Origin of the sequence: Pseudomonas sp. GM79, assembly GCF_000282495.1 — a bacterium.
Taxonomy (GTDB): Bacteria; Pseudomonadota; Gammaproteobacteria; order Pseudomonadales; family Pseudomonadaceae; genus Aquipseudomonas.
This window is the reverse complement of sequence record NZ_AKJE01000036.1, coordinates 1-57,671: the sequence shown is the minus strand read 5'-3', so window position 1 is coordinate 57,671 and position 57,671 is coordinate 1. Positions and strand designations below refer to the sequence as shown.

The window sequence follows — 57,671 nt, the reverse complement described above, 5'->3', positions numbered from 1 at the left end:
AATTGGCGCTGTTCCGCGAGCCAGGATTGAGCGCGAGCCTGGCCATGAGCACGCTCGTTTCGACGGTGATGATGGCGACGTTGGTGGTCGGGCCGTTTTATCTTTCGGGGGCGCTTGGGCTCGGCACGGCACTTGTCGGTTTCGCCTTGTCGGTAGGGCCGTTGGTGGCGGCGCTGACCGGTATACCGGCCGGTCGCCTGGTGGACCGTTTTGGCACTCGGCGCATGACCCTTCTCGGGCTTGCGGCAATGGCGCTCGGAACGGGGGCTTTATCGATAATGCCGGCGGGTTTCGGCATCCTCGGTTACCTCGCGCCCATCGCGGTGATCACTGCCAGCTACGCGTTATTTCAAGCGGCCAACAACACCGCGATCATGACCGACATCCGTGCGGACCAGCGCGGCGTGATTGCCGGCATGCTCAGCCTGTCGCGCAATCTCGGACTGATCACCGGGGCCTCGGTCATGGGCGCGGTGTTCGCCTTTGCGTCGGCGACGGCAGACATCACCACGGCATCTCCCGCCGCCATCGCCAACGGTATGCGGATAATGTTTGCCGTCGCCATGGTGTTGATCGTCCTGGCCCTTGTTATCGCGCTGGCGCTGCGAGTTTCACACTGCTGCACTGCATGCAGTAATGAACTGCAGTGAAGCTGTATTGTTCGCATGAAATCGAATACCGATACTTCCCCCACATGGCGCAGATGGGCTGCGCTGAAGTGAAGGAGTCAGGCAATGGTTTCTGTCGTTCGTATCGCACACACCGGCGCACCTGAGGTGATGACCATCGAGCAGGTGACGGCGCGTGAGCCGGGGCCGGGTGAAGTCTGGCTGGAGCAGGAGGCGATTGGCGTCAACTTCCTCGATGTGAGTCAGCGCAAGGGCGCCGTACCGCTGCCATTGCCGTCGGGGCTGGGCCTTGAAGGGGCGGGCCGGGTTGCCGCCATCGGCGCGGGAGTGAACAACGTCAAGGTGGGTGATCGGGTGGCCTACGCAACAGGGCCTATTGGTGCTTACGCCAGTGCGCGCCTGTTTCCGGCCGAGCGGCTGGTGCCGATTCCCGACGCGTTGACGGCTGAAGAGGCCGCCGCGGTGTTGTTCAAAGGCATTACCGCGCAATACCTGCTGAAGACGACTTACCCGGTCGGCCCCGGCACCACCCTGGTGCTGTATGGCGTAGCGGGCGGCCTCGGGCAGATCATGGCGACGTGGGCCAAACACCTGGGGGCCTTTGTCATCGGCATTGTGTCCCGGGCCGAGAGTGTCGAGACAGCCAAGGCGCTGGGTTGCGATGCGGTGCTGGTGTTCAATGCCCAGACACTCGCCGCGGATGTGGCGCAGATCACCCACGGCAAGAAAGCCGATGTGGTCTACGATCCCATCGGGCGGGTGTCGTTCGAAGCGTCGCTCGACAGCTTGCGACCACGTGGGTTGATGGTGTCTTTCGGGGCATCTTCCGGAGCGCCGACGGCGGTCGAAGTGGCCACGCTCAATGCCAAGGGTTCGCTGTTCCTGACCCGTCCTTCACTCGCCGCGCACACCACGGACATCGCCGAATACCGGCAACGGGCCGATGATGTACTGGCCGCGGTCGAGGCGGGCATAATCAAGCCCGGCATCTGGGGCCGCTATGCATTGGCCGACGTGGCCAAGGCCCATGCCGATCTGGAAGGCGGCCAATCTCGCGGAGCGATCGTCCTCAAGCCGTGATTGTTTTTTACCTGAACAAAAGAGTGTTTTGTGAACCCACTGGACAGCCGCCACATCGATGAAATTGCAGCGCTGCTTGCGGTCGCCTCGGCGCATTCGTTCGTGGCTGCCGGACGCCTGCTGCAACGCCATCCGACGGTGATTTCAAAGCGTCTGGCGGCCATGGAAAAGCGCTTGGGCGTGCGGTTGATGGAGCGCACGACGCGACAGGTGCGGTTGACCGATGCCGGCAACCGTCTCGTCGAACGTCTGCGCTCCGCCACGGGGTTGATCATCGAGGCCGAGCAGGAAGCGTCACTGGGCGCGGCGCAGGTTCGTGGCGTTTTGCGCCTGGCTTTTCCTGCTGCGATGGGGCGCCTGTGGCTGGCGTCGATGCTGCCGGAATTTCTGGCGGCTCATCCGTTGGTCTCCATCGAGGTGGATTACAGCGATCGCGTCGTCGACATCATTGGTGAAGGATTCGATGCGGCGATTCGTATCGGTGAATTGAACGACAACCGCCTGGTCGCGAAGAAGCTCAGCGATCATCGCCGCATTCTCTGCGCTTCACCGAGTTACATAGAACAGCATGGTTTACCGGCCAGCCCGAAAGAACTGACCGAGCACAACTGCCTGGGCTTCACCGGCCTGGCGGCGTTTCCTGAATGGCGCTTGTCGAAGGGTGATCGGCAGGAGAGGGTCATCACCAGGGGAACCTTGACCTCGAACGACGGCGAGGCGTTGCTCGCCGCGGCCAAGGCTGGCGTCGGTATTTTGGGCGCTGGCGAGTGGCTGATGAGCCGGGAAATCGCCAACGGCCAGATGGTGCGCGTTCTGCCGGAGTGGGACCTGGATGCCCAGGGCGGGATTTATCTGGTGCGAGCATCAGCCGCTTTTACGCCGGCAACGCTCATGGCCTTCAAGGAATGGCTGGAGGCAAGATTTGCGCAAGGGCCGCCTTGGCAAATGCCCGTCAGTTAAGCGCAGTCCATGTGGGAGCGGCGGTGCGACGATTCGACTTGCTCGCGAAAGCGGTGTGTCAGACGACATCAATGTTGACTGTGCCGCCGTCTTCGCGAGCAAGCCCGCTCCCACAGGTATCGCATTTTGACTGACTGGCCATTACTCCCTTACATCAAGGTATTTCGCGGCATCCCCAGCAGGCCAGTCAGGGTGTTGATGATCGCTTGTTGCCGCGCACGGTCTGTCTGGTGCACGGCTTCTGCGGCGGCGACATCGGCGTCGCAGTGAGGGCAGGTCACTTCGTGCGCATGGATGTACTGCAAGCAACCGCGACACAGCGCCAGTTGCGGTGGAATACGTCCTTCGTCCGGCGATTTCTGGCCCTGGTTTGCCCAGGCCAGCTTGATCACCTGGCCGCTGTCGCTGACGCTGCTGACCGTCTCGCCGGTATCGATGCGCTCGGTGATCAGGTCAAAACGTCCGACGGCGAAGGACGTCTTGGCCGCGTCTTCGAGTTTGACGATACGCTCGCGTAGCCCGCGTTTTTGCAGGTCCAGCGCGCGGTAATGGCAGTAGGGGTTGTTGCCGGGTTTGCCAAGCAGGGAGTGCGACGTCCAGGTGCAGCCGCCACGGCAGACGTCGTTGTAGTAACAGCTTCGGCAGTAACCCCACAGGTCTTCGACGCCGCGCAGGCGGCCAAAGTGCATGCCTTCGCTGTAGTGCCAGATATCGTGCAGGCTCATGTTGCGAACGTTGCCGCCGGAAAACCCCACGGTTGCCAATGACGGGCAACCCTTGACGGTGCCGTCGGCCTCCAGCGCCAGCACAGTCTGGCCGGCGGCGCAGCCACTCCAATGCACGCGCTCGTCGCCGAAACCACGCCACATATGTTCATAAGGGCCGTAGTAACCAATGTTGTTGCCCACGTTCATCAGCAGGCCGCGATCGACACCTTCGCGATACAGACGCGCCAGCAACGGCATCACTTCCAGCAGTTGATAAGGCTGCAATAACAGCTCCGGGTGATCGACGGCATTGCCCATGGCGACCGTCAGCTGGATCTGCCAGTGAGTGGCGCCGAGGCCGATGATCAGGTCCATCAGATCAGGCAGATCGGGCAACGTGGCCGCGCCGATTTGTGTGTTGACGCTCACCGCAAGCCCGGACTGTTTGGCGCGTCGCAAGGTGTCTACCGCCTTGTCGAACGAACCCGGAACATTGCGCACTGCGTCATGCAGCGGGGCCAATCCATCCAGTGAAACACCGACGCCATTGAGCCCGGCATCCACCGCTGCCTGCATTTTCGCCGGTGTCAGGTTGCGTCCACCGGTTTGTATGGCGCAATACATGCCGTGATCGTGGATGGCCTGGATCAGCTGCGTCCAGTCCTTGCGCAAATAGGCTTCACCACCGATCAGGGTGATCTCGCGGGTGCCGAGGGCGGCCAGGGAATCGATGACGTCCAGGCATTCCCGGGTGTTCAATTCATCGGGTCGTCTGTGGCCGGCGCGTGAGCCGCAATGCAGGCATTTGAGATCGCAGGCCAGGGTGATTTCCCAGACCACATGCACCGGCACGTAGCGTTTGAGGTCGGTTTCACTGAGGTAGCGGGCAGGGCGACTGTCTGACATGGAAAATCCTTGCGCACAACGCGTGCGCGGCACGAATCCATCGAAGTGTTCGCGCCTTCCTTGGGGCAGTGGCGCGACCGGATTTACCTTTTGTTGTTGAAGTGAGCCGGGCCAGTCAGTTAAGCGCGGAACCCTGTGGGAGCGGGCTTGCTCGCGAAAGCGGTGTGTCAGGCGACATCAATATTGACTGTGCTGGCGCCTTCGCGAGCAAGCCCGCTCCCACATGGATGCTTGCCTGACGGCATTACCGGGTGCGGGTTAGCGAGCCTCCAGCCGGGCGATTTCAACGTTCAACTGATCCAGTGCGTTACGCAGCGCACCGCTGTGGGCCAGTTGCTGTTCACCCTGGCTGACCACGGCCTTCAGTTGCGCCAGGTCACCGCTGGCTTGCGCTTGCTGGACCGCGACGGCGTAGAGCGGCACCGCATGGTGCGGATGCTCTGGGCGCACAATAACGGGAGCCTGGCTGACCGCCGCGTGTTTCACGTAATGCCAGACGCCCTGTTCCTGATATTTGTAGTCGACATAACCACTCGCCCAATCGCCGCCTAAAATGCCCTTTAAACCGAAGGTCTGGGCGATCTGGCTGAGAGGGCCGCTCGGGCTGCCCGCCAGGGTGAGGATGATGTGGTTCTCCGCCGTCGGCACCAGTTTGGCCTCGGAATACTCACCCCATACACGGGCACGGAAGTTGAGGGTCGGGTAGGTGCTTTGGAAAATACTGGCAATCCCGCTGACTTTTTTCTTTGTGGTATCCACCAGCAGATCGAGGGTTAAAACCGGTGCGCCCAGCAGGTGATTGCTGACATTGAGGCGGGTATGAAAAAGTCCGATTGACATGGTGCTACTCCCTTATTTGTATTCAAGACAAGTCGGGCATATTTCGTGGTCGAGTCAGCGGCGTTCCTGCCGGCTGATTTCTTCCTTGGCCGTTTCAAGCGCCGTCTGCAGTTGGGGTTGCTGATCCAGTTGCTGCTGGGCCAGGCGCGACAGGCTTTTCATCTGGGCTAGGTCACCGCTGGCCATTGCACTTTGGATCGGTGCGGCGTACAGCGGCATGATGGGCGGATACGATGATTCCGGCGGAATCACCGGGCCGGGCTCCAACGGCAGCGGGGAGACGTGGGACGGCACCGCCTCAATGAGGTGGGCGGGAGCATTGTTGACCTCGACCCACTGCTGACCATTCAAGTACGAATAGTTGGCGACACCTTCTTTCCAGTCGGTGCCCACCACCAGTTGCAACTTGAAATTCACGATGGAATTGGAGCCCGAGCCGCCATGATTGCCTTGTGCGGTGATCAGGATTTTGCTGACGCCGGGTGACATGACCGTCAGGTAGGTGTACTCGCCCCAGACATCGGAATGCACATCCAGCGGCGGGTTGGTTGCCTGAGTGATTGCGGCGGTGCCGTTTACAGTCTCATCAGGGGTAAAGACCAAAAGATTAAGTGCCAGACTTTGTGCGCCCGGTGCCGAAGTACCAATTCGGTAGCCGAGCGGGAACAAGCCGACAGATTGCTGAGTAGAGCCAGACATGGTTATTGCCTCCATTGCAATAAGGGGAGCGGAAATAGCTGTTAGTGCTTTTCCAGGCGTGCGACTTCCTTGGCCAATTGCTCGTAAGCGGTAGTTAGCTCTTTGTTTTCTGGTGTGGATGCATCGCGTTGTTTCAATAGCGTCTTCATTTGCGGCAGGTCGCCGGTCTTGATCGCGCTTTGGATGGCCACCCCATAGGGGGGCATGCTATGGCGAGTTGAATTGCTCATAACGGTTCCTTCCGTGGTGTTTACGGGCACTGCTGTCATCAGCAGTTTTTGCAGTTAAGCAGGCGCGGATAAATATGCAATGAATAATGGGAGCGTAATTTTTAATATTATTTTATTAATCGCGATGGGTTAGCAGGCGCTAGGTTCAATATTAAGAATGGCGATGAAGGATGATCTATTCAGTAACTTCTTCATAAGTGTTATTCCGTATCGCCATTATGTTTATTTGATTAATCAAGCCAAGTAACGCCGAAACCAGGCCAGTGTCCGGTCCCAGGCAAGCCTGGCGGCGGCATCATCGTATCGAGGTGTGGAGTCGTTGTGGAAACCGTGGTTAACGCCCGGATAGATATAGGCTTCATAGGTCTTGCCGGCCGCTTTCAACGCCTGCTCGTAGGCGGGCCAGCCTTCATTGATGCGCGTATCCAGTTCGCCATAGTGGAGCAGCAGCGGGGCTTTGATTCTGGGGACATCTTCAGCCTTTGGCTGACGGCCATAAAAGGGCACGGCGGCCCCTAACTCCGGATAGGCCACGGCTGCGGCATTGGCGACTCCACCGCCATAACAGAAGCCGGTGATGCCGACTTTCCCGCTGGTGGCATCATGTTTCATCAGCCACTCGATGGCGGCGAAAAAGTCATTCATGAGCTTTTCCGGGTCGACGGTTTGCTGCAATTCCCGGCCTTTGTCATCGTTGCCGGGATAGCCGCCCACCGACGTCAGGCCGTCAGGGGCGAGGGCGATGAATCCCGCTTTGGCGAGACGCCGGGCGACGTCCTCGATGTAAGGATTTAGCCCACGGTTTTCATGCGCGACCACCACCGCCGGCACCTTGCCGGTGGCTTTGGCAGGGCGCACCCAATAACCACGAACCTGCCCGTGACCCTTGGGCGAGGGGTAGGTGATGTACTCGGCGATGACGTCGGGGTCGGTAAATTGCACCTGCTCGGCCAGCGCATAATTCGGGCTCAGGGCGGCGAGGAGGGCTGTTGCCGTCAAGCCGCCCAAGGTGAACAGCGCCGCACGATCAAGAAACGCTCGCCGGTTGATTTTGCCGTGGGCGTAGTAGTCGTAGAGTTCGAGCAGTTCAGGGGCAAAGTCTTTCGCCGTGAGACGGTCCATCTATGTGTTTCCTGTTGGTTGATTCATAAAAAGCGGAGGGGCAGCGCCTAATGCCAGTCAGTTAAGCATGCGAAACCTGTGGGAGCGGGCTTGCTCGCGAAAGCGGTGTGCCAGGCGACATTAATGTCGACTGACACGCCCTCTTCGCGAGCAAGCCCGCTCCCACATGGATTGCTTAACTGACTGGCATTAGCGCTCAGCCCCCCGCTGTTCATGGCTATGGCAATCAGCTCCCAGCCTGTTTGTTCAACGCCTCTTCAGCCGCTGCAATTTCTGCCTGACGCTTGATGATCATGTCGCCTACAGGTGGACCCTGGAAGCGCCGGGCTTCAAAGGCGAACCAGACAATCGCCGTCAGAATCAGAAAACCGAGCGTGATGTACAGCGCCCAATCGTTCGGTGGCTGGATGCCGATGACAAAGATCAGCACCATCGAAAGGACCGAGAGGATGGCGAACAACGAGTAAAACCCGCGCCCCATGTTCCACGGCCCCATGGTCGGCCACTTCGCAGTCCCGTAGGTAAACAGGCCCAGCACGATGGGAATGATGAAAGAGAAGAACAGGAAGATCACCGTGCAGGAGACCACGATCGTGTAAACCGGCGTTTCGCCGATCGATACCAGGGACGATCCCCACACGAACAACACCGCGAGCGTGGCACCGGTCCAGATCGCCGCCACCGGGCTGCGATGGGTCGGTGAGACTGAGGCCAATGCTTTGGAGAAGGGCAGGCCGCCGTCACGGGAAAACGCGAAGATCATGCGTGAGACCGAGGTCACGGTCGCCAGCCCGCAGAGAACCTGCGAGATGAAAATGGCCAGATAAAGCGCCATCTTGATCGCCGGGTTCACCTGAGTGTCCATCGCCCAAAAGAACACATTCCAACCCTGCTTCGCCGCTTCGTCCATGCTTGGCAGCATCAGTACAAACGAGCAGAGCATCACCCAGCCGAACAGCAACGACCAGGCCACCGAACTGACCATCCCGACCGGTACCGACACGGATGCCTGATGGGTTTCTTCGGAGGTATGCGCCGAGGCGTCATAGCCGGTGATGGTGTAGATCGGCAAGAGCAGGCCGAGCATGAAAATCCAGCCGTTCGACACCTGTGGCCAGACGTTGCCGCCGGCTTCGCCGGAGTAGTTGCCGAAGGTCACCAACCGGGCGAACTCAAAGCTGGGGGCGGCGATCAGGCAGACGATGGTCAGCGCGAGCGCCGTGGCGAAGATCAGGTAGCCCGAGAAGTCAGTGAGCTTTGCGGTCAGGCCGATGCCGAAGTGGTTACACAAGGCCTGGAGGCCGGTCAGGATCGCCAGAAAAGTGATCCGTGTGGTGATGGTGTCTTCCATTCCCAGGGCCGGTCCGAAGGCGCCGAAAAAGAAGTAATAGGTACCGACGTTGATCGCGCCGAGCACCGTGATCAGCCCCAACAGGTTGAACCAGGCCGTCAGCCAGCCGGTGAAGCGGTTACCGAGAATCGAGCCCCAGTGATAGAGGCCGCCAGCGGTTGGGTAGGCCGAGGAAATCTGTGCCATGGCCATGGCGAAAACCCCGGAGATCAGGCAGCCCAGTGGCCAACCGATACCGATGGCTGCACCGCCTGCACCCGAAGTGCCCTGTGCCAGTGAGTTGATGCCACCCGAGAGGATGCAAATGATCGAAAAGGAAATGGCAAAGTTGGAGAAAACGCCCATGCGTCGCGAGAGTTGCTGGGCATAGCCCATGTTGTGCAACACCTTGAGGTCGTCGTCTTGTGGCGCGGTGGCGCCGGGTTGGCTTACTGGACTCATAGCGTGTGCTCTTGTTCAGGTTTTGATCCACATCCATCCGCGTTGTGCGTTGCCGAATGGGTTTGTCTTCAACCCCCTGTCGTACTGCTCCTGCCTCTAACGGTTGAAATCCATCCAGGTTTTCGTGCTCACACGTTGGCCAGGACAGACGATTGCTCTAGAGACGGCCGTGAAACGCCGCGTCGAAAATTTCTGCCGCGCCAGTTCGTGTCAATGGCAGCGGGTTGCCGCCGGCGCAGGGGTCGACAATCGCCATGTCCGCGATTAAATCGACCTGCTTGTCATCCACCCCCAGTTCAAACAGCGTATGCGGCACGCCGATGTCTTTGCGCAGCTTGAGAACGAAGGCCAGAAAGCTGTCGAAGCCTGGGGAGGGCAGGCGCAAATAAGCCGCCAGGCGGGTGATGCGTTCTTCGATGGCCGGGCGATTGAACTTGAGTACATAGGGCATGAACGTGGCATTGGTCATGCCGTGGTGGGTGTCGTACAGGGCGCCCACAGGATGGGCGAGTGCGTGCATGCCACCCAGGCCTTTCTGGAAAGCGGTAGCGCCCATCGCCGCAGCCGCCAGCATTTGCGCACGCGCGTCGAGGTCGGAGGGGGTGTGTACGGCGCGTACCAGGGCATTGGCCACCAGGCGCATGCCTTCCACCGCAATACCTTCGGCCATCGGATGAAAGCCGGGAGCGCAGTACGATTCCAGGCAATGGGCAAAGGCGTCCATGCCGGTGCCGGCGGTGACTTTTGCCGGCATGCCGACGGTGAGGGCCGGGTCGCTGATGACTACGCGCGGCATCATTTTCGGGTGAAAGATGATGCGTTTGGTGTGCGTACGCTCGTCGATGATCACCGCCGCACGGCCCACCTCGGAACCGGTCCCCGCGGTGGTCGGCACCGCAATGACCGGGGCGATGCTGCTTTCGTCGGCGCGTGTCCAGTAGTCGCCGATGTCTTCGAAATCCCAAACCGGTCGGGTCTGGCCACTCATGAACGCGATGAGCTTGCCCATGTCCAGCCCGCTACCACCGCCGAAGGCGACCACACCATCGTGGTTGCCTGCGCGCCAGGCATCGAGCCCTCCCGCCAGATTGGCTTCAATCGGATTGGGCTTGAGGTCGCAAAACAGCGCGACGCCAAGGCCGGCGGCGCGCAAAGATTCCACTGCCGCGGTGGTGATCGGGGCACGCGCCAGGCCACTGTCGGTGACCAGCAACGGTCGCTGGATACCTTGGCTGCGGCAGACCTCGGCCAGTTCGGCGATGCGGCCGACACCGAAGCGGATGCTCGTGGGGTAATTCCAGTTCGCGGTCAGGCTCATGGCTCAGATCTCATGGCGCAGATGGAAGGATTTCGCGCGGGTCAGGTGTTCATAGCCAAGGCGCGACAGCGTGACGCCGCGTCCGCTGTTTTTCACCCCGGTCCAGGCCAGGGCCGGGTCCAGATAATCGCAGCGGTTCATGAACACGGTGCCGGTGGCGATCTCGTCGCCGATGTGTTCGGCGGCGGCCAGATCTTGGGTCCAGATAGAAGCGCTGAGCCCGAACTCACTGTCGTTCATCAAGGCGATGGCTTCATCGTCGCTGGCCACTGGCATGATGCCGACCACCGGGCCAAAGCTTTCCTCACGCATCACCGACATTTGGTGGGTGACGCCCACCAACACCTGCGGCGCTAGATAGGCGCTGCCGGGTGCATCGGCGGGAAAGTCCTTTGGATCGATCAACGCCTTGGCCCCTTGTGCCAGCGCATCGACGATCTGCCCGCGAACGAATTCAGCGGCGCTCGGCGTAATCAGCGGGCCGAGGGTGGTGGCTTCGTCCAGCGGGTTGCCCAGCACGTATTGGCGGGTCAAGGCGACGAAGCGCTCGACAAACGCCGGGTAGATTTTTTCATCGACATAGATACGCTCGACGGCGCAGCAGCTTTGCCCGGAGTTGAAGAAACTGCCGTCCACCAGGTTTTCCACCGCATGCTCAAGGTTGGCGTCTGCCCGAACGTAGGCCGGGTCTTTGCCGCCAAGCTCCAGGCCCACGCCAAGGAAGCATCCAGTGGCGGCGCTTTCCATGGCCTTGCCGGCGTCGACTGAGCCGGTGAAGTTCACCTGCTGCACGCGTCCTGAAGCGATGATCGTGGCGGTCTGCTGATGATCGAGCAGCACGTTGTGGAACAGGCCTTCAGGCAGATGGGCGCGGCGTAACGCCTCGGCGAAACGCTCGCCGACCAGCAGCGTTTGCGAAGCGTGTTTGAGGATCACGCTGTTGCCCGCCATCAGCGCCGGGATGATCGTATTTACTGCCGTCAGATAGGGGTAATTCCACGGCGCGACGACCAGCACCGTACCCAACGGTTCACGTTTGATACAGCGTCGAAAACCGGCGACAGGCGCAGGTTCAATTGCTGCCAACGCTTCAGGCGCAATGTCGATCATGTGCCGCGCACGTTCTTCGAAACCGCGTAGCTCGCCGGCGCCGAAGCGTACCGGGCGACCCATCTGCCAGGCCAGCTCCGGCACGATCTCGGCCTTCATCGCCAGCATTGCGTCCACGGCGGCGCTGCAAAATGCGGCGCGTTCGCTCAGCGGCCGGCGCTGCCATTGCGCCTGGGCGGCTGTGGCCGCCGCCAGAGCCTGGTCGAGCTGCGCCGCATCGGCACGGCGGCGTTCGGCGTAGACCCGGCCATCGACCGGGGAGATGAGTTGAACGATCTCAGTCATGGTGTGTGCTCAATAGCGCTCGAAGCCGCGCTGCAGTTCCCAGTCGGTGATGCGCCGGTCGTACTCTTTCTGTTCCCACTCGGCGGTGTGCACGTAGTGGTCGATCACTTCATCACCGAATGCCTCGCGCAACATGCTCGACGCCTTGAGTGCGGCGCAGGCATCGCGCAAGGTTTTCGACACTTCAGGCAAGTGCTCGTCGACGTAGGCATCGCCCTCGAAGGGCGGCGTAAGACTGAGCTTTTCGTCGATACCGGCCATCCCCGCGGCGATCAAGGCAGCGAAGGCCAGATAGGGGTTGAGGTCGGCACCGCCGATGCGGCATTCGATGCGGATGGCCTTGCTGCCTTCCGCGCACAAGCGAAAGCCTGCGGTGCGATTATCCCGGCTCCATACGGCCCGCGTAGGCGCGAAAGTGCCGGCCTGGAAGCGCTTGTACGAATTGATGTAGGGCGCAAGAAAACAGGTGATGTCGTTGGCGTATTTGAGCTGCCCGGCCACCCAGGAACGCATCAGTTTTGACATGCCAAACTCGGCCTTGGGATCAAAGAACAGCGGCTTCTTGGCATTTTTGTCCCATAGCGAATTGTGCACATGGCTGCTGGAACCGGCGGCGTCATAGCGCCACTTGGCCATGAACGTGATCGCCTTGCCCTGCAGTTGTGCAATCTCCTTGCAGGCGTGCTTGATGATCACGTGGTGGTCGGCCATGGTCAGGGCATCGGCATATCGGATGTTAATTTCTTCCTGCCCCGGCCCCCATTCACCCTTGGAGTTTTCCACGGGAATGCCGGATGCCTGCAGATGCTTGCGAATCGCCCGCAATACCGGCTCCTCGCGGGTGGTCTGCAGGATGTTGTAATCCTCGATGTAATGGCCGGCGGTCTTCGGCTTGTGGTAGTTGCGCTCGTGGATCGCCTCATAGCTCTCGTCGAACAGATAGAACTCCAGCTCCGAGGCGAACATGCCGGTATAGCCGCGTTCGCGCAGGCGCTCGACCTGCTTTTTCAGGATCGCCCGCGGGCTGTGCGGCAGGTCGCGCCGATGGTGATGATCGAGCACGTCGCAGAGCACCAGCGCCGTGCATTCCAGCCAAGGCACGCGACGCAAGGTGGCCATGTCGGGTTTCAGGACAAAGTCGCCATAGCCTTTGCTCCAGCTGGCCGCGGCGTAACCCGGCACCGGCTCCATGTCGATGTCGTCAGCCAGCAGGTAATTGCAGCAGTGGGTTTCTTCATGGCCGCTGTCGATGAAAAACTCGACCTGGAATCGTTTGCCGACCAGTCGTCCTTGCATGTCGACCATGCAGACCAACACGGTATCGATTTCGCCGGTGGCAGCGGCGCGCTTGAGTGCATCAAAGCTGAGGAGGGGCTCGGTCATCACGTCAGTCCTGCGTGAAAAGTTTGGGCCTGTCTGAAGTAGCTGTTGCAGACGCTCTCCAGAAAAAACCAAAACCTGCAGAATCGAGCATCGTGAGCAATGAGCTGCTGAAAGCTTAGCCTACTGTTGCCATGCGCAAGTTTCGGCTCGATGTAAACGGCGGTTATCTGGCTTGAACCATGGCCCGGGTTGCGATGCCGGGCCATGGTCAACAGCGGTCGCCTCGGTTAATTCCCGCCCACCACCATATGGCTGAACGGCGCCACATACGCCTGCAACGTCACCAGCCCGCCGACCAGAATCGCCAGCACCACGGAGTGGAAAAACACGTAGCGCAGGATTTCCCCTTCATGGCCGTACCAGCGGGTGGCGGTGGACGCGACCACGATCGACTGGGCGTCGACCATCTTGCCCATGACTCCGCCGGAGCTGTTGGCCGCGGCCATCAATACCGGGCTCAGGCCCAGTTGCTCGGCCGTTACCCGTTGCAAGCCGCCGAACAGCACGTTGGAGGCCGTGTCCGAACCGGTCAGGGCGACGCCTAGCCAGCCGAGCAACGTGCCGAACATGGGGTAGAAAATGCCCGTGGCGGCGAAAGCCAGGCCCATGGTGGCGTCGAGGCCCGAGTAGCGGGTCAGGAAGCCCAAGGCAAGCATGGCCACTATGGTGATGAGCGAGTAACGCACCACCCACAGCGTTCGCAGGTAATGGTGCAGCAGCTGCGGGATGGAATAACCCATCAGCAACCCGCCGAGGATCGCCGCCAGCAAGATGCCGCTGCCGGTGCTGGTGAGCCAGGTGAACTTGTAGACCGCGTCCTCTTTTTTAGGTGTAGGTACCACGGGCGGCACCTTCTCGATCTGTTGGTGAATGGTGGTGAAGGTCAAGGTCGGGGCAAAGATCGGGTTCGCCTCGCGCATCGGCTTGCCTTGGGGATCGAGCTTGGCCGAGTGGGTTTGCGGATCCATGACCGGGCGGGTATCGAACAGGTTTTTGAAGCTTTGGGTGCCCCAGGCAAACACGAAGACCGTGAGGATGATCCATGGCATCCACGCCCGCATTACGGCAGGTTTGGCGTCGCTGGCAAAGGTCGCGCTGGGTTTCTCGTCCGGGTCCACATCCACACTGGAGTTGTCGGCGCGCCCCGACAAGGCGGCGGAGGTGTGCACAGTAGCTGGCTTCCAGACCTTGAGGAAACCGGTCAGGCAGGCCATGGAAATCAGCGCGGCGATTACATCCACCAGCATCGGCCCGTGGTAGTTGGACACGAGGAATTGCGGTATGGCGAAGCTGACTCCGGCGACCAGGATCGCCGGCCATATTTCCAGCATCTTGCGCCAGCCGGCGAAGGCCCAGATCAGCCAGAACGGCACGATCACCGAGAAAAATGGCAGTTGCCGGCCGACCATCATCGACAGCTCCATTTCATCCAGCCCGGTCACTTTGGCCAGGGTGATGATGGGCGTGCCCAGGGCGCCGAATGCCACGGGTGCAGTATTGGCGATCAATGCCAGGCCAGACGCGGCCAGGGGCGAAAAGCCCAACCCGATCAGAATGGCCCCGGTCACCGCCACGGGGGTGCCGAAACCGGCGGCCCCTTCGAAGAAAGCGCCGAAGCAGAAGGCAATCAGCAGCAGTTGCAGACGTCGATCGTCAGTGATGCGCGCCAGGGAATCCTGCAGCACTTTGAACGAGCCGTTCTCGGTGGTCAGCCGATGCAGGAAGATGATGTTAAGCACGATCCAGCCGATCGGCAGCAGACCGTTGGCGGCGCCATATAGCGCGGCTGAGCCCGCCATGTCCGCCGGCATGCCGAAGGCAAAAATCGCAATCAACAAGGCCGAGCCCAGGGCCAACAACGCCGCCAGATGCGCCTTGATGTGGAAAAACGCCAGGGAGGCCAGCATCACCACCACCGGCACCGCCGCCATGATGGTTGATAGCATCGGGTTATCGAAAGGGTCGTAGATTTGCTGCCAGACCATGTTCCACCTCTGCTTTTATTGTTGGTAGCGCAGACCCCCGTGGGGGAAGGTGGTTTGGAGTATAGGTGGCATTACGCTGCTGTCCTGGCGGGGCCAGCCGTTCAGGTTTCGAGGTCGACCCCGAGGCGTGCGCTCCTTTCGACCATCGCCACGATCGTTGCGAAAAGCTCGTCCTGTGCCTGCACTGGCGTGATCTCTCCAGTCGCGGCGGCGTGGGACAGCGCCTCGGCTGCACCGAGCATCGCCCGAAGACTCGCTGGCGCGATTTCACCCGTTCCGGCGAAGGGGAGGAGGGCGTTGCGGCACTTGTCCATGAAGATCGCTTCGTACTCGCGCTTGATCTTTTCCAGTTCAGGCGAGCTGGTCAATGCGGCGATCACGCCGGGTATCTCGCGGCCCTGAAGAAGGACGCAATCAACATAAGACGAGGCGATGACCATTGCCTTGCTGGCCAGGGTTGGTTCACTGGTTTGAAGCGCAGCGTCCATAAGCGCGGTCTGACGCGCGTCGAACTCCTGATAAAGCGCCGCCAGCAACCCGGGACGGGTGGTGAAATGATCGTAAACCACCGGTTTGGTCACCCCCGCCTGTTCGGCGAGCCGGCCCAGGGTCAACGCTTCCGTGCCTTCCTCTCGAACCAGCTGCCAGGCGACATCCAGCAACTGGCGCTGGCGCTCTTCCCGTGACATCCGGCGACGCGGTTGCGGGTTGGAATCCTGCTCAGGTGTTTCGGTGCTTGACATGCTTATGTACCAAAAGTAGCTTACTGGTCGTAACTTACCAAGAGTATATAAGGCTCGTCTCTGGCCCTCAATCACTCATTCCGTAGCAGGAGTTTCGACATGCACGCACTCATTGTTGTAGCTCACCATGATCTACAGTCGCTCACCCATAGCCTCGCGAGGCAGATCGGCGAAGGTGTATCCGCAGCTGATTCCGACAACTCGTTCGAGATCGCGGACCTTTGGGCGCAAGGGTTCGATCCAAGGTTCGGCGCGGCCGATCTCGCCGTCCATCATCGGGAAGCACCGCCTCCCGCCGATGTGGCCGCCGAGCAGGCGAGAATCGATGGCGCCGATGCGCTGGTGCTGGTGTATCCGGTTTATTGGTGGTCGATGCCGGCGCTGCTCAAAGGCTGGATCGATCGGGTGTTCGCCAATGGCTGGGCATTCGATTTCAGTGCGGATGCCAAGTTGGAGAAGAAGCTTCGCCACCTGCGGGTTCACCTTGTGGGTGTCGGCGGCGCAGATGCGGGAACCTATGCGCGCCACGGTTATGCCGACGCCATGAAGACGCAGATCGACCATGGAATCTTCGATTATTGCGGTGCCAGCGTTGTGACGTCCGAGCTGTTGCTCGACTCGGAAATCCAGGAGCCGACGGTTCATCTGGAGGTTGCGCGGGTGATTGGTCGTGATCTTTTCGGTGCATCCAGGCGCAGCGACGCGGCTCAGGATATTCACCTTTGCCGACCGGTCAGCGCCGACGCTTTTTGACAGGCAAAAAAAGAGCCTCAAAGCTCTTTGATGGGGAGGAAGTAGAGCCCAGAGGCTCAAGATGCGCATGAAACAAGTGGTGAGCTTATTGGGGTTCAGTTCACTCACCACCTACGCAACGGCTTAAACCTCCAACCGCTACGTATCAACATCGTAAGAAGCCGGTGGCTGGTACTCAAGTACCATTAGTCTAATCCCCCCGGCCAGCCTGCCTGACGCAGTGCTTTGAGCAAGGTGTTGGCATCCAGGCCCGGCACCGTATGGCCATTGCCTTCGGTGGTGTTCGCGGCCAGCAGGGCGTTGATGATGGCTTCTTCCACGGTTTCGGTGGCGGCCAGGAACAGCTCGCTGATGTGGTCGTTGTTGACCATTCTCAGGTGGTCGCAGGTGGGCGCGCCTTTGCCTTCATAGGCGGCTGGCGGCACGTGCTGATTGCCGGTGGCGAAGGCCACAAAAATGTCGCCGCTGTGGTCTTCATTGCCACCACCGGTGCGGGCCAGGCCGAGGCTGGCACGTTGCGCGAGGCGCGTGCATTGGTGGGGTAAAAGAGGCGCGTCGGTGGCCAGGCAGACGACGATGGAGCCCATGCCCGGATGGGGCAGGGAGGCTTTGAGGAAGGGCGAGTCGACCTGCTCCATATAACGCCCAACCGGGTAGCCGTCGACGCGTAATTCGTGACGAATGCCGTGGTTGGCCTGGACGATTGCGCCGACGGTCCAGCCTCCTTGAGCGCTATTCAGCCGGCGCGATGCGGTGCCGATCCCGCCCTTGAATTCATGACAGATCATCCCGCTGCCACCGCCCACCGCGCCTTCGATGACCGGGCCGTCGACGGCTGCGTGCAGAGCTTCGGCCACATGTTCAGGACGTACATGAAAACCGTTGATGTCATTGAGCAAGCCGTCGAACGTTTCCAGCACCACGGGCATGTTCCAGTAAAGGCGCCCGTCGTCGGGTTGCTCCTGACGATCCAAAACGATCAGCGCATCGCGCACGATGCCCAGGCTATGGGTGTTGGTGAAGGCAATCGGGCTGGTCAGCAGGCCGGCCTCGCGAATCCACTCAAGCCCCGTGGCATCGCCGTTACCGTTGAGCACATGGACGCCGGCGAAGCATGGTCGTTGATTGGCGGAACCGGCGCGTGGCTCGATCAGCGTGACACCGGTGTAGATGTCGCGGCCGCTGGCGGTTTGTCCTCGCACATTGCTGTGGCCGACCCGTACACCGGGCACATCGGTGATGGCGTTGAGGGGGCCGGGTTGCAGTTGGCCGAACTGAATGTTCAGGTCGCGGGCACGTGGTTTCATCGTTTCTCTCATCTTCAATTTATAAAAAGGGGGCTTATTGGCCCGAAGGTAAGAAACCTGTGGGAGCGGGCTTGCTCGCGAAAGCGGTGTGTCAGACGACATCAATGTTGGCTGTGCCGCCGCCTTCGCGAGCAAGCCCGCTCCCACATGGATTGCGTAGGATCACTGACCGTTCTTCACGGCGCTCCAGACGCGAGTGCGTACGCGCTCGGTCGCCTTGGGCAGAGGTTCAAGGGTAAACAGCTTGGCCAAGGCCTCGGTCGGCGGGTAAATGGCAGGGTTGTTGCGAGTCGCCTCGGCCACCAGGCTGGTCGCGCTACGGTTGCCGTTGGGATAGGACAGATGGTCCGTGACCGGGGCGATGACTTCGGGGCGCATCAAGTAGTCGATGAACGCCAGGCCTTGCTGCGGATGCGGCGCGTCCTTGAGCAGCACCAAGGTGTCGAACCACACCGGCGCCCCTTCCTTCGGCAGGCTGTAGGCGATCTTCACACCATTGCCTGCTTGTTCGGCGTTGGTCTTGGCTTCCAGCATCGCGCCGGACCAACCCACCGCCACGCAGATGTTGCCGTTGGCCAGGTCGCTGATGAATTTTGAAGAATTGAAGTAGGCAATGTGCGGGCGCAGCTTGAGCAGTAGCGCCTGGACTTTCTTGTAGTCCTCGGGGTTGGTGCTATTGGGTGGCAGGCCCAGGTAATGCAGCGCGACCGGCAGCATCTCCGAAGGCGAGTCGAGCATAGCCACGCCGCACTCGCCGAGCTTGGCCAGGTTCGCTTCGTTGAACACCAGCTCCCAGGAGTCCACCGGCGCCTTGTCGCCCAATGCGGCGCGGACCTTGTCGACGTTGTAGCCGATGCCGTTGGTGCCCCACAGATACGGCACAGCGTACTGATTACCCGGATCGTTGTTGGCCAGTTTCGCCAGCAGCGCGGTATCCATGTTTTTGTAGTCAGGCATTTGCGCGCGGGGCAGTGGTGCAAGTGCCCCGGCCTTGATCAGCGTCGGCAGGCTGAAGTTGCTGGCCACCACCACGTCGTAGCCGCTGCGGCTGGTCAGCAGTTTGCCTTCCAGGACTTCGGCGCTGTCGAAGGTGTCGTAAACCGGCTGGATCCCTGTGTCGCGCTTGAAATCCTGCAAGGTGTTGGGGCCGATGTAGTCGTACCAGTTGTAGACGTTCACGGTGGGGGCGTCAGCGGCGATCGCCGAAAGCGAAGCGCACAAACAGGCGCCCAGTCCCAGGTTGATATGCGAGCGATGACAACTCATGATGCGGCACTCCTGGCCTGCTGCAGGCCGGTGATGATCAGGTGCTTGCAGCGTATCGGCAGGCGGGGGACTCACCCATTCCCATCATGGGTTACTCGAAAGGGGTAGGGCGTGGACGCGTTGCTCAAAGAATTGCCGGTGCACCAAGGGTTGGCGCGGGTCTTTGCGGCGCTGGGTCAGGACGGGTTCTGGCGTGCGCTGGTGGATACGCTACGGCTATTGGTGCCACTGGATAACGCGTTGGTCGCGGTAATGCGATCGGGGCGAGTGCCACGGCTGCTGATTGATTTCGACTCCAAGGGTGGCGCCGACGAGCATGAAGAACTGGCGGACTACAGCGCCGGCATGTACCTGCTCGACCCGTTCTACCAGGCCGCTTGCGCCGGTATTGCCGATGGCTTGCACAGCCTGGCCGCCGTGGCTCCCGACCAGTTTCAGCAGAGCGAGTATTACCTGAGCTACTTCCGCTCGGTGGTGGGTAGCGACGAGTTGCAGTTCATGGTCAACGTCGACGGCGCGGTACTCGGTTTATCGTTGGGCCGCTCGACGACGTTCACCCTTGAAGAGCAGGGCCGTCTGCTGTGCGTGCGCGATTGGGTGCTGGCGGCCATGCGCCGTCACCTGCAACTGATGCCCCCGGAAGGGCCGACCGCCGAGACCGTGGCCGGCGATCTGGCGACCCTGCTGGATCGCTTCGACGCGCGTTTATCGGTGCGCGAAGTCGAAACGGCGCGGCTGATTCTCCAGGGCTTCTCCAGCAAAGCCATCGCCCAGCAACTGGGTATTTCCCCGGAAACGGTGAAGGTGCATCGGCGCAATCTCTATCACAAGCTTAATGTGAATGGGCATGGGGAATTGTTTGCGCTGGTGTTGCAGCCGCGTTGAATCAACGATCAAAAGATCGCAGGCTTCGCCAGCTCCTACATTGACCGTATGCAACCTCAATGTAATGGGTGTACCCAACCCCCGTAGGAGCTGCCGAAGGCTGCGATCTTTTGATCTTTTGATCTTTTGATCGAACTACCCCTGCCTGAACACCAACGCCTTCAACCCGCACTCAACATCGGCATCGGGAAACTCTGGCGGATTCTCCAGCCGCTGCTCAAACCGCAAGCTTGGCGCTTCGCGGGTGACGCCATCGATGAGAAAGTCCGCACCGAACGCCGGATCGTTCATGCAGGCCAGCACCGCGCCCTGTGGGCTGAGCAATTCTGGCAGGCGGCGCAGCACGCGCTGGTAATCCTTGGTCAGCAGAAAACTGCCTTTCTGAAAGGACGGCGGGTCGATGATCACCAGATCGTAAGGACCATTGCTGATGACCTTGCCCCATGACTTGAACAGGTCATGGCCGAGAAAACTCACCTTGCTCAAGTCATGCCCATTGAGCCGATGATTGTCGCGGCCACGGCTCAGGGCCGAGCGAGCCATGTCCAGATTGACCACATGCGTAGCGCCACCCGCAATGGCAGCCACCGAAAACCCGCAGGTATAGGCGAACAGGTTCAACACCCGCTTGCCATCAGCATTGGCCCGCACCCAATCGCGGCCGTAGCGCATGTCGAGGAACAGGCCGGTGTTCTGTTTGCGGCCCAGATCCACGCGATAATGCAGGCCGCCCTCGGTGATCGTCATCTCGTCGATCGGCTCCCCGAGCAGCCATTCGGTGGTGCTTTCCGGCAGGTATCGATGTTGCAACAGCAAGGTATGCGCGCCGGATGTCGTCCATGCAGGCGACTGCGTGATCGCCATCAGCCGCTGCTTCAAATCGTCCAGTTGCGACGCTTGCGGTTCCTTGAACACACAGACCAGCACCACGCCCTGCAGCCAGTCGACAGTCAATTGCTCCAGCCCCGGCCAGCAGCGGCCACGGCCGTGGAACAGCCGACGGGTTTCTGCGGGCGCAGCCGCAAGCGCTGTCAGCAAATGGTCGTGGAGGACGGAGAGGGCATCTGGGTTCATCGGGAAAAGTCGGCCGTGCATAGGGGGGCGGCATTTTAACCACAATTCGCCCCCTCCACGAACGAACAGCGCGCGCGTTTACCAATCCACCGAATAACTGAGCGCCAATCGACGCCCTTCGGCATGAGGGTAAGGCGCGGCCGCATTGGCCTGCATGTAGAGCGTTTCGTAGTTGCGATCGCTCAAGTTATAGACGCCCATGTCCAGTTTGCCCACCGGCAGCTCCACGCCGGCCAGCAGGTCGACCGTGGTATAGCCTTCGATTTTACGCCCGTTGCCATCCTGAAAACCGGCGTCGTAGCTGTCCAGGCGCATCGCCTGCAACCGCAGGTTGTAGTCGTCCTGCTCATAGGCGACGAAGGCGGTGGTTTTGGCCGGAGAGATGCGCGTGGCCGGCAGGTCGAGCCATTCGCCGTTCTGACGGGTTTCACCTTTGGTCCAGGCGTAGGTTCCGCCCAGCGACCAGGCTTGATCGAGGTGATAAGTCAGGCTGGTCTCGACACCGCGCACGCGTTCTTTCTGATCGATCAGCCGTTGCGCACGGGTGACGGAGTCGTAGTACTGCGTCACGTCCGAACGGTTCTCGAACAGGGTGACGTTGGCCTGCAACGACTCCCAGTCACCGCGCCAGCCGAGCTCGTAACTGTCGACCTTGATCGCCTGAGCATTGAGGTCCTGGATGTTGTAACTGCCGCGCACATCACGCAAGAAGCGCTGCACATCGGGCAGCGAGAAGCCCTGGCTGAAGTTGACGAACACATCCTGCTCACTGCTGATGTGGTAGACCGCACCGAGGTTGTAGAGGGTGTCCTCGTACTTCAGCGTGCCGCCGGGCAACACCTCGGTCACGCCTGCTTGCCAAATGCCACCGAAGGCGATGCTGTCGGCAACATCGCTGTGAATCCACTCGTGCCGCGCACCGCCGCGCAGGGTCCAGTCGCCGATATCCCAGCTCGATTGAGCGAAGAGCGCCGTGGTGTTGGTTTCAATGTCCGGGCCGAAGGCGTAGCGCTGGCCTGTCGGCGTGTAGGCCAAGCCGTCGACGCGATAACGGTCGCCCTGCTGGCTGATTTGTTCGTTCTCGAAGTCGGCGCCCCAGACCAGGTTGCCGGTGGCGCTGCCAATCGAGGGCAGGGTGCTTTCCACGGCGGTACGCAGGCCATAGACCTCGGCTTCGCTCTCGGAAGCCACGACCCCGGCATTGGCACCCCAGTTGTAGGGGAAGAACCGCGCTTGCTGTTTGCGCCAGTAGCTTTCCACCATCAAGTGCTGGCCGAACAGATCGCGATCGCTGTAATTGAAGTTCACCGCCTGGTTATGGGTGAACGGCTGGTCGCTCAACTGCAACCCTTTGATCGCGACCGACTCGCCATTGCGAGAGCCGGCCACATAGCCGGTGTCCTGTTTGTCCTCATACTCCTGCAGGGACAGGCTCAGGCGTCGATCGTCATCCAGATCGAAGCCGAATCTGGCGTGCAGGTCATGGCTCTCAGTGTCCATGTTGCTGCCCTGAAACGCTTCCTGGGCGATGCGGTTGCCGTTGCCGTCGAACTGGTCGTTGCGTTGCAACAGGTCGGCGGACACGTACCAGTCGAAGGCGTTCTGGCGTCCGGTCACGCTCTGGAACACTTCGTAGGCAAAACCTTTGCGATTGAGGTTGTCGGCGGTGCTGAGCCCTACGCGGCTGCTCATCGCCAGGGATTGCCCCTCGTTACGCTTGGTGATGACGTTGATGATGCCTCCCGAGGCGCCTGCGCCATAGAGGCTGCTGGCACCGGAGACCACCTCGATGCGTTCGATACTCGACGGCGCGATGCTGTTGAGCTGGCGTGAAACGTCGCGACTGGCGTTCTGCGACACACCATCGATCAGCACCAGCACGTTACGCCCGCGGATGGTCTGGCCGTAGTTGCTCATGGTGCCGGAGGAGGGCGCCAGACCGGGCACCAGCGTGCCGAGAATATCGGCCACCTTGCGCCCGGCAGCGGATTGTTGCGCGATCTCCTTTGCCTGAATCAACTGCACGGTGCCGGGAATCGAGGCGATGCTGGCCTCGCTGCGTGTGGCGGATACCACGGTGTCGGACAGTGACAGCGAGCCGCTGCCCAGTTCTAGGGGCGTCGGAGCCGGTTGTAGCGTGACGCTGTTTTTTCCGCTGAAGCGCCATTGCAGACCACTGTCGCGCAACAGGCTATTGAGTGCCTGTTCGGTGCTGTAATCACCCTTGAGTGACGGCGCTGTTTTGCCACGCAGCAGCGCCGCGTCGACGCCGATGGATAGCCCGGTCTGCGTGGCCAGTGCCGTCAGTGCCGTGTCCAGCGGCTGGCTCCCCAGTTCGAAGTGATAAGTGTCTGTCGCAGAGTCGGCGAAGGCTGGTACAGCGCAGCTCAAGGCAAGTGCCAGAGCGCTCAGGCGAAAGAGGGAGAAGGTCTGGTTGGTCATTGTTGTTGCTCATGGAATCGACTGTATTAACTCCAATGACCGGGCTGAAATGAAATCGGGCAGTTGTCTTGAAGATTTTTTTGGGGAGCGCCGCCGTTTGCTCGGTTATCCCCCGTAGGAGCTGCCGCAGGCTGCGATCTTTTGATCTTTTGATCTTTTGATCTTTGACGGTCTCCTTATCGCCACAAATCAAGATCAAAAGATAATCGTGCTCAGGGTCAGCGCCGCCGCACCTGCACCACGTATTTGCTGTAAGTCTCGATATGAATCGGCAAGGCCGCCTGCAACAAGGCCAGTGCGGCATCGCTGTCTTGCGCGGGCAGCACGCCGGTAAAGCGCAGGGTTTGCAATTGCGCATCCGACGCCCAGATAACTCCCCGGCGATGCTGATCAATTTCGGCCAATACTTCGGGCAGTGGCCTGTCGTGGAAAATCAGCCGGGCGGGGGTCGAAGCGATCGTCTGCGTGGAGGGCGCCATCCAGTTTTGCACGGGCAGCCACTGGCCGACGGCGATCGCCACCGGTAACACCAGAGCTGCGCCCATCAGGCGGGCACGACGGGGCCGGGCTTTCGGTGGTGGAGAGAAGGATTGCCAAAGCTGCTGAAGTTGTTCGAACAGTTGCGCATGGCGCACATCGGCAGCGTGCCAGGCGTTGAATTCGGCCAGAACTTCAGGTGAGGGCACCTCGTCCAGACGCACCAGCCAATGGGCCGCCTGCTCGCGGATCTGATCCTGGGTGAGGATTTCAGTCATCGCTCAACCCCTCGGGCAAGGCGTCGAACAAACGGGCATGGCAGTGTGCGAGCGACTTCGCCAGGTACTGCTTGACGCTGCTTTCGGAGACCTGAAGGTGTCTGGCAATTTCGGCATAGGAACAGCCATCGACACGCGCCATCAGAAAAGCCTTGCGCGGTTTCTCGTCCAGCTCTTCGAGCAATAGCAACAGCACTTTGCCGAGCAATTGGCGCACGGCAATGATCTGTTCCGGGCCTTGTTGGGCCTGCTGATCGAGCAGAACGACCATACTGCGCAGGGTCTCTTCCTCGACCCGGCGCCGATGATACTGATTGATCAGCAGACGATTGGCTGCCACCAGCAAATAGGCCCGTGGTTCCTGCAATGTCGGCAAAGTGTCCAGGCCCAGCAGTTTGACGAAGGTGTCATGGGCCATGTCGGCCGCATTGTCAGGACAGCCGAGCTTTTTGCGCAGCCAGCCGAACAGCCAGCCGTGATGCCCACGGTAAAGCTCGGAAAGGGACGAAGCGGACTGACCCGACACGACGAAACCTCGAACGAAGATAATTCGCAAATGGGAAGCTGTTGCAATTGCGAATGCTGTCATGTTGCTGCGCGACGTTCAAGTCTGATGCGAGAACATGAGCCAGACGCGATGAAACCGGCATCAAAACCGACTCATTCTGTCTGGCAAAGCCTGCGTTCGGCTGTAGCAGCTGTCGAGCCTGCGAGGCTGCGTTCGGCTGCGCAGCAGTCGTCAAACCAGAGGACCGCATCAGCCGGCCTGACGACTGCTTCGCAGCCGAACGCAGGCTTCGCCAGCTGCTACAAAGAATGCGCTCCAGCTGATTTCGTCGTCCGGTTGTATCAAAAATGAATTTCCACGAAGTCCGCTGCTCATACCTGTAGGTGGCGGATTTGAACCTGCGAACTTTTTACACAATCAGGGAGTGGCACAATCATGGGTCCAGTATCAACGGCGGGCGCACACTTGTCTGACGGTTTGATTCTTGTGGTGGAGGACGACCCGTTGATTCTGGAGTTTCTTTGCGAAATTCTTCAGGAGGAGGGCTTTGCGGTTGAACCACAGATCAGCGCGGACGCCGCGTCGCAGTTTCTGGAGCAGCACGCGCCGGAGGTAGGACTGTTGCTGACGGACATCACCATGCCGGGCAAACTCAATGGCGCGGACCTGGCCAATCAGTTCGGCGACCGTTGGCCAGACAAACCGATCATGATCATGTCCGGCTTCGAAACCCCGAAAAGCTCCGGGGTCAAGCATCATGTTTCGTTCATCAAGAAACCCTGGGCGGTGGGACAGTTGCTCGATTGTGTGCAAAACGCCTTGCATTCGAACCGGACCGTGTAGGCGCAGCCTGCGGCAGCTCCTACTTGGGTGATGTACATTGCCTGACAACATTCGCCTGGTTCTGGAAATCGCCCTTTGTCCGTTCAAGCCTCCGTGTTCAACACGTCGTACCGCGCCTTTCTGTTCGATATGGACGGAACTGTCCTCAATTCCATCGCTGCCGCCGAGCGGATCTGGACCACCTGGGCCCTGCGCCACGGGGTCGATGTCGATACCTTCCTGCCGACCATCCACGGCGTACGCGCCATCGACACTATCACTCGTCTGGCCTTGCCCGGGGTGGATGCTGAAGCTGAAGCCGCGTGGATCACCGAAGCGGAAATCGAGGATGTGGAAGGGATTGTCGAGGTGGCTGGCGCAGCGAGTTTCCTCAAGTCGCTGCCCGCCAATCGATGGGCCATCGTCACCTCCGCACCACGGGCGCTGGCCCTGCGCCGAATGGCGGCGGCAGGCATTCCCGAGCCTTTGGTAATGGTCACCGCCGAAGATGTCAGCGCCGGCAAACCCGACCCTGCGGGGTATCGGCTGGCCGCCAGTCGGTTAGGGGTCGAGCCCACCGAGTGCCTGATCTTCGAAGATGCCGCCGTGGGGATTCGTGCGGGCGAAGCGGCGGGTGCCCACGTCATGGTCATCACCGCGACACACGTTCATCCGCTCCAGACCCCGCATGCAACTTTGGCCGGTTATGACTCGGTCGAGGCGCGAGTGGATCTCCACAGCCAAATCAGCCTGTACACAATTTAATGTGGGAGCGGGCTTGCTCGCGAAAGCGGTTCATCATTCAACATTGATGTCGATTGATACACCGCCTTCGCGAGCAAGCCCGCTCCCACAGTAGATTGTGGTGGGTTCAGTAAATCCCCGGAATCAATCGCCAGCTACGGGCGCAATAAGCCTCATATTCACTGCCAAACTGCGCGCGTAACAGCGCTTCTTCAGAGCGAATGCGGGCGATCAGCGGGATCAACATCAGCGCCACCAGCAGCAACCCGACCCCGGAACGAAAGGCCAGCGCCCAGCCCACGCCATTGATCAACAGCCCCAAATAGCTGGGGTTGCGCAAGGTCCGATAAATCCCGTCGGTGACCAGACGGTGCCCCGGCTGAATCGCCACCAGACCGCTGAAGCGTTTGCCCAGCACAAACACCGGCCACATCCGCAGCGCTCCGCCGCCGATGAACAGCAGCGCGCCCAGCCAACGCACGCCCTCGCCACCGAAGGTCCAGAAGTCGATCCGGTCGGTATAGGCTGGCAGATACCCACTCAACAACCCGAGCACCCCGAAAACCGGCAGCACCCAGCGATTGGCGCGGTCTTCGCGCTCGCCGGAGCTCAGGTTGCCCTCGCTGAACCAAGACACGATCGCCATCACCAGGGTTGCAAGCGCAATGACCACCAACGGCGGGTGCGAGAAAAAAGCTGCCAACCCGCCCAGCCCGAACACCGCGAGAGCGAGGTAGGCAAGGGTGCTGACGAGGGTGAAAAACGCGAGTTTGGCCGAGATTTTCATGACTGACTTCGCAAAGGACATGTAGGAGCTGCCGCAGGCTGCGATCTTTTGACCTTGACCCTATCAATATCGCTCAAAAATCAAAAGATCGCAGCCTGCGGCAGCTCCTACGCGGGGCAGCGCGTTATCGCCACAACGGTAGCCGTGGAGCTGGGTGAACTAAGCTTGGATAAGGATGATTCCATCTATTCACTCCCGGCGCGCTGAACATCTCGCTGGGCCGGGAGCGTCACAAGGAGCACATGATGCTTCACATCAGAACGCCCCTGATTCTGCACCCGGGTCTGTCGACCCCGGCCCGGCGAATCTGGCTCAAGCTGGAAAACCTGCAACCCAGCGGCTCGTTCAAACTGCGCGGCATGGGCCTGCTGTGCAGTCAGGCAGCGGAGCAGGGCAAGCGCAAAGTGGTCTGTCCTTCCGGGGGGAATGCCGGATTGGCCACCGCCGTGGCCGCCGCCAGCCTGGGGCTGAAAGCCTGCATCGTGGTGCCGAACACCACCCCGGAAACCACCCGTGCCAGGATCAGGAAAACCGGTGCCGAGGTGATCGTTCATGGCAAGGTCTGGGACGAAGCCAATCAACGGGCGAAAGAACTCGCAAAGGGCGCGGACACTGAATACGTGCCGGCCTTCGATCATCCGGTGTTGTGGGAAGGGCACAGCACGATGATCGATGAAATTCTCGAGGACTGTCCTCAGGTCGATGTGTTGGTGACGTCGGTGGGCGGCGGAGGTTTGCTGGCGGGCCTGCTCACTGGACTGATCCGTCATCAGCGCATGGATTGTCGAATCGTTGCTTGCGAAACCCGGGGCGCGGCGTCTTTCGCGGCTGCCATCAGTGCCGGCCACCCGGTCAGATTGCCGCGCATCGATACCGTCGCCACCTCACTTGGCGCGGCGCAGGTGGCGGCCTGGCCGGTGCAACACATCCTCGATTTTGCGCATGAATGCGTGGTGCTCAGCGATGATGAGGCGATCATGGGCGTGGTTCGTTACGCCAACGACTTGCGTCAGTTGGTCGAGCCGGCGTGCGGCGTCTCATTGGCGGTGGCATACCTCGACCATCCGGCGATCGCCGAGGCCCATGATGTGGTGATTGTGGTGTGCGGCGGCGTCAGCATCAGCGCGCAATTGGTCGCCGGCTGGGCGCGCCTGTCCACTGGGACGCAAGCAACCTAGGGCCCGAACACTATCCCGTGTTGCGAGCCCCACGGCTGATTTTTGCAGGTTTCAGCGACCGGGCCTTATTGAGCGAGGATCGCTTTGGCCAAGTCTTCATCGCTGGCCTGGAGGTCGGGGTGATCTTGTCGAATTTGCTTCAACACCGACTCCAGATAAGCGCCGCGAATCGTACCGCCACTTGCCACGAAGCTAGAGGCGTCATCCCGGGCGGGAATCACGATTTTGTCATCTTTGAACGTCGAGTACAGCGATGCGGAGATACCGGCCGAGGTGGCGACATCTTTTGCCTCTACATCGGCCATGGCCGAACCAACGGGCAAACAAAGCACTAGTGAAGATATGAGCAATAGACGGCGCATGACGGCGTCCTCCGAAAGCGTAAAGGAAGTAACACACATAATTTAGGATGCCTGTCGATGCTCAGGAGTTCCCTGCCGATTCGATATAGGCACAGGCGAGCGCTCAGAACCGTACGGTAGCCCCAGTGGTCAGCCACTGATCACGCTCCCCCGTCAGGTCGCGGCCGACCAGCAGATCGACATCGACCCGCTCGCCAATGTGCAAACGCGGCCCGGCCTGCCAGGCCTGTTCGCCCCCTTGCTGGCCATAGCGTTCGGCGACCAGAGACAAGGACCTGGCGAGGTCATACTCGACGCCGGTGCCCCAGGTCCAGCGATGGTTTTGCTCGCCGTCGTCATAGGCGTGGGCCCAGCCGGCGTTGACGTTCAGGCGTAATGCTTCAATCGGTTGGTAGGTGAATGGCAGGTTCAGGTCGGCGCCATCGAAGGTGTGGTCACGATTGAAGGCAAAATGCGCTGACCCTGCCAGCGCCAATTGAATGCCGAGGTCTTCGCGGGAGAACAGTAGGGTTTTGAATTGCGGGCTCAGTTGAGTTTCCGAATCCCCGTCATCGCGGCTGTGCTGTATGGCCGCGCCAAGTTGCAGGTTGGGCAGTCCCTTGAGCGTGCAGTCCTGGGACAGCACTGCGTTGCTGGATGAGTGATTATGCCGACCGCTCTGGTACCAGGCGTCGATGTTGCATTCGCCCGGCGCATTGATCGCGGCGTCGTCCACCACGTACGCACCGCCGGCCGCGTGGGCCTTGGAGATCACGGTCAGGAGGGTGATCAGGCTCAGGGTGATACTGATGAACAACAGATTGCGCCGCACCTTCCGGCCTTGCGATGGCGGCAGGCTGCGTACAAGGGACATGAAGTGACGTGTTGGTTTATGCATGAGGTTTACCTTGAAGTCTTCGATGGCAGGCAGCGGGTCAGCTCCGATCTCCTACCGATAAAGTTTGCAAACCGGCCGCCCGGGCTTGGGCGAGCAGTTCTTCGGTGTCTTCGCCGCCGGGCAGGGCGATCACTACGTCCGGTCGGCTGTCGAGCAACATGAAGTGGTTGCGCAGGCGTTCGGCCGATTTGCCGTATCGCTGCCAATTGGGCGGGTAGCGCACAATGTCGGCGCCTTGTTCCCGGGCCCACTCTTCTATTTCGCCGCCCAGAAAGCGGTTGCCGCCATGAATCAGCACACGCACCGAGTGCATGCGCTGGAAGGCGTCGAGTACCCGTCGGCACAGACGTTTGTCGGCGTAATGACGCCCGGCACAGATCAGCAGGCGCATGACGGGTTTTCCTTTGCCTGATCGATGCTCTCGATCGAGCGCTCACCGGCGCGTTCGAGCAGCGGATACGCCAGCGCGGCGATGTGGTGATGCACACGCCGGTAATCACGCAGCACCCGCTGGAAAATATCGCCGGATTCCGCCCAGGTACTTTTGTCTTCCTGCAACTGGCGAAAGTGCTCGCGGCTGGCTTCTGCTTCGAGCCTTCTGACGATTTCCTTGCGATGGATCAGTTGGTGCGCGGTGGCGATGTCTTCGCGCAGGAACACGGTGATCGCCAGGCTCAAACTGTCCAGCACGGCATCGTGCAGCGGGGCGATGTTGTCCAGTTCGAAGGCCGAGAACTGTTCACCCCGGCGCAAGCGGCGCATGGCCAGCTGTGCGAGGCTGCTGGAAAGAATGTCCGCGGCATGTTCGAGGTTGATCACGAACGTGAGGATTTCCTGGGAGCGGTCGGCATCGCAGTCACTGATGCCCTCCTTGCCGATGTCGGCCAGATAAGCCCGAATCGCCGCGCTGAGCAGGTCCAGGGATTGATCGATGCGCCGCACTTCATCGGCGCAGCTCGGTAGCGATGTGTGGAACAGCTGAAGCGTCCGGCCGAGCATGGCCGAGAGCATGTCGGCCATGCGCAACGCTTCGCGGGCGGCATTCGACAAACCGATGTTGGCCACTTCCAGACCGGCCTCATCCAGGTAGTGCGGCATGCCAGGGTCGACATCCCGCTCAGGCGCCGGCAACAGTCGGGTGAGGGCATTGGCGAGCACGTCGGTCAGGCCGATGAACACCAACCCCAGCAGCAGATTGAAACCGGTGTGCAGGCATACCACCAGTGTCGAGGGCGCGAGCGGCGCTTGAGCGAGCAAGCCGGCAAACGGCAAGACCGCCAGGGCACCGACCACCCGCACCAGCAAATTGCCCAGCGGCAGGCGTCGGCCAACGCTCGAACCGGCATTGATGACCGAGGGCAGCGCACCGCCAATGTTCACCCCCAGTACCAGCGCGACAATCGTGCTGGCCGAGAGCATGCCGGTGGCGGCCAACGAGACGATCAGCAGCACCACGGCCACGCTGGAGTGGCAGAGCCAGGTGAGGATCAGTGCCACCAGCAGGGCAATCAGCAGGTCGCCATCAAGGCTTTGCATGATGAGCTGGAAGATCGGCGTGCCTTGCACTTCTGCCAGCGTCGAACCGAGCATGCGCAGGGCCAGCAGCATCAGCCCCAGGCCGATCAACGCGCAACCGACGCTTTCGTAGCGCGAGTCATCACGCAGCCGAAAGACGATCAGGCCCGACAGCAAAACCATGGGGGTGAGCATCGACACATCGGCGCTGAGCAGTTGCACCACCAGGGTCGAACCGATGTTGGCGCCGAGCATCACTGCCAGTGCCGGCGCCAATCCCAGTGTCCCGGCAGCAGTGAATGAAGTCGCCATCAGGCTGACGGCGGTGCTGCTTTGCAGGACGCCGGTGATGCCGATGCCGGACAGCAAAGCCATCCAGCGGTTATTCAGGTTGTGGCCCAGCCACTGACGCAGTGGCGTGCCGAAGCCGCGCAACAGCGCCGAAGAAATCATATGGGTGCCCCACAACAACAGGGCGATGGAGCCTGCGAGGTTGATCAGTAGAGTAGCTCCCGACATGAGGACTCTCCCTTTTTGCGTACTGCATTTATTGACGACCCGTGGGCCGGAGGGATGGTGCGGTAAACACGAAACCTGTGGGAGCGGGCTTGCTCGCGAAGAGGGAGCATCAGTCAACATTCATGTCGCCTGGCACACCGCCTTCGCGAGCAAGCCCGCTCCCACAGGGATTGCGGTGTTCAAGTCATTTGGGTTTGCCCCCTCGCTTCGGGGGCTTACACCATCAGAACCATTGCTTGAAGCGCCGGATGTAGAGGGTTTTCATGACCTGCGCGAACACGCAGTAGCTGAGCAAGGTGCCCACCAGCCATGGGAAGTACGCCCACGGCAGCGGTTGCAGACCGACCAGCGTGCCCAGTGGCGAGAACGGAATGTAGATGCCCAGCACCATCACCAGCCCGGTCATCAGGATCACCGGCAAGGCGGCGGTGCTCTGGAAGAACGGGATTTTCTGGGTGCGCAGCATGTGCACCACCAGGGTCTGGGACAGCAACCCTTCAATGAACCAGCCGGACTGGAACAGGCTCTGCATTTCCACGCTGTTGGCGGCGAACACGTACCACATCACCGCGAAGGTGGTGATGTCGAAGACCGATGAGGTCGGCCCGATCCACAGCATGAAACGGCCGATGTTCTTCGCATCCCACTTGCGCGGCTTGCGCAGGAATTCCTTGTCCATCTTGTCCCACGGCAGCGCCAGCTGAGAGAGGTCGTACATGAGGTTTTGCAGCAGCAAGTGGATCGACAGCATCGGCAGGAACGGAATGAACGCACTGGCCACCAGTACCGAGAACACGTTGCCGAAGTTGGAGCTGGCGGTCATGTTCAGGTACTTCATGATATTGCCGAAGGTTTCGCGGCCCTTGAGCACGCCTTCTTCGAGCACCATCAGGCTCTTTTCCAGGAGGATGATGTCAGCCGATTCCTTGGCGATGTCGGTGCCGCTGTCCACCGAAATGCCGACGTCGGCATCGCGCAGGGCAGGGGCGTCGTTGATGCCGTCACCGAGGAAACCCACGGTGTGACCGTTGGCCTGCAACGCCTTGAGCACCCGGGATTTCTGCAGCGGGGTGAGCTTGGCGAACACCGTGCGTTCCTCGACCCGCGTCTGGAGGGTGGCGTCGTCCATCTTCTCGATGTCTTGGCCGAGCAGCGGTGTGCCGGGCTCCAGGCCGACTTCGCGGCAGATCTTGCAGGTCACCACGGCGTTGTCGCCGGTCAGCACTTTGACAGTCACGCCCATATCACGCAGCGCGGCGATTGCCGGGCCGGCGGTTTCCTTCGGTGGATCGAGGAAGGTCAGGAAGCCGCGAATCACCAGTTCGCGTTCGTCAGTGGTTGCGTACTGGTTTTTCGCCTGTGCCTTCGGGATCTCACGGGTGGCGACCAACAGCACCCGGAAGCCGTCCTGGTTGTACTCGTTGGCCAGGGCCAGCAGCGCCTGGCGACGTTGATCATCCAACGCCACGACCGTGCCGTTTTCATTGACGTGGCTGGCGATGGCCAGCATTTCCTCGACCGCCCCTTTGCACACCATCAGGTGATCGTCGCGGCTGTCCTTGACGATGATCGACAGGCGCCGACGCACGAAGTCGAACGGCAATTCATCGACCTTGCTGTAGGCGAACGGCACGCGGAATGTCGCATTGCGGTTGGCGAACTGCACCACCGCCTGATCCATCAGGTTTTTCAGGCCGCTCTGGTGATGGCTGTTGAGCCAGGCCAGTTCCAGCAGCGAATCGTCGCGCTGGCCATTGATGTCGACATGGTGCTCAAGAATGATCTTGTCCTGGGTCAGAGTGCCGGTCTTGTCGGTGCACAGCACGTCCATCGAACCGAAGTTCTGGATCGCATTAAGGCGCTTGACCACCACTTTGCGCTTGGCCATGGCCATGGCGCCTTTGGCCAGGTTGGCGCTGACAATCATCGGCAGCATTTCCGGGGTCAGGCCGACCGCCACTGCCAGTGCAAACAGGAATGCATCGCTCCAGTCACCTTTGGAGAAACCGTTGAGCAGGAACACGATCGGCACCATGACCAGCATGAAACGGATCAACAACCAGCTGACACTGTTCACCCCACGGTCGAACGCGGTTTGCACCCGTGAGCCGACAATGGCTTTGGCCAGCGAGCCGAAGTAGGTGCGCGAACCGGTAGCGACCACCACCGCTTTGGCGGTGCCGCTGACCACGTTGGTGCCCATGAAGCAGATGTTCGACAGGTCGAGCAGGTTGGACTGATCGGTCGCGCTGCCGGTCGCTGACTTCTGCGCCACGTCCCCCAGTGTGTCGTACTTCTCGACCGGCAAGGCTTCGCCAGTCAGCACGGCCTGGCTGATGAACAGGTCGCGGGATTCGATCAGACGGATGTCCGCCGGGATCATGTCGCCAGCGCTGAGTTGCACGATGTCGCCGGCCACCAGTTCGCGCATCGGCACTTCGCGCAGCACTGGCGGGCGGTCCTTTTGTGGGCGACGCAGGACGGTGGCAGTGGTGCGCACCATGGCCTTGAGGGTTTCGGCAGACTTGGCCGAACGGTATTCCTGCCAGAACCGCAGCAGGCTGCTCAGGCTGACCATGGTCATGATGATAATGACCTTGGTCAGATCGGCGTCGTCGCCTTCACCCTGGCTGATCGGCAGCCAGTAGTCGGTGAAGAAGCTGATACCGGCCAAGGTCAGCAGCACGTAGATGAAGGGATTGTTCAGGGCTTTGAGCAGTTGGACGATGGCGTGAGGCGGCTTGTCGTGGGCGACTTCGTTGTGGCCTCCACGCGCCAGACGGCCTTCGGCTTCGAGTTCGGTCAAACCGTCAGCGGTGGCGTTGAGGTTGGTGAGGGTGACGGCCAGGCCGTTTTGCGCTTCCCGGGCGGCACGCATCGACAGCTTGGCGTTGTCGCTGGAGGCGCCGCGGGTGGTTTTCTTTGTGGTGTTTACTAGGGTCATTGCTGTGCTCCTGCCGCAGTCTTGCGGCACGACACACAGGTACTCAGCTAATCAAAGACGAGCGCACGTATGTCGAGCCGCAAATATGCGATCGAGTCGGATGATTGTGTTTTGATGTTTTAACGTTCGCTGTCCATCAACTAACACGTGACAGGCAGCGAACCGACTACTGGCTTCGTCCATAACTAATTCCAATAAATTTTGTTTTTAGCAGGCAATAAGAAGTTGTCGGATTTCGTTTTAAGAAAACCGTTCAGGAAGGACTTTGGACGCTCCTTAAAATCAAAAGCGCCTTCAAATCAATTGAAAGTGCGCCCAACGTACAGGCCGAGCATCAGGCTCGCCTGCTGGAAAAGGCGCGCGATGCGCCGACTCGGTGGGTCCTGGCTTTCGTCGAAGCTCCAGCGTTGCTGAAGCCGGCCCGTCGTCGGGCAGACGCGCCAGTTGGCACGAGGTTGTGCCTTGGCGTGGGCAGGAGGGGCGGAAAACGGGGCGCTGGGCCGGGCCGTCAACAGACGCTCACGGCAAAGCTTGACCCGCATGGTCGATGCAAAGGCGCGTACGCCTGGCATTACAGTGGTTTTGAAGTTCATAACATGCCTCTGGGCCGGACTGATTCCGGTGAGGCAAGTTACGGTGGAGCCTCAGGCTCTAGCGCAGCTCACCCGACCGAAAAGTCGAGTCCCGTCATTGTCTGGGTTATGTGCCAGATCCTGCATATCTGCAGTCATCCGACAGCGACTAGATACTGTGTCCATTGGATTCTTTTGTGAGTTGATAAAAGGCCGGTGTTATCGGCCCGGGCAATTTACTGAGCGAGGCGGGTGAAGTCAATCGTAAAAGTGCACTTGATTGCCGGTTAAACGGGATTCGGTTATTGAAGTGAGTAGTGGTTCAGCTAATTGACAGTTAATTGCCGTTTTGATGGCTGTTGGATGGAACGCAGGAGCTGCCGAAGGCTGCGATCTTTTGATCTTTGGTATTTCGGCGGCCGCCGAAGATCAAAAGATCGCAGCCTTCGGCAAGCAATCGTCATGGCTGGTGATTTTCTTCAGCCTGATCGATTATCGGGAGCGAGGGCTGGATGGAATGGGTGGAGGGCAGGTGAGCGTCGATATCGAATGCGTGGTGGTCGGGGCCGGTGTGGTCGGGCTGGCGGTGGCCAGGGCCCTGGCGCGGATCGGGCGAGAAGTGATTCTGGTCGAGGCGGGCGAGGGGATTGGCGTGGGCATCAGTTCGCGCAATTCGGAAGTGATCCACGCTGGCATCTATTACCCGAGCGGCAGTCTCAAGGCGCAATTGTGCGTGGAGGGCAGGCAACGTCTGTACGCCTTCTGCGATGAGCGCGGCGTCGATTACCAGCGTCTCGGCAAGCTGATCGTGGCCACCGATGACCGTCAGCGCCTTGCCTTGCAGGCGTTGCTGGAGCAGGGCCGGCGCAACGGTGTCGATGACCTGCAATGGCTGGATGCCGGGCAGGCGCAGGCGCTTGAGCCGGCGTTGTCCTGCGTTGCCGCGCTCTGGTCGCCGTCCACCGGCATCGTCGATTCCCATGCCCTGATGCTGGCGCTTCAGGCAGATGCTGAAGCGTGCGGTGCTTCGATAGCCTTTCACACGCCATTGGAATCGGCCCGTTGCACCGAGCACGGTTTCGAGCTGCACCTGGGTGGGGCTCAGCCGATGACGTTGAGCTGTCGTCAGTTGATCAATTGCGCGGGATTGTCCGCGCCTGACGTGGCGAGCCGGATCGAAGGCTTGCCCGCGCAGCACGTTCCCAAGGCCTGGCTGTGCAAGGGCAGTTACTTCAGTTTCAGTGGCCGGGCGCCGTTCCGGCATCTGGTTTACCCTGCACCGGAAAGCGCCGGGCTGGGCGTGCACATGACCCTGGACCTGGGCGGTCAGGCGCGTTTCGGGCCGGATGTTGAATGGGTCGAGCACGTCGATTACCGCGTCGATCCCCGTCGTAGCGAAGGTTTCTATCAGGCGATCCGGCGCTACTGGCCGGCGTTGCCCGATAACAGCCTGCAACCGGCCTATAGTGGCATTCGCCCGAAAATCAGCGGCCCGAGCGAACCGGCCGCAGACTTCATCATCAGCGGCCCGGATGTGCATGGCGTGCCGGGGTTGGTCAACCTGTTCGGCATCGAATCTCCGGGGCTGACCAGTTGCCTGGCGCTGGCCGAGCGGGTGGTGCAGCGTCTGATCCTGATTTGATTCGCGACGAAATCCTGTAGCCGCTGGCCCAATGTGGGAGCGGGCTTGCTCGCGAAAGCGGTGTGTCAGGCAGCATCATTGTCGACTGGCAGCCCGTATTCGCGAGCAAGCCCGCTCCCACCTGGCGCCAGCTGCTACACAGGTCGTCGTGAAGGTGCCGGTTATCAGTGTCTGCGATGCCATTCACCGCGAGGGCTATTCTTGGCAATGCGCCCATCCTCATGGGAGACCTCTGATGATCAACGTACGCACTGCCCGCATGCTCGCCGATTACAGGCACTGGGCCGATCAGCGACTCTTTGACAGCCTCATGGCGCTGCCACCGGAAGAGCTCAACCGCAAACGGGTGTCGGTGTTCAACAACATCATCGGCACCTTGAACCATATCTACGTGGTGGACTGCATCTGGCAAGCCCACCTGGAGGGCAGAGGGCACGACTTCAAAACCTCACATGACCTGCTCCATACCGAACTCCCCGAGCTGCGAATGGCGCAACAGGAGATCGATCAATGGTTCTGTGGATGGAGTGCGGCCCAGACCGACGATTCGCTGGATCAACCCATCGAATTCACCTCCGTCGCGGGGGAAAGCGGGGTCATGAGCGCCGGCGCGATGCTGTTGCATGTGGTCAACCACGCCAGTTATCACCGAGGCTGGGTGGTCCAGATGTACGTCGAGATTCCGGCCCTGCCGCCGATCACTGATCTGCCGGTGTTTCTGCGCGAGGTTCCGGGGTATTGAATTGAGTTCCCCTGCCCAAGCAAATCCCCTGTGGGAGCGGGCTTGCTCGCGAAGGCGGTCTGACATTCAACAGTGATGTCGACTGATACACCGCTTTCGCGAGCAAGCCCGCTCCCACATTGGATCTTCTTTGTGATGGCGATGGTGTCAGGCCTGAGGAATCAAACTCTGTCGGCAATCAAGTACCAACAGCGCGCCACCCAGTTCGCTGCTGCCGACTTCCAGCGTAAAACCGTGCAGGCTGACAATCGCCGCGACGATCGACAGGCCCAGCCCGAATCCGCTTTGTGGGTTACCGCCCTCGGCGCGATAGAAGCGCTGAAACACCGCCTCACGTTCGGCCAGCGCAATGCCGGGGCCGGAGTCGAGTACTTCGATTCTTGTATGCCCGGCGTCATTCACCCCACGCAAAATCACCTTGCCACCCGGCGGCGTGAACTTGATCGAGTTGCTCAGCAAATTCGCCACGGCTTCGAACAGCAGCGCCCGGTCGCCATTGAGTCGGGGCAGGGATTCGGGCAGTTGCAGATCAAAGGTCAGTTCGTCTTCTTCGGCCAGCGGCAGATAAAAGTCATGCAGCTCTTGCAGCAACGGCACCGGGTCCAGTTGCACGAAACCCGAACGGCGCTGGCGATCCTCCAGCTCGGAAATCCGCAACAGTCCACGAAAACGCGCCATCAAGGTATCGGCCTCGCCGAGCACGGAATCCAGTTGCACGGCCAGCGTCGAACCGTCATCGGCCTGCTGCTGAATCCGGTACAGCTGCGCCCGCAGGCGCGTCAGCGGTGTGCGCAGGTCATGGGCGATGTTGTCGCACACGCCCTTGACCTCGTTCATCAAGCGCTCGATGCGTTCAAGCATGGCGTTGACGATGGCGGCGAGCATGTCCAGCTCGTCACGGCGGCTGGACAGCGGCAGGCGTCGGGTCAAGTCGCCGGCGACGATGGCTTCGGCGCTGGCCTGGATCGCCCGGATCCGTCGCAGCGGGCGCCGTCGCAATAAGTGCCAGCCGGCGATGCCGGGCAGAATGGTCAGCGATACGCCCCACAGCAGCGCGTGGAGGATGATCCGGGTCACGGCAAACAACGAACCGTTGTCCCGCACCAATACCAGCCAGCGCCCGTCCAGGGTCCGGGTCGCCGAGGCATCGCAACTGTCGGCGGGCAGGGTCGGGTCGTCGGCATCGACGCAGTCGCTGAGGATGTGAATCTTGCCGTCCAGCGGCAGGCCTTGGGGGATCTGGCGCAAGGGCCCGCTGAGGTGGCGCCGCTGGTCATCGAACAAGCCATAGGCATCGATGCCGCGAACGTCGAAGGTCACACTGGCGGCGAGGGCGTCCTCCAGTTGCGCGCCCTGGAATCGGGAAAACAGATGCTGACGTTGCATCAGCGAATGTTTGGCCAGGGTGTCCAGGTAACTGGACACCTCGTAGTACATGACGCCCATGAGAATCCCGCTCCAGGCCACGAACAGCGAACTGTAGAGCGCCAGCAAGCGGCTGCTGGAGGAGCGCCAGCCTTTAGAGGGGTTCAGCAATGACATAACCCGAGCCTCGCACCGTCCGAATCAGTGGGACTTTGCCTGGCGGGTCGATCTTTTTGCGCAGACGGCCGATGTGCACGTCGATCAGGTTGGTGCCGGGGTCGAAGTGATAACCCCAGACCTCTTCGAAAATCATCATCCGCGACAGAATCTGCCCGGTGTTACGCATCAGAAATTCCAGCAACTTGTACTCGGTGGGCAGCAGCGTCAGCAACTGGCTGTCGCGGCTGGCCTCGTGGCTGATCAGGTTCAGCTCCAGATCGGCCACGCGCAATGTGGTGGCCTGGGCGGTCACGGTGTTCTGCCGGCGCAGCAAGACTTCGACCCGGGCGGCCATTTCATCGGTGGCGAACGGTTTGGTCAGGTAATCATCGCCCCCGGCGCGCAGGCCGCGAACCCGTTCATCGACATCGGAGAGGGCGCTGATCATCAGGATCGGCGTGGCCACGCCCAGGGTGCGCAGGGTGGTGACAATCGCCAGGCCATCGAGCTCCGGCAGCATGCGATCGAGGGTGATCAGGTCGTAGTCGCCGCTGACCGCGCGCGCAAGACCCTCGCGGCCATTGTCGACCCAATCCACGTCGAGGCCGTGGCTACTCAGTTCGGCGACGATTTCCCGGGCGGTCACAGCGTCGTCTTCGATGGTCAAGATGCGGGTCATAGGGCTTGCCTGATAATCGGTTCAATACGAAGTGGGGCTCATTTTGCCAAGAATTACGCGCGGCTTTTTAAATTAACTTTCATGTTGCCTCGTGAGCCTGGCTGGAACGTTGATATCATCCGGCCATAACTCTAAAGGGAAGCTGCACTGTGCGCACTTTAATGGTTCGTGGCTGGATGCCGATGTTTTTGCTGTTGTTGTGCATGTTCGGCTCATCTGCCTGGGCTGCCAACACGCCATGTTCGGGGAAGAAGGGCGGCATCGATCGTTGCGACGGCGATCTGTTTCTATGCAATGACGGCTCCATCAGTGGTTCGAAGAAAAGTTGCTCGGCGATGTTTGGCGGTAAAGACCAAGCGCGACCGCAGACGCTGCTGCAGGATTCCGATGGCTGCGCCTGCGGCACCGGCACGTTTTGCACCGGGCCAAGAGGCGGGGTGTATTGCCTGACGCCCAGCGGCAACAAGAGCTACAAGCGCAAGTAATTCATTTAGCGCAATGCATAAAACCCGCCGATATGGCCGGCTCCTTGCAAACTGCATGACCCTGAGAAGTTCATTGTTTTCAACTATTTGAAATAGAAAGATTTATTTAAATAGTGCGTCTGGCACGTTGACTGCAATTGCTCGTTTGACGAGTTGTAATACCTGCCTGGAGCACTACAACAATGAACAGATCCTCTGATGGTTTTTATCCTGTCGCAGATGAGTTCAGCACGCTCTCGGGCGTGTCCTGGGCCGCTATCTTCGCCGGGGCCGCGGCGGCTGCGGCGTTGTCGCTGATTCTCGTACTGCTTGGTTTTGGCCTGGGTTTTTCGGCGGTTTCGCCGTGGGCCCATGAAGGCGTCAGCGCCAAAAGCCTGGGTATCTCGACGATTGTCTGGCTGGCCTTTACCCAGATCGTGGCATCCGGACTCGGCGGCTACATCGCCGGTCGCCTGCGGGTGAGGTGGGCCTACCTGCACGGTGATGAGGTCTACTTCCGTGACACCGCCCATGGCTTCCTGGCCTGGTGTATCGCGACGCTGGTGACCGCGACCCTGGTGGTCGGCTCGGTCAGCAACATCGTCAGCGGCGGCGTGCAGGCCGGGGCAACGGTCGCCGGCGGTGCCGCCAGCGCGATGACCCAGGCTGCCGGTAGCGCGGTCGGTAATACCGACGGTGACCCTTACGGTTACTTCGTCGACAGCCTGTTTCGCGATGATAGGCCCGTCGCTGTCAGCGAGGACGCCGTCAATGGCACCGTCACCCGGATCTTCGCGCGCAGCCTGCGTAACGACGGTCAATTGGCACCCGAGGATCGGACCTACCTGGCACAACTGGTCGCCCAGCGGACCAACCTCACTCAAGCGGACGCCGAACGTCGTGTCGATGAAGTCTATGCCCGCACCCAAAAAGCCGTCGCCGACGCCAAACTGGCCGCGCAACAAGCGGCTGACACCGCGGCCAAAGCCGCAGCGTTGACTGCGTTGTGGATGTTCGTCGCGCTACTGGCCGGTGCATTTTTTGCCAGCCTCGCCGCGATCTTCGGCGGTCGTCGTCGGGATGCCGTGGAGTATCTGGAAACCGATGCCTACGTGACCACCACCACAACCACGACGCTGCCACCTGTTCGCTAACCCAGGAGAACCCTCATGCGCTCTATATTGCTGTTCCTTCTTGGTGTACCGATCCCGATCATCATTCTGATTGCCTTGCTGACGTGAGCCCTTCGAGGCACTTGCTTGCGCCGCTTCTACTTCAGGTAGAAGCGGCGTTTTGCTTTTGGGCTCCGGTAGCGATTCGATGAAGGCATTCTGTCAGGCAACGACGATGTTGCCTGACACGCCGCCTTCGCGAGCAAGCCCGCTCCCACATTTAGTCCATGGTGTTCAGAAAATTGGTGCCCTCCCCATAACCCCTGTGGGAGCGGGCTTGCATCGCGAAAGCGGTCTGCCAGTCACTCAGGATGAAAGGACACGCTTTCACTGGCCTGGATCAATATTTCCTTCGGCGATATTCCCTAACATAAAAAATCCAGACCCTCCTGCGGCATTGGCTACAGTACTTCAGCGCGCAACGATTGCGCTGTCCGGTTGGCCGGCAGGGTGTAAGTGCAGCATGGAGCTGAACAACCCTTACCTGAACTTTTCAAGGATGAACTTCGCGATGCAACGCCAAGACAGAACCTTCGATATCCAGCCGCTGATGCAGGCGGACATGACCGTGCGCATCAATGGCCAAACCGTCAACGCCGCCATCGGCGAAACCGTCCTGACGGTCATTCAATCACTGGGCATACGCCAAGTGGCCCGCAACGATCACGATCAAGTCAGCGGTGCCTATTGCGGCATGGGCGTATGCCAATGCTGCCTGGTGAGAATCAATGGCCGACACAAACGTCGCGCCTGCCAGACGATCGTGCGTGAGGGCATGGACGTCGAAACCCGGGTCAACCGCATCACCGGGCAGGAGGTGCTATGAGCCTGCATCCGGTAATCGTCGGCGGCGGGCCGGCGGGCATGGCGGCGGCCATTGAACTGGCCCGGCATGGGGTGCGGTGTACCTTGCTGGAAGAAGCCTCGCGGCTCGGCGGTGTGGTTTATCGCGGACCGTTGCGTGATGGCGTCCAGCTGGACTATCTGGGGCCGCGCTATTCAGAAGCGCTGGCCAAGCTGCATGGAGATTTCCGGGAGCAGTCGGGCCTGATCGACGTGCGCCTGAACCATCGCGTGGTGGGTGCTGAAGGCACTCGCGCACTGGTGCTGCTGGACGCTGACGAGCGCTTGCAGGAGATCGAGTATTCGCAGTTGCTGTTGGCTGCCGGTTGCCATGAACGCAGCGTGCCATTTCCCGGCTGGACCTTGCCCGGCGTGATTCTATTGGGTGGTCTGCAACTGCAAATCAAGAGCGGCGTCGTTAAACCGCAAGGACCGGTGGTGATCGCGGGCACCGGTCCGTTGTTGCCGCTGGTGGCCTGCCAACTGCACACGTCCGGGGTGAGTGTCGCCGGGGTTTACGAGGCGTGCGCGTTCGGCAAAATCGCTCGGGAAAGCCTTGCGCTGTTGAACAAGCCACAGCTGTTTCTCGATGGCTTGAGCATGCTCGCGTACCTGAAACTGCACGGCATTCCCATGCACTATGGCTGGGGCGTGGTCGAGGCACAGGGCGAGGGTGAATTGAACTCGGTGACCGTCGCGCCGTACTCCAGCACTTGGGTTCCAGACCTGAGTCGCGCCGAGCAGGTTGCCGCGCAGACCCTGGCGATCGGTTACGGCTTCATTCCCCGCACCCAACTCAGTCAGCAAATGGGCCTGAATCACGGTTTCAGCGCCGACGGCTATCTGCGGGCCAGCGCCAATGTCTGGCAGCAAAGCAGCGAGCCCCACGTGCACCTGGCCGGTGACATGGGCGGGATTCGCGGTGGCGAGGCGGCCATGCTCGCGGGACGGATCGCGGCGGTGTCGATCCTGCTGCAACGCAATGTGCTGGACCTGGAACTGGCGCTTGTCCGGCGCGACCGTTACTTGTCGAAACTCAAGTCCATCGTGCGCTTTCGCGCCGCCGTCGACCGCTATACCGAACGCGGCGCCGGGCAGACCGCACTGCCGGCCGCCGACACGGTGATCTGCCGCTGTGAACACGCGACCCGCGCCGACATCGATCGGGCGCTGGAGCAGGGCGTGCAAGACCTGGCCAGCCTGAAAATGCGCACCCGTGTGAGCATGGGCGATTGTCAGGGGCGCATGTGTGTAGGGTATTGCACCGACCGGTTGCGCGAAGCCACCGGCCGGCAAGACGTGGGCTGGTTGCGACCGCGTTTTCCCGTCGACCCGATTCCTTTTTCCGCGTTCCAGTCTGTCGGCACGGAGGCCGCAAGCCATGAGTAAGTTCTACGACGTGGTCATCGCCGGCGGCGGAGCAATCGGGGCGTCCTGCGCCTATCAATTGTCCAAGCGCAAACACCTGAAAGTCGCGCTGATCGACGCCAAGCGTCCGGGCAACGCGACCCGTGCGTCGGCCGGCGGCCTCTGGGCGATCGGCGAGTCGGTAGGCCTGGGGTGCGGGGTGATCTTCTTTCGCATGATGTCGGCCAATCGCAAGCGCGAAGCCCAGGGTGCCGCCGTAGCGGTGGATTCCAGCACACCGCACATCCTGCCGCAGTCGTTCTTCGATTTCGCCTTGCAGTCCAACGCGATGTACCCGGACCTGCATCGGGAGTTGCAGGAGAATCACGGGATGGATTTCAAGTTCGAAAAGACCGGATTGAAGTTCGTGATCTACGACGACGAAGACCGGCTCTACGCCGAGCACATCGTCGCTTGCATTCCGCACCTCGCGGATCAGGTGCGCTGGCTCGATCAAGCAGCATTGCGCGAAGCCGAACCGAGTGTCAGCCATGAGGCGAGGGGGGCGCTGGAGTTTCTCTGCGACCATCAGGTCAGCCCGTTCCGCCTGGCCGATGCCTACACCGAAGGCGCGCGGCAGAACGGTGTGGATCTGTATTTCAACACCAACGTCACCGGCGTGTTGCACCACGGCTCGCGGGTCAGCGGCGTGCAGACCGCCGAGGCTGGAGTGTTCCATTGCGATACGCTGATCAACGCCGCCGGTGCCTGGGCCGCCGATCTCAGCGAGCAGGCCACCGGCATTCGCATTCCGGTGAACCCGGTGAAGGGCCAGATCCTGCTGACCGAGCGCATGCCGAAGATCCTGCACGGTTGCCTGACCACCAGCGACTGTTACGTGGCGCAGAAAGACAACGGCGAAATCCTGATCGGCAGTACCACCGAAGACAAGGGTTTCGACGTGACCACCACCTACCCGGAAATCAGCGGCCTGGTGCAAGGGGCGCTGCGTTGTATTCCGGCACTGGCCGACATCAGCCTGAAACGCTGCTGGGCCGGGTTGCGTCCAGGCTCGCCGGACGAACTGCCGATTCTCGGGCCGATGAAAGGGGTGGAGGGTTACCTGAATGCCTGCGGACATTTCCGCACCGGCATCCTGACGTCGGCGATCACCGGCGTGTTGCTGGACAAACTGGTGAACAACGAGCCGTTGCCGCTGGACATCACACCGTTTCTGGCGGATCGGTTTGCAGGGGCAGCGCAGGTTGAACCGAAGGAAATGGAAATGACTTGAGGACGCCTTCGCGGGCAAGCCTCGCTCCTACAGGTTCTGCGCCGATCATGCGAACACTGATTACCTGTAGGAGCGAGGCTTGCCCGCGAAGGCTTCGGAACTGGCGCAAAGAATCTCAATCGATCGGCGTACCGACAAACACCTCAAGCCCCTCGGCATACTCCGTGAACGCGCTGATCCGCGCAAACCGCGTGGCTTCCACCTGATCCGGCACCACCAGGTTGGTAAAACTCCAGGCCACCGCCAGGGTAATTCCGTCCTGCGCAATCGAACCGTCGGTCTTCAGTGGCTGTTTTTCCAACTCCCGCTCCAGCGCCGAATACGCCGCGGCCAATTGCCCTTCGACCCGTTCCACCCAGGGCGCGTACTGAATTTCCGCTGGCCGCAGGTTACGTTCGTAGTAAAGCTGCACCGATTTCTCACATGCCGCCAACGCCAGGCCGATCAGCCGTAGCGAGCGCAAGCGTTGCTGCAGATCGTTGGGTATCAGGCTTTTACCCGGCGCGGCCAGAGCCTCCAGGTAATCGATGATCAGCGTCGAATCCATCAACACCTCACCGTCATCCAGCACCAGGGTCGGCGCCTTCACCACCGGGTTGATCTGCTGGAACTGCTCGAAGTTTCTGAACACCGAAACCGACTTGTGCTCCAGCGGTATGCCCAGGCATTTGGCGGAAATGGCGACGCGCCGCACGTAGGGCGAATCCAGCATGCCGATCAGTTTCATTGAGCCTCTCCTCGACGGTCCTTGGGGGATGGACAACCTTAGCTGAGGTTCAGCGACCTGCAAACGGCCTCGCGCTTATCCTCGGAGGCTAATCCTCAAAACCTACCTGCTCATGAATCTCATCGACCTTCAATTCCAGTCTATAAGCCACGGCGATAAACAGCGCCTGGCACAGGCACAAGGTCGCACTCAACGAACGGAAGGCAAACGAACTGCCTTCGTTGACCAGCAGCACGGTGTTGGCGCGCTTGGCCAAAGGTGAAAGGTTGCTGTCGGTGATGATCAGGGTTTTCGCCTGATGGTGCTGGGCAATACGCAGGCAGTGCTGGGTTTCCTTGCCGTAGGGCGTGAAGCTGATGGCGATCACCAGATCATTGGCGCGCACGCTGCGCATCTGCTCGCGGTAACTGCCGCCCAGACCCGACACCAGGTGGATGCGCTTGTTGGTGTGTTGCAGGTTGTAGACCAGGTAATCGGCCACCGCGAACGAGCGGCGCACCCCGACCACGTAGATGTTGTCGGCATTCACCACCAGGTCCACGGCCTTGTCGAAGGCTTGGTCATCGAGTTCCAGCCCCAGCCGCTCGATGCCCGACAAGGTGGCGTTGATGCATTCGCGCGCCAGGTCGCCGCCACTGGCCTTCTGCGATTTGTTGGCGATCATGCTGCGGATGCGTTGCTGGTAATTCTGCACCGGCGTGGTCTTGTGGGTGTAGGCCTCGCGAAACAGCGCCTGCATTTCGCTGAAACCGCTGAACCCGAAACGCTGGGAAAACCGCACGATGGCCGATGGGTGTACTTCGCATTCGCGGGCGATGTCGCTGATGCGGTCGACCATGATCCGGTCGCTCTGCTGGCTCATGTAGCTGGCGATGCGTTTGAGCTGGCGCGGCAGGCTTTCGTATTCATCGGTGATCAGCTGCAACAAACGCTCGGCATTGATCGGAGGGCTGGCGAGATCGCTGTCGGGCGTGCTCTCGGTCGTAGCCGGCTGATCGGTGCGGGACATAAGGAATCCTTCTGGCTTGTGCTTATAGAGATGACGGGGCGCGTCATCCCCTGACAATAGGTTGGCTGTGCGCAGTCTACAGGGTAGGCCGGAATAAAATCTTGAGCTTGCGCCCGCCTTGGGGTCTGCTGAAACGATGCACTGTGTCTGGAACGCTTGTGTAAAAGTTTATTGGAAAAAATATTCCACGTAAAAAATATTTAGAATAATTATTGATTGTTCGGTCCCGGTCGTTTTAGTCTGCATCCACCAAGAGCGTTCGGCGCCTTCATCGCCCCGAACGCAGGCTGATAAAAATAACAGGAGCCAGCATGGGCCAGACTCGTTTTGCCAGTGGGCGTCAATTGGATCTGATTTGCCTGGGGCGCCTAGGCGTCGACCTCTATGCGCAGCAAGTCGGAGCGCGGCTGGAGGATGTAAGCAGCTTCGCCAAATACCTCGGCGGTTCGTCCGCCAACATCGCCTTCGGCACCGCTCGGCTGGGACTGAAATCGGCGATGCTGAGCCGGGTAGGGGACGACCACATGGGTCGCTTCCTCGTTGAATCGCTGACCCGCGAAGGCTGCGACGTCAGCGGCATCAAGGTCGATCCGCAACGCCTGACCGCCATGGTCCTGCTGGGCCTCAAGGACCGCGAAACCTTTCCCTTGGTGTTCTACCGCGAAAACTGCGCCGACATGGCGTTGCGCGCCGAAGACATCAACGAAGCCTTCATTGCTTCCAGCAAAGCCCTGCTGATTACCGGCACCCATTTCTCCACCGACGGCGTCTACAAGGCGAGCATCCAGGCCCTGGAGTATGCCGAGAAGCACAACGTCAAACGGGTGCTGGACATCGACTATCGCCCGGTGCTCTGGGGCCTGGCCGGCAAGGCGGACGGCGAAACCCGGTTCGTCGCCGACCAGAATGTCAGCCAGCACGTGCAGAAAATCCTCCCGCGCTTCGACCTGATCGTCGGTACTGAAGAAGAATTCCTGATTGCCGGGGGCTCCGAGGATTTGCTCACTGCATTGCAAAACGTCCGGCGCCTGAGCGCGGCGACGTTGGTGGTCAAGCTCGGCCCGCAAGGCTGCACGGTGATTCACGGAGCGATTCCGGCGCGTCTGGAAGACGGCGCAATCTATCCCGGCGTGCGCGTCGAAGTGCTGAATGTGCTGGGGGCCGGCGATGCCTTCATGTCGGGTTTCCTCAGCGGTTGGTTGGAGGACGCCAGCGACGAGCGCTGCTGCCAGTTGGCCAATGCCTGCGGCGGGTTGGTGGTGTCGCGCCACGCCTGCGCCCCGGCGATGCCGACCCGCGCCGAACTCGACTATCTATTCAACAGCCCGGTGCCGATCACCCGGCCGGATCAGGACGCCGTGTTGCAGCGTCTGCATCAGGTCAGTGTGCCGCGCAAACAGTGGAAGCAGCTGTTCATCTTTGCCTTCGATCATCGCGGGCAACTGGTGGAACTGGCCCACAAGGGCGGGCGCGACCTGAGCAGCATTGGCGAACTCAAACAACTCTTTATCAAAGCCGTGGAGCGGGTCGAAGCGGATTTGCGTGAGCAGGGCGTCGACGCCGACGTCGGCTTGCTGGCCGATCAACGTTTCGGTCAGGACGCGCTGAACGCCGCCACCGGTCGCGGCTGGTGGGTGGCACGGCCGGTGGAAGTGCAGGGGTCGCGGCCATTGGCGTTCGAGCACGGTCGCTCGATCGGCAGCAACCTGATCGCCTGGCCGCAGGAACAAATCATCAAGTGCCTGGTGCAATTTCATCCCGACGACGAGCCGCTGCTGCGTCTGGAGCAGGAAGCGCAGATCAAGGGTCTGTATCAGGCGTCGCAAGTCAGCGGTCATGAACTGCTGCTGGAGATTATTCCGCCCAAGGATCACCCATCACAGCATCCGGACGTGCTGTATCGCGCGCTGAAACGCCTCTACAACCTGGGCATCTACCCGGCGTGGTGGAAGATCGAAGCGCAAAGCGCCGAGGAATGGAAACAACTCGACGAGCTGATTCAGGAACGCGATCCGTATTGCCGTGGCGTGGTGCTGCTGGGCTTGAATGCACCGGCGGCGGCGTTGGCCGAAGGGTTTCAGCAGGCCAGCCAGAGCCAGACCTGCCGTGGTTTCGCCGTAGGCCGGACGATTTTCCAGGAGCCGAGCCGCGCGTGGATGGCCGGTGAAATCGACGACGAAACGCTGATCCGCCAGGTGCAGGGCACGTTCGTCGAATTGATCGACGCCTGGCGCACGGCCCGGGCCTGAACAAATTAGCTGATTGATGGGGCTTTTGTGGCGAGGGAGCTTGCTCCCGCTGGACTGCGAAGCAGTCCCAAATCAACCAGCCCGGTGCATCAGGTAAACCGCATTCACAGGTTTGCGACTGCTTCGCAGCCGAGCGGGAGCAAGCTCCCTCGCCACATGTGATCGGTTGAACATTTTAGTAAAAACAATAAAAGGTGCAGCCATGCCCGCTATCCGAATTGGCATCAACCCGATCTCCTGGAGCAACGACGACTTGCCGTCCCTCGGTGGCGAGACGCCGTTGAGCACCGCCCTCAGCGAAGGCAAGGACATCGGCTACGAAGGCTTCGAACTCAACGGTAAATTCCCCAAAGATGCCAAAGGCGTCGGCGACGTGCTGCGGCCCTACGATCTGGCACTGGTGTCCGGCTGGTATTCCAGCCGTCTGGCCCGCCGTTCCGTGGCCGAGGAAATCGACGCCATCGCCAGCCATGTCGAGCTACTGGCGAAGAACGGCGCCAAGGTGCTGGTCTATGGCGAAGTCGCCGACTCCATTCAAGGCCAGCGCATTCCACTGGTCGAGCGCCCGCGTTTTCACACCGAGCAGGCCTGGCAGGAATACGCCGACAAACTCACCGAACTGGCACGCTTCACCCTGTCCCAAGGCGTGCGCCTGGCATATCACCATCACATGGGCGCCTACGTCGAGTCCCCGGCCGACATCGACAAACTGATGGCATTGACCGGCAGCGAAGTCGGCCTGCTGTTCGATTCGGGCCACTGCTACATGGGCGGCGGTGAACCCTTGCAGGTGTTGCGCAAACACATCGAACGCATCTGCCACGTGCATTTCAAGGACGTGCGCAAACCGGTGGTGCAACTGGCGCGCAACAACCTGTGGAGCTTCCCGGACTGCATCATCAATGGCACGTTCACCGTGCCCGGCGATGGCGATATCGATTTTGGCACCCTGCTCGACGTCCTGCTGGGTGCCGATTACCACGGCTGGCTGGTGGTCGAGGCCGAGCAGGATCCAGCGGTGGCGCCGAGTTACGTCTACGCCAAAAAAGGCTACGACACGCTGCGTGCGCTGCTCGACGAGAGGATTAAGTGATGAGCCTTTTGGTCAAAAGCAATGCCCGCGGCCGGACCATGGTCGAGCTGGGCAAAGGTGAGCTGGAATACGTCGGCTTCGCCGCTTATCGCTTGAGCCTGGGCGAGACCTTGCCAGTCAGCACCGGTGACAAGGAACTGTGTCTGGTGCTGCTCAGCGGTCGGGTCAGCATCAAGGGCGAAGCACCGGGGCAGGGCGCGTTCGACTGGGACAACATCGGCGATCGCCAGTCGGTGTTCGAAGACAAATCACCGTTCGCCGCGTACTTGCCACCGGACAGTCAGGCGCAAGTGGTTGCGCTCAGCGACGTGCAGATCGCCGTCTGCGCCGCGCCCGGTTCGACCGCCGAAAATCACAGCCCACGGCTGATCCAACCCGACAGCATGAAACGCAGCGTGCGTGGCAAGGGCGCCAACACCCGTTACGTCTGCGACATTCTGCCAGACACCGAGCCAGCCCATTCGCTGCTGGTGGTGGAAGTGCGTACGCCGTCCGGGCATTCGTCGAGCTACCCGCCGCACAAGCACGACACCGACGATCTGCCGCACCAGAGCTTTCTTGAAGAAACCTATTACCACCAGATCAATCCGCCCCAAGGCTTCGTGTTCCAGCGGGTGTACACCGACGATCGCAGCATCGACCAGGCCATGGCCGTGGAAAACAGCGACCTGGTGGTCGTGCCCAAGGGCTATCACCCGGTCAGCGTGCCCTACGGCTACGAGTCGTATTACCTGAACGTGATGGCCGGGCCGAAACGCGTCTGGCAGTTCCACAACGATCCGCAGCACAGTTGGCTGCTTGAGCTCTGAACTAAAAAGCCTGAATTTCAACATTCGAAGGGAGAACAAGAACAATGAGCGACGCCCAGGTTTTAGGCCATTACATCGACGGTCAGGTGCAAGACAACGGCAACGAGCGCTTCAGCAATGTCTTCAACCCGGCCACCGGCGCGGTTCAGGCGCGGGTCGGGCTGGCCAGCCAGAAGACCGTGGACGAAGCCGTCGCCTCGGCCCTGAAGGCGTTTCCGGCGTGGTCCGAGCAATCGTCCCTGCGCCGTTCGCGGGTGATGTTCAAATTCAAGGAACTGCTCGACCGCCATCACAATGAACTGGCGGAAATCATCAGCCGCGAACACGGCAAGGTGTTCTCGGACGCCAAGGGCGAAGTGACGCGTGGCATCGAAATCGTCGAGTACGCCTGTGGTGCGCCGAACCTGCTGAAAACCGATTTCAGTGACAACATCGGCGGTGGCATCGACAACTGGAACCTGCGCCAGCCGCTGGGCGTGTGTGCCGGCGTTACTCCATTCAACTTCCCGGTGATGGTGCCGCTGTGGATGATCCCGCTGGCGCTGGTCACCGGTAACTGCTTCATCCTCAAACCGTCTGAACGCGACCCGTCGGCCAGTTTGCTGATGGCGAAATTATTGACCGAAGCTGGATTGCCGGACGGTGTGTTCAACGTAGTTCAGGGCGACAAGGCCGCGGTCGACGCCTTGCTGCAACACCCGGACATCGAGGCGATTTCCTTTGTCGGCTCGACACCGATTGCCGAGTACATCCACCAGCAAGCGACCTCGCGCGGCAAACGCGTACAGGCGTTGGGCGGGGCGAAGAACCACATGATCGTCATGCCCGATGCCGATCTGGACCAAGCGGCAGATGCATTGATCGGCGCCGCTTACGGCTCGGCCGGTGAGCGCTGCATGGCGATTTCGATTGCCGTGGCGGTCGGCGATGTCGGCGACCAACTGATTGCCAAACTGCTGCCGCGCATCGATCAACTTAAGGTCGGCAACGGCATGCAGAGCGACAGTGACATGGGGCCGTTGGTCACGGCTGAACACAAGGCCAAGGTCGAAGGCTTTATCGGCGAAGGCGTGGCCCAGGGCGCGCAGCTGATTGTCGACGGGCGCAACTTCAAGGTGCCGGGGGCCGAGAATGGTTTCTTCGTCGGCGCGACGCTGTTCGACAACGTCACGACCGAGATGAGCATCTATCAGCAAGAGATCTTCGGCCCGGTGCTGGGCATCGTGCGCGTACCGGATTTCGCCAGCGCCGTGGAGCTGATCAATGCCCATGAATTCGGCAACGGCGTGTCCTGCTTCACCAGCGATGGCGGCATCGCCCGTTCATTTGCCCGCAACATCAAGGTTGGCATGGTCGGCATCAACGTACCGATTCCAGTGCCCATGGCCTGGCACTCCTTCGGCGGCTGGAAGCGCTCGCTGTTCGGTGATCACCACGCTTATGGCGAAGAAGGCATTCGCTTCTACAGCCGTTACAAAAGCGTGATGCAGCGCTGGCCCGACAGCATTGCCAAGGGCCCTGAATTCAGCATGCCGACAGCCAAATAATTCACTTGTGCGGAGAACAACAAAAAATGAGCAAACCTCTGCGTTTCGCCCTGAACCGTATGGTCGCCCCACGCTTGTCCCTGCCTGCGTTCATCGAATTGGCGGTGACCCTCAAGGCCGACGCCATCGAGATCCGCAACGACCTCAAGGGTGTCGAGATCGAGGACGGCACCGCGCCCGAACATGTGCGTGAGCTGTGCGCGGCCAAAGGCATCACCGTGCTGTCGATCAACGCGCTGTATCCGTTCGATGTCTGGAATGACGAGCGCCGTGCACACGCTCTGAAGCTCGCCGCTTATGCCCGTGATTGTGGCGCGCAGGGTTTGGTGATGTGCCCATTGAACGACCGTGCCGATCCACGAACCGAGGCGCAGCGTGCTTCCGGGCTACGCACGGCGTTGAGTGAACTGGCGCCGATCCTGCGTGATCACGGCATCCTCGGTTTCATCGAGCCGCTGGGTTTCGAAGAATGCTCACTGCGGCGCAAACGCACGGCGGTCGACGCGATCAAGGCCATCGGTGGGCTGGATGTGTTCCGTCTGGTGCATGACACCTTTCACCATCACTTGGCCTGCGAACATGAGTTCTTCCCCGAGCTGACCGGGCTGGTGCACATCTCCGGCGTCGAAGATGCCGAGGCGCCGCTGGCGACCATCCGCGACGGCCACCGGGTGCTGGTGGGCGAGGGCGACATCCTCGGCAACGCGGCGCAGATCGAGACCTTGCTCGCTACCGGCTACAGCGGCTACCTGTCGTTCGAACCGTTCGCCGACAGCGTCCATGGCCTGGCGGATATCCAGACGGCGATCGGCGCGAGCATGGATCACCTGCAGAAATCCCTGAGCTGACACTGTTTTTGAACTGATGGAGATCAACTGTGGGAGCGGGCTTGCTCGCGAAGACGGCGGCACATTCAAAATTGAAATCGCCTGACACACCGCCTTCGCGAGCAAGCCCGCTCCCACATTGATCGGATTTGCATACAGAAAAGGTGCAAGCATGACCACAACAAGACTGACCATGGCCCAGGCCCTGGTGAAATTCCTCGATAACCAGTACATCGAGGTCGATGGGGTTCAGAGCAAATTCGTCGCCGGGATCTTTACCATTTTCGGCCACGGCAATGTGCTGGGTCTGGGGCAAGCCCTGGAACAGGACAGCGGCGACCTGATCGTGCATCAGGGTCGCAATGAGCAAGGCATGGCCCATGCCGCCATCGGTTTTGCCAAACAGCATCTGCGACGCAAGATCTACGCCTGCTCTTCATCCGTAGGGCCGGGAGCGGCGAACATGCTGACCGCTGCCGCGACGGCCACTGCCAACCGTATTCCCTTGCTGCTGTTGCCCGGTGACGTCTACGCCTGCCGCCAACCCGACCCGGTGCTGCAACAGATCGAACAGTTCCACGATCTGAGCATCAGCACCAACGATGCCTTCAAGGCCGTGAGCAAATACTGGGACCGGATCAACCGTCCCGAGCAACTAATGACCGCGGCGATCCACGCCATGCGCGTGCTCACCGACCCCGCCGAAACCGGCGCGGTGACCCTGGCCTTGCCGCAAGACGTGCAGGCCGAGGCGTACGACTATCCCGATTACTTCCTGCAAAAACGCGTACACCGCATCGAGCGCCGCCCGGCCACCGAAGCGATGCTGGGCGATGCCGTGGCATTGTTCAAAGGCAAGCACAAGCCGCTGATCATTTGCGGCGGTGGGGTCAAATACTCCGGCGCCAATGCAGCGTTACAGGCGTTCGCCGAGCGCTTCGATATTCCCTTTGCCGAAACCCAGGCCGGCAAGAGCGCGGTGGTGTCCAGCCATCCGCTGAACGTCGGCGGGATCGGCGAAACCGGTTGCCTGGCGGCGAACCTGCTGGCCAAGGACGCTGATTTGATCATCGGTGTCGGCACTCGCTACAGCGATTTCACCACCGCGTCGAAATCCTTGTTCAAGCACCCGGACGTGCAATTTCTCAACCTCAATATCAGCCCTTGCGATACCCTGAAGCTCGACGGCGTGCAACTGCTGGCGGACGCCAAAACCGGTCTGCAGGCACTGGCCGAAGTACTGGGTGATTACCGCTCGAGCTGGGGCGATCAGCCCCGTCAGGCCAAGACGCAACTGGATGAGGAAGTCGATCGCATTTATCAGGTCGAATACCAGGCCAAAGATTTCGTCCCGGAAATCAACGACCACATGGACCCGGCGGTGCTGCGCGAATTCATCGAGCTGACCGGCTCCTGCCTGACCCAGAGCCGGGTGCTTGGCGTGCTCAATGAAACCCTGGCCGATGACGCCGTGATCGTCGCCGCCGCTGGCAGTTTGCCCGGTGACCTGCAGCGCAGCTGGCGCAGCAAGGGCGTGAACACTTACCACGTCGAGTACGGTTATTCGTGCATGGGTTACGAGGTGAACGCCGCACTGGGCGTGAAGCTCGCCGAGCCTGAGCGCGAGGTCTACGCACTGGTGGGCGACGGCTCCTACATGATGCTGCACTCGGAACTGGCGACCTCGATCCAGGAGCGGCGCAAGATCAACGTGGTGCTGCTGGACAACATGACCTTCGGCTGCATCAACAATCTGCAAATGGAACACGGCATGGACAGCTTCGGCACCGAGTTCCGTTTTCGCAATCCGGAAACCGGCAAGCTCGATGGCGGTTTCGTGCCGGTGGATTTCGCCATGAGCGCGGCGGCTTATGGCTGCAAGACATACAAAGTGAACACGGTCGAGCAACTACAAGACGCCCTGGCGGATGCGCGGTTGCAGACGGTGTCGACGCTGATCGATATCAAGGTCCTGCCCAAGACGATGATTCACAAATACCTGTCGTGGTGGCGGGTCGGCGTGGCGCAAGTCTCCACCAGCGCCCGCACCGATGCGGTGGCCAAGACCCTCAATGAACGGCTGGCCAAGGCCCGTCAATACTGATTGCCCTGAAACGAACAAACAGGAGTGTTTATATGTCTTTGCTTTCCAATTCGTTGCGGATCGGCGTTATCGGCACCGGGGCCATCGGCCAGGACCACATCCGTCGTTGCAGCCAGACCTTGCTCAACAGCCAGGTCGTCGCGGTCACCGACATCAATTTGCAGCAAGCGGCCAAGGTCGTTTCCGATCTGAAACTGACTGCCGAGGTCTATCCCGACGGTCATGCGCTGATCAAGGCACCGGAAGTCGACGCGATCCTCGTGACTTCCTGGGGCCCGAGCCACGAAGAATTTGTACTGGCAGCGATTGCCGCCGGCAAACCGGTGTTCTGCGAGAAACCGCTGGCGGTCACTGCCGAAGGCTGCCGCAAGATCGTCGAGGCCGAAGTGGCCCACGGCAAGCGGCTGGTGCAGGTCGGTTTCATGCGCCCATACGATGAAGGGTATCGGGCGTTGAAAGCAGTGATCGACAGCGGCCAGATCGGCGAGCCGTTGATGCTGCATTGCGCCCACCGCAACCCGACCGTGGGTGAAAACTACAAGACCGACATGGCGATCACCGACACGCTGATCCATGAGCTGGACGTGTTGCGTTGGTTACTCGACGACGATTATGTGTCGGTGCAAGTGGTGTTCCCGCGCAAGACCAGCAAGGCCCACGCCCATTTGAAAGACCCGCAGATCGTGTTGCTGGAAACCGCCAAGGGCACGCGCATTGATGTGGAAGTGTTCGTCAATTGCCAGTACGGCTACGACATCCAGTGCGAAGTGGTGGGGGAGACCGGCATCGCCAAACTGCCGGAGCCGTCGCAGGTTCAATTGCGCAGCGGGGCGAAGCTGTCCAATGCAATTTTGATGGACTGGAAGGACCGGTTCATCGCCGCGTACGACGTCGAATTGCAGGCGTTTATCGATGGCGTGCGGGCCGGGCAGGTCGGCGGGCCGTCGGCATGGGATGGTTTCGCGGCAGCGGTGGCGGCGGATGCCTGCATCGAAGCGCAGAGCAGCGGCCAGATCGTAAAAGTCGGCCTGCCAGACCGCCCCCGTTTCTACGGCTAACCCCAAATCCAATGTGGGAGCGGGCTTGCTCGCGAAGGCGGAGTGTCAGACAACATCCTTGTTGACTGAAAGACCGCCTTCGCGAGCAAGCCCGCTCCCACAGGGTTGGTGTCTGGGTTCAGATTCTGGTTAAGGAGAACAAAAAAACATGCGTATCGCACTTGATCCCTACATGTACCGCAACCTGTCCCTGGGCAAGATGGTCGACAAGGTTGCCGAGCTCGGTTACGAACACATCGAGCTGTCGCCCCGGGAAGACTTCTTGCCGTTCTATAAAGCCCCACGGGTTGATAAGGCGCGGATCAAGGAATTTCGCAAAGCCCTGAGCGACACCGGGGTCAAACTCTCTTCCTTATTACCGATGTACCACTGGGCTGCCGCCGATGAAGGTTTGCGTGTGGCCGCCGTGCGTAACTGGAAGCGCGCGATCCAGATTGCCGTGGAGATGGACTGCGAACTGGTCAACACCGAGTTCACCGGCCAGTCGGACAACCCGTTGGTGTGCGAGAACCAGTTCATGCGCTCCATGGACGAGCTGATCCCCGAGTTCGAACGCGAAGGCATCAAGCTCGATATCCAGGCCCACCCTTATGATTTCTGCGAGCGCAACAACGAGTCGGTGGACATCATTCGTGGTCTGGACCGGGACTGGATCAACTACCTCTACGCCGCGCCCCACACGTTTTTCTATGACGACGGTGTTGGTGATATCGCCTCGATGCTCAAGTACGCCGGCTCGAAACTGAGCCACCTGATCATCGCCGACACCTACAACCACAAGGCTTCCTCGGGCTTGCGCTACATCGTCAACCCGCCGGGCGTCACCGCCACCGTGCACCAGCATCTGGACATCGGCCAGGGCGAGGTCGACTGGGAAGCGTTTTTCGGCACCCTGCGCGAGATCAAGTTCGATGGCATCGCTACCGTCTCGGTATTCGCCTGGGAAGACCGGCCGGACGAGTCCAATCGCATGATGCTCGACCGCGTGACCCGCGAACTCTGCCGTTAACCACGGCATACACAAAACCTGTGGGAGCGGGCTTGCTCGCGAAGACGGCGGCACATTCAACATTGATATCGCCTGACACATCGCCTTCGCGAGCAAGCCCGCTCCCACAAGGTCCGTGTACATCCGGTAATTAACTATAAGGAGAATACTTTCATGCGTATCGGACTTGTCGGTTACGGCCATGGCGGCCGGTTTTTCCATGCTCCGCTGATCAGCAGTTTGCCGGCGGCGACCTTTGTAGGCGTGGTCACCCGTGCTGCCGAGCGCCGACAACTGCTGGCCACGGAACATCCCGGTGTGCCGGCCTTCGACAGCATCGGCCAACTGGTCGAAGCCGGGGTCGATGTGCTGGTGATTTCCACGCCGCTCAAAGGTCGCCCGGCGCTGGTACTCGACGCCATCGAACACGAAGTGGCGGTGGTCAGCGACAAGC

52 protein-coding genes (1 of these 52 running past the window's edge) are annotated in these 57,671 nt (G+C 60.6%); 24 read left to right on the top strand and 28 right to left on the bottom strand.

Annotated elements, in window-relative coordinates; translation table 11 throughout:
* From PMI36_RS18500 to PMI36_RS18510, 3 genes are all read left to right on the top strand, one after another.
* A protein-coding gene (locus tag PMI36_RS18500; RefSeq protein ID WP_008070745.1) for an MFS transporter crosses the window boundary here: on the top strand, positions 1–650 show its 3' end. The gene continues 772 nt to the left of window position 1, outside the view; 650 of the gene's 1,422 nt are visible here — the last part of the coding sequence; the start codon falls outside the window, past its left edge; the stop codon is at positions 648–650.
* 84 nt (positions 651–734) lie between these two features.
* Positions 735–1,709: a quinone oxidoreductase family protein gene (locus tag PMI36_RS18505; RefSeq protein WP_008070744.1), complete on the top strand. Its 975-nt coding sequence runs from the start codon at positions 735–737 to the stop codon at positions 1,707–1,709.
* 30 nt (positions 1,710–1,739) lie between these two features.
* Positions 1,740–2,669 carry a LysR family transcriptional regulator gene (locus PMI36_RS18510; RefSeq protein ID WP_008070742.1) on the top strand — a complete coding sequence of 310 codons (930 nt, stop codon included), beginning with the start codon at positions 1,740–1,742 and terminating at the stop codon, positions 2,667–2,669.
* 149 nt (positions 2,670–2,818) lie between these two features.
* Here PMI36_RS18510 and PMI36_RS18515 read toward each other — a convergent pair whose 3' ends face one another.
* The 11 genes from PMI36_RS18515 to PMI36_RS18565 form a co-directional block, all read right to left on the bottom strand.
* Positions 2,819–4,282, bottom strand: coding sequence for a GDL motif peptide-associated radical SAM/SPASM maturase (locus tag PMI36_RS18515; RefSeq protein WP_008070739.1), 1,464 nt, complete (start codon positions 4,280–4,282; stop codon positions 2,819–2,821).
* 258 nt (positions 4,283–4,540) lie between these two features.
* Positions 4,541–5,122 carry a DUF1842 domain-containing protein gene (locus tag PMI36_RS18520; RefSeq protein ID WP_008070738.1) on the bottom strand — a complete coding sequence of 194 codons (582 nt, stop codon included), beginning with the start codon at positions 5,120–5,122 and terminating at the stop codon, positions 4,541–4,543.
* 54 nt (positions 5,123–5,176) lie between these two features.
* Entirely contained in the window at positions 5,177–5,821 is a 645-nt protein-coding gene (locus PMI36_RS18525; protein WP_008070736.1) for a DUF1842 domain-containing protein, read from the bottom strand.
* Between the two features lie 41 nt (positions 5,822–5,862).
* A complete protein-coding gene (locus PMI36_RS18530; RefSeq protein WP_008070733.1) occupies positions 5,863–6,051 on the bottom strand; it encodes a DUF1843 domain-containing protein in 189 nt (62 codons plus the stop codon).
* 234 nt (positions 6,052–6,285) lie between these two features.
* On the bottom strand, positions 6,286–7,173 hold the full coding sequence (gene yghX / locus PMI36_RS18535) for a YghX family hydrolase (RefSeq protein ID WP_008070731.1): 888 nt from the start codon (positions 7,171–7,173) through the stop codon (positions 6,286–6,288).
* A 226-nt stretch (positions 7,174–7,399) separates the two neighbouring features.
* Positions 7,400–8,965, bottom strand: a complete 1,566-nt coding sequence (locus PMI36_RS18540) for an amino acid permease (RefSeq protein WP_008070728.1) — start codon at positions 8,963–8,965, stop codon at positions 7,400–7,402.
* A gap of 157 nt (positions 8,966–9,122) precedes the next feature.
* Positions 9,123–10,283, bottom strand: a complete 1,161-nt coding sequence (locus tag PMI36_RS18545; protein WP_008070726.1) for an iron-containing alcohol dehydrogenase — start codon at positions 10,281–10,283, stop codon at positions 9,123–9,125.
* Positions 10,284–10,286: 3 nt separating this feature from the next.
* Entirely contained in the window at positions 10,287–11,678 is a 1,392-nt protein-coding gene (locus tag PMI36_RS18550; RefSeq protein ID WP_008070725.1) for an aldehyde dehydrogenase family protein, read from the bottom strand.
* 9 nt (positions 11,679–11,687) lie between these two features.
* Positions 11,688–13,061, bottom strand: a complete 1,374-nt coding sequence (locus tag PMI36_RS18555) for a glutamine synthetase family protein (RefSeq protein WP_008070723.1) — start codon at positions 13,059–13,061, stop codon at positions 11,688–11,690.
* A gap of 227 nt (positions 13,062–13,288) precedes the next feature.
* Positions 13,289–15,046: an L-lactate permease gene (locus PMI36_RS18560; protein ID WP_008070722.1), complete on the bottom strand. Its 1,758-nt coding sequence runs from the start codon at positions 15,044–15,046 to the stop codon at positions 13,289–13,291.
* 101 nt (positions 15,047–15,147) lie between these two features.
* Positions 15,148–15,789, bottom strand: a complete 642-nt coding sequence (locus PMI36_RS18565) for a TetR/AcrR family transcriptional regulator (protein ID WP_008070721.1) — start codon at positions 15,787–15,789, stop codon at positions 15,148–15,150.
* Between the two features lie 99 nt (positions 15,790–15,888).
* On the opposite strand from PMI36_RS18565, the gene PMI36_RS18570 reads away from it, so the two are divergent.
* Positions 15,889–16,542: an NAD(P)H-dependent oxidoreductase gene (locus PMI36_RS18570; RefSeq protein ID WP_008070720.1), complete on the top strand. Its 654-nt coding sequence runs from the start codon at positions 15,889–15,891 to the stop codon at positions 16,540–16,542.
* 185 nt (positions 16,543–16,727) lie between these two features.
* Here the strand turns inward: PMI36_RS18570 and PMI36_RS18575 are convergent, their stop codons facing one another.
* Positions 16,728–17,849, bottom strand: coding sequence for a DmpA family aminopeptidase (locus PMI36_RS18575; protein ID WP_008070719.1), 1,122 nt, complete (start codon positions 17,847–17,849; stop codon positions 16,728–16,730).
* A 162-nt stretch (positions 17,850–18,011) separates the two neighbouring features.
* Positions 18,012–19,115 (bottom strand): polyamine ABC transporter substrate-binding protein, encoded by a 1,104-nt coding sequence (locus PMI36_RS18580; protein WP_008070718.1) that lies wholly within the window; start codon positions 19,113–19,115, stop codon positions 18,012–18,014.
* Positions 19,116–19,226: 111 nt separating this feature from the next.
* Here PMI36_RS18580 and PMI36_RS18585 point away from each other — a divergent pair, with 111 nt between their 5' ends.
* Positions 19,227–20,000: a helix-turn-helix transcriptional regulator gene (locus PMI36_RS18585; protein WP_008070717.1), complete on the top strand. Its 774-nt coding sequence runs from the start codon at positions 19,227–19,229 to the stop codon at positions 19,998–20,000.
* Positions 20,001–20,135: 135 nt separating this feature from the next.
* Here the strand turns inward: PMI36_RS18585 and PMI36_RS18590 are convergent, their stop codons facing one another.
* The 4 genes from PMI36_RS18590 to PMI36_RS18605 form a co-directional block, all read right to left on the bottom strand.
* A complete protein-coding gene (locus PMI36_RS18590; protein ID WP_032830297.1) occupies positions 20,136–21,074 on the bottom strand; it encodes a class I SAM-dependent methyltransferase in 939 nt (312 codons plus the stop codon).
* 78 nt (positions 21,075–21,152) lie between these two features.
* Positions 21,153–23,516, bottom strand: coding sequence for a TonB-dependent receptor domain-containing protein (locus PMI36_RS18595; protein WP_008070715.1), 2,364 nt, complete (start codon positions 23,514–23,516; stop codon positions 21,153–21,155).
* 218 nt (positions 23,517–23,734) lie between these two features.
* Positions 23,735–24,271 (bottom strand): FecR family protein, encoded by a 537-nt coding sequence (locus PMI36_RS18600; RefSeq protein WP_008070713.1) that lies wholly within the window; start codon positions 24,269–24,271, stop codon positions 23,735–23,737.
* Positions 24,264–24,797 (bottom strand): sigma-70 family RNA polymerase sigma factor, encoded by a 534-nt coding sequence (locus PMI36_RS18605; RefSeq protein WP_008070710.1) that lies wholly within the window; start codon positions 24,795–24,797, stop codon positions 24,264–24,266. The genes PMI36_RS18600 and PMI36_RS18605 overlap by 8 nt, the downstream gene beginning before the upstream one ends.
* A 417-nt stretch (positions 24,798–25,214) precedes the next feature.
* Here PMI36_RS18605 and PMI36_RS18610 point away from each other — a divergent pair, with 417 nt between their 5' ends.
* Entirely contained in the window at positions 25,215–25,622 is a 408-nt protein-coding gene (locus PMI36_RS18610) for a response regulator (RefSeq protein WP_008070707.1), read from the top strand.
* 75 nt (positions 25,623–25,697) lie between these two features.
* A complete protein-coding gene (locus PMI36_RS18615; protein WP_008070699.1) occupies positions 25,698–26,366 on the top strand; it encodes an HAD-IA family hydrolase in 669 nt (222 codons plus the stop codon).
* A 106-nt stretch (positions 26,367–26,472) separates the two neighbouring features.
* Here PMI36_RS18615 and PMI36_RS18620 read toward each other — a convergent pair whose 3' ends face one another.
* Positions 26,473–27,132 carry a methyltransferase family protein gene (locus tag PMI36_RS18620; RefSeq protein WP_008070698.1) on the bottom strand — a complete coding sequence of 220 codons (660 nt, stop codon included), beginning with the start codon at positions 27,130–27,132 and terminating at the stop codon, positions 26,473–26,475.
* Positions 27,133–27,377: 245 nt separating this feature from the next.
* Here PMI36_RS18620 and PMI36_RS18625 point away from each other — a divergent pair, with 245 nt between their 5' ends.
* Positions 27,378–28,310, top strand: coding sequence for a pyridoxal-phosphate dependent enzyme (locus tag PMI36_RS18625; RefSeq protein WP_008070697.1), 933 nt, complete (start codon positions 27,378–27,380; stop codon positions 28,308–28,310).
* A gap of 65 nt (positions 28,311–28,375) precedes the next feature.
* Here the strand turns inward: PMI36_RS18625 and PMI36_RS18630 are convergent, their stop codons facing one another.
* The 6 genes from PMI36_RS18630 to PMI36_RS18655 all read right to left on the bottom strand — a co-directional run bounded on the left by PMI36_RS18630 (position 28,376) and on the right by PMI36_RS18655 (position 35,120).
* A complete protein-coding gene (locus PMI36_RS18630) occupies positions 28,376–28,672 on the bottom strand; it encodes a DUF2388 domain-containing protein (RefSeq protein ID WP_007907925.1) in 297 nt (98 codons plus the stop codon).
* 103 nt (positions 28,673–28,775) lie between these two features.
* Entirely contained in the window at positions 28,776–29,549 is a 774-nt protein-coding gene (locus PMI36_RS18635) for a hypothetical protein (RefSeq protein ID WP_008070691.1), read from the bottom strand.
* A gap of 37 nt (positions 29,550–29,586) precedes the next feature.
* Complete coding sequence (locus tag PMI36_RS18640; RefSeq protein ID WP_008070688.1) at positions 29,587–29,940, bottom strand: DUF2493 domain-containing protein; 354 nt, start codon at positions 29,938–29,940, stop codon at positions 29,587–29,589.
* Positions 29,928–31,583, bottom strand: coding sequence for a Na/Pi cotransporter family protein (locus PMI36_RS18645; protein ID WP_008070687.1), 1,656 nt, complete (start codon positions 31,581–31,583; stop codon positions 29,928–29,930). The genes PMI36_RS18640 and PMI36_RS18645 overlap by 13 nt, the downstream gene beginning before the upstream one ends.
* Before the next feature lie 223 nt (positions 31,584–31,806).
* Positions 31,807–34,527 (bottom strand): magnesium-translocating P-type ATPase, encoded by a 2,721-nt coding sequence (gene mgtA, locus PMI36_RS18650; protein WP_008070685.1) that lies wholly within the window; start codon positions 34,525–34,527, stop codon positions 31,807–31,809.
* A gap of 299 nt (positions 34,528–34,826) precedes the next feature.
* Entirely contained in the window at positions 34,827–35,120 is a 294-nt protein-coding gene (locus PMI36_RS18655; protein ID WP_008070682.1) for a hypothetical protein, read from the bottom strand.
* A gap of 511 nt (positions 35,121–35,631) precedes the next feature.
* On the opposite strand from PMI36_RS18655, the gene PMI36_RS18660 reads away from it, so the two are divergent.
* Both PMI36_RS18660 and PMI36_RS18665 read left to right on the top strand, forming a co-directional pair.
* On the top strand, positions 35,632–36,741 hold the full coding sequence (locus PMI36_RS18660) for an NAD(P)/FAD-dependent oxidoreductase (protein ID WP_032830292.1): 1,110 nt from the start codon (positions 35,632–35,634) through the stop codon (positions 36,739–36,741).
* 235 nt (positions 36,742–36,976) lie between these two features.
* Positions 36,977–37,483, top strand: a complete 507-nt coding sequence (locus PMI36_RS18665) for a DinB family protein (protein WP_008070680.1) — start codon at positions 36,977–36,979, stop codon at positions 37,481–37,483.
* A 147-nt stretch (positions 37,484–37,630) separates the two neighbouring features.
* Here PMI36_RS18665 and PMI36_RS18670 read toward each other — a convergent pair whose 3' ends face one another.
* Positions 37,631–39,025, bottom strand: a complete 1,395-nt coding sequence (locus tag PMI36_RS18670; protein WP_008070679.1) for a sensor histidine kinase — start codon at positions 39,023–39,025, stop codon at positions 37,631–37,633.
* Entirely contained in the window at positions 39,003–39,686 is a 684-nt protein-coding gene (locus PMI36_RS18675) for a response regulator transcription factor (protein ID WP_007907911.1), read from the bottom strand. The genes PMI36_RS18670 and PMI36_RS18675 overlap by 23 nt, the downstream gene beginning before the upstream one ends.
* A 161-nt stretch (positions 39,687–39,847) precedes the next feature.
* On the opposite strand from PMI36_RS18675, the gene PMI36_RS18680 reads away from it, so the two are divergent.
* The 5 genes from PMI36_RS18680 (at position 39,848) to hcnC (ending at position 44,806) form a co-directional block, all read left to right on the top strand.
* Complete coding sequence (locus PMI36_RS18680) at positions 39,848–40,171, top strand: hypothetical protein (RefSeq protein ID WP_032830288.1); 324 nt, start codon at positions 39,848–39,850, stop codon at positions 40,169–40,171.
* A gap of 182 nt (positions 40,172–40,353) precedes the next feature.
* Positions 40,354–41,304, top strand: coding sequence for a hypothetical protein (locus PMI36_RS18685; protein ID WP_008070677.1), 951 nt, complete (start codon positions 40,354–40,356; stop codon positions 41,302–41,304).
* Between the two features lie 529 nt (positions 41,305–41,833).
* Complete coding sequence (locus tag PMI36_RS18690) at positions 41,834–42,148, top strand: (2Fe-2S)-binding protein (protein WP_008070675.1); 315 nt, start codon at positions 41,834–41,836, stop codon at positions 42,146–42,148.
* A complete protein-coding gene (gene hcnB / locus PMI36_RS18695) occupies positions 42,145–43,554 on the top strand; it encodes a cyanide-forming glycine dehydrogenase subunit HcnB (protein ID WP_008070661.1) in 1,410 nt (469 codons plus the stop codon). Before PMI36_RS18690 ends, hcnB begins: the two co-directional genes overlap by 4 nt.
* The gene (gene hcnC, locus PMI36_RS18700; protein WP_008070658.1) at positions 43,547–44,806 is read left to right on the top strand and encodes a cyanide-forming glycine dehydrogenase subunit HcnC; all 1,260 of its coding nucleotides are present in this window, start codon (positions 43,547–43,549) and stop codon (positions 44,804–44,806) included. Before hcnB ends, hcnC begins: the two co-directional genes overlap by 8 nt.
* Before the next feature lie 115 nt (positions 44,807–44,921).
* Here hcnC and PMI36_RS18705 read toward each other — a convergent pair whose 3' ends face one another.
* Together PMI36_RS18705 and PMI36_RS18710 are read right to left on the bottom strand one after the other, a co-directional pair.
* On the bottom strand, positions 44,922–45,533 hold the full coding sequence (locus PMI36_RS18705) for a glutathione S-transferase family protein (RefSeq protein ID WP_008070657.1): 612 nt from the start codon (positions 45,531–45,533) through the stop codon (positions 44,922–44,924).
* Between the two features lie 88 nt (positions 45,534–45,621).
* Positions 45,622–46,542: a MurR/RpiR family transcriptional regulator gene (locus PMI36_RS18710; protein ID WP_007907898.1), complete on the bottom strand. Its 921-nt coding sequence runs from the start codon at positions 46,540–46,542 to the stop codon at positions 45,622–45,624.
* Between the two features lie 311 nt (positions 46,543–46,853).
* Between PMI36_RS18710 and PMI36_RS18715 the strand changes: the two genes are divergently transcribed.
* The 9 genes from PMI36_RS18715 to PMI36_RS18755 form a co-directional block, all read left to right on the top strand.
* Entirely contained in the window at positions 46,854–48,791 is a 1,938-nt protein-coding gene (locus PMI36_RS18715) for a bifunctional 5-dehydro-2-deoxygluconokinase/5-dehydro-2-deoxyphosphogluconate aldolase (RefSeq protein ID WP_008070655.1), read from the top strand.
* A gap of 202 nt (positions 48,792–48,993) precedes the next feature.
* Complete coding sequence (gene iolE / locus PMI36_RS18720) at positions 48,994–49,884, top strand: myo-inosose-2 dehydratase (RefSeq protein ID WP_008070653.1); 891 nt, start codon at positions 48,994–48,996, stop codon at positions 49,882–49,884.
* A complete protein-coding gene (iolB, locus tag PMI36_RS18725) occupies positions 49,884–50,693 on the top strand; it encodes a 5-deoxy-glucuronate isomerase (RefSeq protein WP_008070652.1) in 810 nt (269 codons plus the stop codon). The genes iolE and iolB overlap by 1 nt, the downstream gene beginning before the upstream one ends.
* A 44-nt stretch (positions 50,694–50,737) precedes the next feature.
* Positions 50,738–52,240, top strand: coding sequence for a CoA-acylating methylmalonate-semialdehyde dehydrogenase (locus PMI36_RS18730; RefSeq protein ID WP_008070650.1), 1,503 nt, complete (start codon positions 50,738–50,740; stop codon positions 52,238–52,240).
* 26 nt (positions 52,241–52,266) lie between these two features.
* Positions 52,267–53,088: a TIM barrel protein gene (locus tag PMI36_RS18735; protein WP_007897185.1), complete on the top strand. Its 822-nt coding sequence runs from the start codon at positions 52,267–52,269 to the stop codon at positions 53,086–53,088.
* A gap of 151 nt (positions 53,089–53,239) precedes the next feature.
* A complete protein-coding gene (gene iolD, locus PMI36_RS18740) occupies positions 53,240–55,171 on the top strand; it encodes a 3D-(3,5/4)-trihydroxycyclohexane-1,2-dione acylhydrolase (decyclizing) (RefSeq protein ID WP_008070648.1) in 1,932 nt (643 codons plus the stop codon).
* A gap of 32 nt (positions 55,172–55,203) precedes the next feature.
* Entirely contained in the window at positions 55,204–56,229 is a 1,026-nt protein-coding gene (locus tag PMI36_RS18745) for a Gfo/Idh/MocA family protein (RefSeq protein WP_008070647.1), read from the top strand.
* Positions 56,230–56,377: 148 nt separating this feature from the next.
* Positions 56,378–57,238: a sugar phosphate isomerase/epimerase family protein gene (locus tag PMI36_RS18750; protein WP_008070646.1), complete on the top strand. Its 861-nt coding sequence runs from the start codon at positions 56,378–56,380 to the stop codon at positions 57,236–57,238.
* Between the two features lie 153 nt (positions 57,239–57,391).
* On the top strand, positions 57,392–57,671 hold a 280-nt coding region (locus tag PMI36_RS18755), incomplete at its 3' end, for a Gfo/Idh/MocA family oxidoreductase (protein WP_008070645.1).

Coding starts and splice junctions, on each gene's coding strand:
- PMI36_RS18670 (WP_008070679.1), bottom strand. CDS start 39,025: ATGTCATTGCTGAACCCCTCTAAAGGCTGGCGCTCCTCCAGCAGCCGC.
- PMI36_RS18560 (WP_008070722.1), bottom strand. CDS start 15,046: ATGGTCTGGCAGCAAATCTACGACCCTTTCGATAACCCGATGCTATCA.
- PMI36_RS18655 (WP_008070682.1), bottom strand. CDS start 35,120: ATGAACTTCAAAACCACTGTAATGCCAGGCGTACGCGCCTTTGCATCG.
- PMI36_RS18630 (WP_007907925.1), bottom strand. CDS start 28,672: ATGCGCCGTCTATTGCTCATATCTTCACTAGTGCTTTGTTTGCCCGTT.
- hcnC (WP_008070658.1), top strand. CDS start 43,547: ATGAGTAAGTTCTACGACGTGGTCATCGCCGGCGGCGGAGCAATCGGG.
- PMI36_RS18505 (WP_008070744.1), top strand. CDS start 735: ATGGTTTCTGTCGTTCGTATCGCACACACCGGCGCACCTGAGGTGATG.
- iolB (WP_008070652.1), top strand. CDS start 49,884: ATGAGCCTTTTGGTCAAAAGCAATGCCCGCGGCCGGACCATGGTCGAG.
- PMI36_RS18625 (WP_008070697.1), top strand. CDS start 27,378: ATGCTTCACATCAGAACGCCCCTGATTCTGCACCCGGGTCTGTCGACC.
- hcnB (WP_008070661.1), top strand. CDS start 42,145: ATGAGCCTGCATCCGGTAATCGTCGGCGGCGGGCCGGCGGGCATGGCG.
- PMI36_RS18540 (WP_008070728.1), bottom strand. CDS start 8,965: ATGAGTCCAGTAAGCCAACCCGGCGCCACCGCGCCACAAGACGACGAC.
- PMI36_RS18590 (WP_032830297.1), bottom strand. CDS start 21,074: ATGAACCCAGATGCCCTCTCCGTCCTCCACGACCATTTGCTGACAGCG.
- PMI36_RS18715 (WP_008070655.1), top strand. CDS start 46,854: ATGGGCCAGACTCGTTTTGCCAGTGGGCGTCAATTGGATCTGATTTGC.
- PMI36_RS18705 (WP_008070657.1), bottom strand. CDS start 45,533: ATGAAACTGATCGGCATGCTGGATTCGCCCTACGTGCGGCGCGTCGCC.
- PMI36_RS18530 (WP_008070733.1), bottom strand. CDS start 6,051: ATGAGCAATTCAACTCGCCATAGCATGCCCCCCTATGGGGTGGCCATC.
- PMI36_RS18545 (WP_008070726.1), bottom strand. CDS start 10,283: ATGAGCCTGACCGCGAACTGGAATTACCCCACGAGCATCCGCTTCGGT.
- PMI36_RS18600 (WP_008070713.1), bottom strand. CDS start 24,271: ATGACTGAAATCCTCACCCAGGATCAGATCCGCGAGCAGGCGGCCCAT.
- PMI36_RS18580 (WP_008070718.1), bottom strand. CDS start 19,115: ATGAGTTGTCATCGCTCGCATATCAACCTGGGACTGGGCGCCTGTTTG.
- PMI36_RS18620 (WP_008070698.1), bottom strand. CDS start 27,132: ATGAAAATCTCGGCCAAACTCGCGTTTTTCACCCTCGTCAGCACCCTT.
- PMI36_RS18735 (WP_007897185.1), top strand. CDS start 52,267: ATGAGCAAACCTCTGCGTTTCGCCCTGAACCGTATGGTCGCCCCACGC.
- PMI36_RS18730 (WP_008070650.1), top strand. CDS start 50,738: ATGAGCGACGCCCAGGTTTTAGGCCATTACATCGACGGTCAGGTGCAA.
- PMI36_RS18570 (WP_008070720.1), top strand. CDS start 15,889: ATGCACGCACTCATTGTTGTAGCTCACCATGATCTACAGTCGCTCACC.
- PMI36_RS18595 (WP_008070715.1), bottom strand. CDS start 23,516: ATGACCAACCAGACCTTCTCCCTCTTTCGCCTGAGCGCTCTGGCACTT.
- mgtA (WP_008070685.1), bottom strand. CDS start 34,527: ATGACCCTAGTAAACACCACAAAGAAAACCACCCGCGGCGCCTCCAGC.
- yghX (WP_008070731.1), bottom strand. CDS start 7,173: ATGGACCGTCTCACGGCGAAAGACTTTGCCCCTGAACTGCTCGAACTC.
- PMI36_RS18745 (WP_008070647.1), top strand. CDS start 55,204: ATGTCTTTGCTTTCCAATTCGTTGCGGATCGGCGTTATCGGCACCGGG.
- PMI36_RS18525 (WP_008070736.1), bottom strand. CDS start 5,821: ATGTCTGGCTCTACTCAGCAATCTGTCGGCTTGTTCCCGCTCGGCTAC.
- PMI36_RS18690 (WP_008070675.1), top strand. CDS start 41,834: ATGCAACGCCAAGACAGAACCTTCGATATCCAGCCGCTGATGCAGGCG.
- PMI36_RS18710 (WP_007907898.1), bottom strand. CDS start 46,542: ATGTCCCGCACCGATCAGCCGGCTACGACCGAGAGCACGCCCGACAGC.
- PMI36_RS18565 (WP_008070721.1), bottom strand. CDS start 15,789: ATGTCAAGCACCGAAACACCTGAGCAGGATTCCAACCCGCAACCGCGT.
- PMI36_RS18640 (WP_008070688.1), bottom strand. CDS start 29,940: ATGCGCCTGCTGATCTGTGCCGGGCGTCATTACGCCGACAAACGTCTG.
- PMI36_RS18680 (WP_032830288.1), top strand. CDS start 39,848: ATGGTTCGTGGCTGGATGCCGATGTTTTTGCTGTTGTTGTGCATGTTC.
- PMI36_RS18635 (WP_008070691.1), bottom strand. CDS start 29,549: ATGCATAAACCAACACGTCACTTCATGTCCCTTGTACGCAGCCTGCCG.
- PMI36_RS18685 (WP_008070677.1), top strand. CDS start 40,354: ATGAACAGATCCTCTGATGGTTTTTATCCTGTCGCAGATGAGTTCAGC.
- PMI36_RS18665 (WP_008070680.1), top strand. CDS start 36,977: ATGATCAACGTACGCACTGCCCGCATGCTCGCCGATTACAGGCACTGG.
- iolE (WP_008070653.1), top strand. CDS start 48,994: ATGCCCGCTATCCGAATTGGCATCAACCCGATCTCCTGGAGCAACGAC.
- PMI36_RS18750 (WP_008070646.1), top strand. CDS start 56,378: ATGCGTATCGCACTTGATCCCTACATGTACCGCAACCTGTCCCTGGGC.
- PMI36_RS18575 (WP_008070719.1), bottom strand. CDS start 17,849: ATGAAACCACGTGCCCGCGACCTGAACATTCAGTTCGGCCAACTGCAA.
- iolD (WP_008070648.1), top strand. CDS start 53,240: ATGACCACAACAAGACTGACCATGGCCCAGGCCCTGGTGAAATTCCTC.
- PMI36_RS18645 (WP_008070687.1), bottom strand. CDS start 31,583: ATGTCGGGAGCTACTCTACTGATCAACCTCGCAGGCTCCATCGCCCTG.
- PMI36_RS18675 (WP_007907911.1), bottom strand. CDS start 39,686: ATGACCCGCATCTTGACCATCGAAGACGACGCTGTGACCGCCCGGGAA.
- PMI36_RS18550 (WP_008070725.1), bottom strand. CDS start 11,678: ATGACTGAGATCGTTCAACTCATCTCCCCGGTCGATGGCCGGGTCTAC.
- PMI36_RS18520 (WP_008070738.1), bottom strand. CDS start 5,122: ATGTCAATCGGACTTTTTCATACCCGCCTCAATGTCAGCAATCACCTG.
- PMI36_RS18610 (WP_008070707.1), top strand. CDS start 25,215: ATGGGTCCAGTATCAACGGCGGGCGCACACTTGTCTGACGGTTTGATT.
- PMI36_RS18555 (WP_008070723.1), bottom strand. CDS start 13,061: ATGACCGAGCCCCTCCTCAGCTTTGATGCACTCAAGCGCGCCGCTGCC.
- PMI36_RS18515 (WP_008070739.1), bottom strand. CDS start 4,282: ATGTCAGACAGTCGCCCTGCCCGCTACCTCAGTGAAACCGACCTCAAA.